This is a genomic window from Stratiformator vulcanicus (assembly GCF_007744515.1).
GTDB classification, from domain to species: Bacteria; Planctomycetota; Planctomycetia; order Planctomycetales; family Planctomycetaceae; genus Stratiformator; species Stratiformator vulcanicus.
Window position 1 is genome coordinate 1,383,640 of record NZ_CP036268.1, and the last position, 57,671, is coordinate 1,441,310.

Below are 57,671 nucleotides of genomic sequence, written 5' to 3' on the forward strand. Positions count from 1 at the left end.
GCACTGAAGATGTGGGTGTGATTGCGACGACCGAAGCGACCATCGTCGCCTACAACACGATCTTCGCCGACTCGATCAACGCGGCCAGCGATGCAAGCGGCAGCAATGCCGCCGGCCTCAGTCCAGGAATCGTTGTGCAAAACAGCATTATCGAAACTGGCGGGGGCATTCTATCGACATTCGGGACGGCAGTTGACCCCGGCCTGGAACCGCTGACTGACAACGGCGGCCCGACCAACACCCATGCGATCACCCCCGGCAGCGCCGCGATCGATGCGGGTCTGGATAACCGTGCCACCGAAGAGGGTTCCAATGGAAGTACGCCATTAGCGAGTGACCAACGCGGTGAGGCCCGATTCTTCAGCACGGTTGACATCGGTGCCTTTGAATTCATTGCGCCCGACTTCACGAATCCAATTACCCTCGCCGCCGACGGCAACGCCGATGATCTTCAACTAAAGGTCGATACTAACGCAGGGATCGTGCAGCTTTTCGATGGCACAATCCTGCTGGCGCAGGAAGCCATCGCGACGCTCGACACGCCGATCATCGTTAATGGCGAAGACGGCATCGACAGCACCCTTACGGTCGACTTCGATGGCGATACGGACGTCTTCAAGAATGGCCTCACCTTTAACGGTGGCACCGGTGGGAACGATGAACTTGTGCTGACCAACGGTAACTTCACCACCACCACTTACAACGCCACCAATGCCAATGATGGCAACATCGTGCTCGATGACGGCACGACCACTTCGACCATCACTTACACCGGTCTGGAGCCGATCTCCAACACCGGTACTGCCACCGATATCATCTTCAACCTGACAGGCTCAACGGACACAGCCGTCCTCGAAGACTTCGGCACTGCGAATGACGGCCAGATGCGGCTGCGTGATGCGGGGACAGCACCCGGTACTTTCGAGGATGTGGTCTTTAACGTCACAGGGGGCACGTCACTCACAATTAATCTGGGCGATGGAGACGATTCGCTAACCGTTGTGTCGGTTGATGATGCGTTCGCGTTGGCATTCGAAGTCAACGGCGACGGCGGCGATGACGACATTATTGTCGACGCCGCGCTCACGACGGGCCTGACCAGCATCGACCTGACAGCTGAAGGGATCGTCGTCAATCAGGACGTCACCACGACCGGCGATCAGTTCTATCGTGGCGACACACAATTGGTCGGGGATGCGACGACCGGCCTGCTCACGCTGACAGGGGCGAACGTCACGTTTACGGAGAACGCCCGAGGCACGTCAGCAAATGTCGGTACCCACCTCGTTATTAACGCCGCTGGTGGCGTGATTGATTTTCAGGCAGGGGTCGGCAATGGCACCGGCTTTGAAGACTTCGACGTCACGGCGGATCAAATCATCCTCGGCGGCAGCCTTGTCGTGGACGGTGATGGAGCCACGGGAGTCACGGCTGCGCAAACGATCGAACTCAATGGCGATGTCATCCTCTCGCATCCGACCACGACGAACTTCAACATCGATATTAATGACGGATTGCCGGGCAATGATTACTCCCTCTTAATCACCGGGGATGTCAATGCGGATAGTGCCGCGAACAACCGACGGTTCTCCGTCTCCGCCAGAGGCGGCGAAATCTCGATTCAGGGGGCGATCGGCAATGACGAAGCGCTCGCCGATCTCGGCTTCTTCGATTCCGCATCAGGCAACAATTCCGACCCGACAATCCGGCTGGCAGGTGATGTCACCGTCACCGGCGCCAGCGGTAATGGGGTGGTCGAGGTCGAAGGTACGCTCTTACTCGATAGCAATGTCGTCTTTAACCTCGGTTCGAGCGATCTGGCTATTTTCGACGGCATCGAGAACGGGAGCGCCGTTTCCGGGCTCACCGTTGACACGACCGGTGACATCGCTGTCGACGGTGCGATCGGCGCGAATGCCGCGATCGGCGCGGTCACAATTACAAATGCCAACGATGTCGACTTCCAATCAACGATTGAAGCGGCGAGCCTCACGCAATCGGCTGGTGCGGGAACAACGACCCTGAATGGTGGCACGATCGGCGGCGCGGTTAACGTCACGACCGATGAGATCACGCTGAACTCCGGCACGCTCGCTGCCGGTGGTGCGGTCGAACTGACGGCACAGAACGGCGATATTAACTTTAGCGGCGGCGTGATCGACGCGACCGGTCAGGCGGTCACACTGAATGCCAACGGGGCGATCACCGGCGGGCCCGTTGGCGGAGTGCCCGATCTGACGGCCGGCACCATCACAATGAATACCGGCGCGAACGGAATCGGTGTCAGCGGCACCCCGTTAGAAATCTCTGCCAGCGGCCGTGTCGATGCAGCCACCGTCGCGCCGGGTGCCGATTTCTTTATCACCAGCATCGGCGACTTGCATCTGGGACAACTCAATGCGGGCACGGGAACAATTCAATTGACCGCTGCGGGCACTTCGTCAATCCAAGACGTCGTGCAGAACAATGACGACGTGAGTCTTGCCATGGGCCTGTTCAATCTGATCGGTTCCCACATTGATCTCGTTGCCGGAGGTGGCATCGGTGACGGGGAGGAACTGGAAGTGCGCGATTCGCTGACCCTCAAGGCGGTTGCCCAAGGTGGCGGAGTCGGGCTGAACGCGAACGCCGGGAACGACCTCACGCTCACCGACGTTCAAAGTAACGGCGGAAAGATCAGTTTCGAGGCGCTCGGCACCGGCAACATCATTGTGCAAAGCATGGTGGCAACCGGTGGCTCGGTCGAAATGAGTTCGTTCGGCACCGGCAAGATCATTGCGCAAAGCGTGGTGGCAAACGGTGGCTCGGTCGAAATGAGAGCGACCGGCGCGGTTGAAGTGGGCTCGATCACTTCGGACGGCGTCACAGGCGTGACCATCACGTCCGGCGAGGCGATTACAGACGGCTCCGCCGATGACAGTGCCGCCAATATCATCGCCGGTCAGGCAATTCTCAACGCCGCGACCGGGATCGGTTCCGCGGCCGCGAATGGCGATCTCAATACAACCGTCAGTCAGCTCGATCTCACGAACACCACTTCCGGCGGCGTCTTCATCACGAATGCTGGGGCGTTGGAGTTGATCGATCTCGACGGGGACGCCGCAACGAGGCGGGATGGCAACTTTGCCGGCGGCGGCGTCATCACCGCGACGAGTCCACTGACAATCAGCAGCAACATGACCTTCGCCGGGTCGATGAGCTTCATCGCCGGGGATGATAACACGGCAAACGATGACGACCTGACCGTCAACGCGGCCGTCTCGCTCGACTCCGCGACCGACTCCACGTTCCTCTTCCAAGCTGGGGATGATGTGATCCTCGGCGCGAATGGCTTAATCACGACGGCGAGCGCCGCGCACACCATTCAAATCATTGCTGATCACGAAGGGGCGACCGGGACCGATACTGATCGCGGCGGTGTGACACAAACGAGTTCATCCGCTGTCACGATCAGCCGCACGACCGGTACCGCAACTTTGATCATTGACTCCGCGGAGGGTGTCGGCACGACAGCCAATGCGCTCCGCACGACGATCGATACACTCGATGTCGACGACACGGACTCCGGCGACATTGTAATTATCGAGACCGACGCCGTCACCGTGAACCAACTCGATCAAGACGGCAGCGGCGCGGTCTCATTGACCGCGGGCGGGACGATTACCGTCGCCTCCGGGCAACCGGGGGTCTCCGCCACGACGGGACAGATCACACTGAACTCGACGGTCGCTGACATCGTGATGCAGGACGGGTCGACGATCAGTTCGACCGAGGGCGATGCGGTCCTCATCGCGGCGAACAATATTTCCCTCTCCCAAGTGAATCTCGACTCCGACGGAATTAATGCCGCCGGCAAATTCATCGCCGCGGCCGATGTATCGCTCTCGGATCCCAGTGTTGGCGTCGGAGCAATCTTCGACAACAATTCGGGCGTTACCGCCGGTGTTGAAGACGCCAACATCATCGCGGCCGAGGCGTTGTTCTTCTCCGCCGATGGCATCGGGGTGACCGACGATATCGACACGGCAACAGCGGCGGATGTGACAGCACTCACCATCGCGGCGCTCACCGATGCGGGCGACATCAATATCTCTAACACTGACTCTCTTGCGGTTGGCCAAGTGAGCGGGGCCTCGATCGTCGGCGGTGCCACCGGTGTGACGATCGCCAACGGCGCCGCGACGGACGATGTGACGCTGATTGCATCCGGCGATCTCAGGATCGCTCAATCCGTCACCAATAACGGTGGCGGGGACGCAAACCTGCTCTCCGAAGCGAACGTCGAACTTAACGCTTCGATTCAACTTGACAGCACTGGCGATATTAACGTCGTCGCCGGATGGGATGGCTCGACGGGATTAACGGGGACGACATTCAATATTGCCGCCGTCTTTGCGGACGACTCGACCTACGGTATCGGCGGTGGTTCCGTCGCGATCGGTGACGGCAACCAAGCAAATGGCATCGCGGTCGGGAGTAAAACCGGCGCAACAAACGTTGCCGCGACCGATCTCGAACTCACCGGTAACGATGCGGCTTCGTCCGACGGCTTTGCTCAACTTGGCTTCCACGTTGCCTCGACTGACCCCGTAACAGCGATCGCGGGGGCGATCCGCATTGACCTGACCGGCAATTTGAGCTTGGACGCCGGTGCGGGAGCGACATCGAACGCCGACGCGGGAATTGGTCACGGCGGGGCCGGTTCAGACGGCACGCGACAGGGGAATATCGATCTGACGGTCGCCGGCGAAGCCTCTCTGGTGGACGGGGCAACCGCCGAATGGTTCATTGGGCATCGCACGATCGCCGCGAGCGGTATCACCAATTCCGATGTCTCACTCGCGACCGGCACGCTCGATTACAGCGACGCGACGACTTCAATCGACTTCACGATCAACCAAGACTTCGCCAACCGCCTCGGTTTGGCACTGGCCGGGGGCGAACTGACGATCGTTGCGACAGGTGACCCCTCGAATGCCGCCGGCGACGACGGCAACCTGATCAATAACGGCACGTGGACCGCCAACGCGGCGAACCTGTTGCGGTTCGAATCGACGGGTGACATCGCTTTCAACGGTCCGGTCACGAACTCCGGAGCCGGGGCCTTGGAGGTCGCCGCGGCGGCCAACGGGATCGCCTCGGTTCTCGCGAACCTCAGCTTCGCCACCGGCGGCGTGACCTTCGAGAGCGGCACTGTTCACGGGACCGCCGCCGTCACCGGCGACGCGACGATTCAAACCGGAGTCACCCTGACCGCCGGCGCGATGCCGCAGGACAGCATCGGCCAGCTGACATTCAACAACGACCTGTCGCTCCAGGCCGGTTCGACGTTCCTCGTCGAAGTCAACGACACGACCAATACCGCACCGACCCCCGGGACCGATTACGATCAGATCGCCGTCACCGGCACGACGACCATCGAGACGACCGGTGCGGGCGTCACGCTCGACTTTGATATCCCGACAGGCGGCGACGCCGGGATTAATGCCGGAGACGTTTACGCGTTTCTTAATTCCACCGGCGGTGTCACCGGCACCTTTACGGGTGTCGCCGATGGCGATGACGTGACCGCCGAGTTCTTTGACGGCGCCCAAGCCAATCGGCTGGCCTTCGCGAATTACACGGGCTCGGCCTTCACGGTTTCGATTCAACAAGATTTCTCGACACCTGTCACGATCATTAATAACGGACTTGCCGATGTCCTCGAATTAAGAGTTGACGACCTCGGCGACGGGGACGCGTCGAATGACGTGCTGCAATTATTCGATACCGGGCAGCTCATCGCGGAAGAACTTGTCGACGATGTAATCGCCCGTGGCACTACAATTGTGATTGTCGGCGAATCGAACGTCGATACCTCGCTTGAGGTCGACCTGACCGTTCGGGGCGAGTATCGGCAGGTCGGCATCGACTACGACGGCGGCGCGGGCGGAGCGGCCCAAGATAGCCTCGCGCTGATCGACGGAACCACCACTTACGCGACCGTCACCCATTCGTTCGCGAGTGCCAGTAGCGGCGACATCATCCTCGACGACGGCACGCTCACGTCGACGATCAGTTACACCGGCCTGGAGCCGATCGACGACGACCTTAATGCGACCGATCGCGTCTTTGAGTTCACTGCCGCCGCGGAGACGATCACGCTCAGTGACGATGGCGACGCAAACGACAACGAGTCGACGATCGACTCGACCCTCGGCGAATCAGTCACGTTCATTAATCCGACCGACTCGATCACGATCGACACCACGGCAGGGAGTGGGGCCGACACGGTCAATATTCAGGGCGTTGACGCACAGTTTGATGCGGACCTCATCATCACTGCCGATCGGGATGCCGGGGAAGCCGATACGGTCAACTTCCAAACGGCCGCCCTCGACACCAACGGCGGCAGCATCACCGTCGCGACGGCTGAGACGATTAACGTCAGTACTGCCGTGGTTACCGATGGCGGGACCGTCTCGTTCAGTTCCGGAAGCGCCAACTTCCTCGCGGGATCATCGGTCGCCACCACGGACGCCACGATCGACGTGTTCGCCGATGCGATCGACATTAATGGGACCGCTTCGATCAATTCCGGTGTCGCCGTGACGACGCTGGCCCCGCTGACGGACGGTATCGCGATTAACGCAGGACTCGGGGCCACCGATGCCGCCGGCACGCTCGGTCTTGACGATGCGGAACTTGATCAAATCACGGCGAGTGAATTGGTCATCGGCCGGGACGCGGCCGGCGCGATCACGACTGTCGGGACGGTCGTTCCGGCGGGAACCAGCGCGTTGACGTTCGTCAGTGGCGCGACCGTTGACATCAACAGCTTCGTGGGCGCATTTACGACACGCATTTACGCCGTCGGCGACGTGACCACAACCGGTACCGCCACCCTTCAGGCTGCCGCTTCTCTTTCTGTTGTTTCAACGGCTGGGTCAATTGACCTGTGCAACACCGGGTCTCCACATGTCGCGGGAACGTTCGCCGCCAGTGCGGCCGGGTTCGTTCATGGCCGATTCGGTTCGTTTTTTGTATCGATCGGAACGGTCTTGGCTTCAGCGGGCGATCAAGGGCTCTTCGCTGGGCCGATTGCGGGTGTCACATCAGGCTCGGACGCAACCGTCGCCAGCACTCAGGGAGACGATATCGCCATCCGGGCAATAACCGGGGGTATTTTCACCTTCGCGAATATCACAGCAAACGGCGACGGAAATATCTTGCTGCGGTCCGATGCCGGTTTTGTGGGGCTGAACGCGGCTGTCATCGCGGCGGGTGACGACGTCGGAATCGAAGCCGCCGGGAACGTCACTCAAAACGCATCCGGCGCGATCACCGCCGACGTTCTCGGTGTTCGCAGCACCAGCGACAATATCAACCTCGCCGCGGTCGCCAATAACGTGTCGACCCTCGCTGCCGAGGCGCAAAGCGGGTCGTCGATCTCCTTCCGCGCGGCGAACGCGCTCGAAGTTGACACCTTCGCCAATACGACGATCGGGTGCGTCACGATCGCTGAGATCAACGGAGTGTCAATTCAAGATGCTGGCAATGCGGATGCCGGCGGTGATGTTTTGTTGAACGTGGGTGGCGGGCTGACGGTTAACGAGTCCGTTCTCAATGATGATGCCGGACAAATCAGAGTCATCACCGATCCGAGCGAAACAATCACCATTGCTGCTGGTGAGGTGATCGAGGGGCAGGACCTCAGCTTTGAGACCTCCGCGATTACCGGCGATGGCACGGTTATTTTGAATCTGGACGATGATAACCTGGCTGACGAGATGAGGTTGTTCATCGAAGCGGGGACTGGCGATTTGGTCCTGACGAATTTCGACGGCACTAATACAAGCGAACTGTTCCGGCTCGATGGCGATCTGCAGGTCGAGTTCGTGATCAATGCCGAGGATGGTGAAGATTCCACACTGACGATCGACTCGACAAACGGCAATCCCGTTCCCGTCAGCGGGATCACCTTCAACGGGCAAGGCGGTAATAACTCGCTCGTCGGACTCAGCAACTATCTCGTCACCGGGAGTAATTCCGGCTCAGCGGGCGGAGTCACGTTTAATGATGTCGCCAACCTGGCTGGCACAACGGGCGACGACGCTTTCACATTTGAAAACGCGGGGTCAATTTCCGGATCGATCGACGGTCTGGGCGGCAGCGACACGCTGACGGGAGATGACGACGGCAACGTCTTTGTGGTCGACACAGCTCAAGGCGGCACGCTGACCGGCAAGATTGGCGGAACGTTCTCCGGCATCGAGAATCTTGTCGGCGGAGCCGCAGACGATACCTTCACCTACGACCGCACCAACGGGGCGACTGGCGACATCTCGGTCGATGGTGCGGGCCAGGCGACTGGGACAACGGGCGATGCGCTGATCATTACCGATCCCAATTCCGCCGTCGCCCCCGATGATGCGCGGCATATTTATACCTTCACGACGACCAATGCCAACGGTCACGCGGGCACCTTCGCTTATGATGACGACGCGACCGATCCCGTTGTCGCGACAATCACCTTCGCTGGGCTGGAACCAATCACCAACAGCGGCACCGCGACCGATGTGATCTTCAATTTGACGGGTGGAGTCGACAGCGCGGTACTGCAAAACAATGTTGCTGCCGGCTTCATCGAATTGGTCGATACGGGAGCCGGGCTGGGCACGTTCGTAGACACGGTCTTCGCCGTCGCCGGGGTGTCGTCAACTACGATAAACCTTGGCGGCGGGAACGACGGCTTCACGCTGCGGGCACTCGATCCGGCGTTCACCGCGAGCCTCAACATCAACGGTGGCGGCGGAAACAACACGGTCACGCTCGATTTCCTGAACGGTGATCCGATCCCGGCGGGAGGGTTCGTGTTCGACGGCGGGACCGAAGACGACACGTTCGTCGTCAACCTGCGGAACTTCGACGTCTCGGCCCTCGACGGGAAGTCGGTGACTTTTAACGGCGGACTGCCGGACATCACCCCGGCCGACAACAACCCGGGCGACACGCTCGAGATCCTGCAGGACGCCACTTCGAACGTCGAAACGATCCAGTTCGAATACACGAACCTGACCGATGGGTTCGTGCGTGTCGACGGCCTGGACGCCGACACCGCGTTCGATTTCGAGGTGATCTACACGGGTCTCGACCCGATCCTGTCGACCATCAACGCCCAGAACGTGACCCTGAATTACCTGAGTCTCGACCCGACCGAGACGATCACGATTCAGGACAATCTCGACGGCACGATGGAGGCCTCGTCGACGGCCGGTGAATTCACGACCTTCAATACGCCGACGGTCTCACTGACCGTCAACAGCGGTGTCGGCGATGACCTGATCACTTATCAGGACGACGGGACCGATGAAGGGGGTGCCGCCAATAACTTCAACGCGGCGCTGACGATCGATGGGCAAGATGGTGTCGACCGGGTCAACTTGAACGACGACCTGATCCTCGGTTCGGACGCAGTCGGAAACACCGGCAATCTCACCGTGCTCGCCGAGACGATCTTCGTCGGTCGCAATGCGGGTCTCGATGTGGCGATCGATACGACCGCCGCGACGACGAACGCGGGCACCGGCGGATTGGGGAACGTGCGATTCCTGGCCGACCGCAGCGGGGCGAATTTCTCGACCGACGCGATCAGACTGAATCTCAACTCGTCGATCACGACGACAGGCGACGGAGTAGGAAACGGGTTCGTCGACTTGGACGTGGTCATTGACGCGACCACCACGGGCGACTTCAGCGGGATCTTCCTCAGAAGAAACGCCAATATCACATCCGAGTTCGGGCCGATCACGCTCGACGGCTTCGGCGGGCCGACGGGCAGCAACAACGTCGGCGTCCAGGTCGACTCCGGATCGATGGTCACATCGACGGGGACCGGGGCGAATGCCGCAACGATCAAGATCAACGGGACGGCGACCGGCACGGGGAACGGCAACGACGGCGTTCGTGTTGCCGCTGCAGGCAGCGAAGTCAGCTCGGTCGACGGGGACATCGCGATCAACGGTACGGGCAGCAACGGAGGATTGGAAAACGACGGGGTGGAAGTCTCATTCGGAGCCGTCGTCACGGCTTCCGGCGACGGTTCGATCGCGATCACAGGCGACGCTTCGGGCGTCGACGACAACGTAGGCGTCCGTCTGCTCGAATTCGCCGTCGTCAGTCAGACCAATACCTCTGCGACGACCGCCACCGTGACGATCACGGGGACCGCAGCGGGGACCGGCGAAGGCAATGTCGGCGTCGTTTCAGAGAACGCCGAGACCTCTTCTGAGTTCGCCGACATCCTCATTGACGGAACGGGCAGTGCCAACGGCACTTCCGAAAACGACGGCGTTCAGATCCTTGATGAATCGACGGTCGAGTCGACCGGGGCCGGGGCCGGGGCGGCGCTCATCACGATCATCGGCGTCGGCGGCGGGGACGATTTCTCGAATGAGGGCGTCGTGATCGGCGGCGGGAATACGCTCATCGCCTCGGACGACGGCGCCGTTTTGATCACCGGCACCGGCGGCGGGGGCGCGGTCGCGGGAAGTGACGAAAACGATGGCGTCACGATCACAAACGGTGCGGAGATCAGTTCGACCGGGACTGGAGCGAACGCAGCGACGATCACCATTGAGGGCACCGCGAGCGCCGGTGGTGGCGACAACAACGGGGTCAACATCATCCGGCTCGAGACGCTGATCACGTCAGTCGACGGAGCCATTTCGATCACCGGTGAGGGGGGCGGCGGACCGTTCCTCGACACGGGCTTCAACGGAGGTGTCTTCATCGAGGACGCCGAGATCATCTCGACCGGCACCGGGACCGAGGCGGCCACGATCACGATTCTGGGGACGGGTGGCGAAGGAGAAAACGATAACAACGGCGTCTTCATCGGAGCCGATACGGCGGCAGTGATATCAACCGACGGAGACATCACGATTACCGGCATTGCCGGCGGCAATGTCGCTGGAGGGGACGTGAACCACGGCGTTGTCGTTGCCGGTGGCGCTTCAGTAACCTCGAACGGTGACGCCGCCATCGCCATCGCCGGTACGGGCGGCGGAAGTACCGGAAATTCGGATGACAACAACGGGGTACTGATCTTCGGCGGCAACATCGAGAGCACCAGCGCCACTTCGACCGTAGCGACGATCACGATCGACGGTACCGGCACGGCGGCTGACGACCGAAACAATGGCGTTCTCGTCACCGACGGCGGAACGATCACCTCGAACAATGCCGATATTAAAATCACGGGCACCAGCGGCGGCACCGGCGCCACGAGTGACGACAACGACGGCGTTGAAATTGAACTCTCGGACGTAATCGCGGCCGGGGATGGTGCCGTCACGATTACCGGGACCGGCACCGGTCGGAATGGCAACGAAGGGGTCCGGATCGACGAATCGCTCGTCGAGACCGAAGACGGCGACCTCACGATCATCGGTGAGACGACCGGGACCGGGAACCTCAACGACGGGGTCGAGGTGACCTTCGACTCCGAGGTGACCGTTTCCGGTGACGGCTCGATCCTGATCGACGGGACCGTGACGGCGGGTATGGACGACAACGTCGGCGTGCGGATCATCGACGTGTCCGGCGTCACGCACACGAACGGCAACCCGACGGCCGCAACGGTGACGATCCTCGGTGTGAGTAACGCAACCGGTATCGGAAATGACGGCGTCGCGATCGAGGACGCCGACGTCACGTCTGAGTTCGCCGACGTCACCATCACGGGGACCGCCGGGGCGAACGGCATCGAAGACAATGTCGGCGTGCGGATTCTCTCCGGCGCCTTCGTCGCTTCATTCGCCGATGGTGCCGACGCGGCCGCGATCTCGATCACCGGCACCGGGGGCATTAACGCCTCCGGTGATTTCAACGACGGTGTCCGCATTGGCGAAAACGGCGGTGTCGAGATCAGTTCGATCGACGGTGCGATTGCAATCGAAGGCTTCGGGGGAACGGGAGTCGACGAGAATATCGGTGTGCTGATCTTTGATGGGGCACTGGTCGAATCGTTCGGAGACGGAACGGATGCCGCCACGATCACGATCACCGGCACCGGCGGCGGCGACGGTGACGATAATGACGGCGTGCGCGTCGACGGGACCGACACGCTCGTCGCATCGCTCGACGGGGATATCGCGATCCGCGGAACCGGCGCCGGGGCGGGCGAACTGAATGACGGTGTCGAGATTTCCTTCGAAGCCGTCGTGACCGCATCGGGGGACGCGTCGATCGCGATCGACGGGGCCGCCCCCGCCGGGACGTCCGTCAACGTCGGCGTGAGCATCATCGGCGGCGCCGCCGTGAGTCACACGAACGGCGACCCGACCGCCGCGACGGTCACGATCACCGGTCGCAGCAGCGGAACGGAAACCGACAACTACGGCGTCGAGATCGCAGACGCCGCGGTAACGACGGGCTTCGCGGACCTCCTGATCGGCGGGCGCGGCAGCACCGACGGGACCGACTTCAACGCCGGCGTTCTGATCATCGGCGGCTCACTGGTCGAGTCTTCGGGAACGGGGACCGAGGCCGCAACGGTCACGATCATTGGGGCCGCTGGCGGGGACGGGTCCGATAACGACGGCGTCGCTGTCGTCGGGTTCGACACGTTCGTGGCCTCGATCGACGGCGACATCGAGATCACCGGGACCGGAGGCGGGGCCGACGACCGCAATGACGGCGTCGAGATCTCCGTCGAAGCCGTCGTCGTGGCCGAAGGGGACGCGTCGATCACCATCGACGGCACGGGCGGCGGAACGGCGGCCGGGTCGGAAGACAACAACGGCGTCGCGATCTTGAACGGTGCCATCGTCGATCACTTCAATGATCAACCGACGACAGCGACCGTCACGATTACCGGGACCGCGGGCGGGCTCGGCGATGGCAACGACGGGGTCGAAATCGACGACGCGGCGGTCTTGTCCGACTTCGCAGACATCTTCATCAAAGGGACCGGCGGCGGATCGGCCGAAACCGGCGTGACGGGCAATGACGGCGTCGAGATCGAAGACGGGGCCGAGGTCATCTCATTCGGCGACGGCCCGGGTGCGGCGACGATCACGATTATCGGTCAGGGGGGCGAAGGGGAAAGCGAGAACGACGGCGTGCAGGTCGTCGGTTTCGGTTCGCTCGTCGAATCGACCGACGGCGACATCCTGATCCTCGGCACGGGCGGCGCGAACACACTGAATTCTTCCAACAACAATCGCGGCGTCGTCGTCTCTGCAGGCGGTGTGGTCGAAGGCCTGGACGAGGCTTCGATCGAGATTGACGGCCTCGGCGGTGGGCTAAGCGGAACCGACTCGAACGTTGGCGCTTTAGTCACCGTCGCTCGCCTGAGCACGGAAGGCGGCGACCTCACCGTCACCGGCACATCCAGGGCCGAAGGCGAGCTGAATCACGGAGTGCTGTTCGATTTCGCAATCGTCGCGACGACAGAAGACGGTGACATCTCAGTCGAGGGAACCGGTGGAGCTGGCGCCAGCGAGAGTAGCAGTGGTGTTGAGATCATCAACGGCTCGCTCGTGCGTGCGTTCGGTAGCGGCGACGTGGCAATGACCGGCACCGCCCGCGGCACGGGTGAAGACAACGACGGCGTCGAGATCGATGACTCGACCGTCCGGACCTCCGCCGGTGGTACGATAAATATTGAGGGCACCGGCACCGGGACAAATTTAACCGACGGCGTACAGATCGAAGACGCCGCACGAATTTTGTCGGTCAATGGCACGATCACGGTCCAAGGCACGTCGAACGCGACTGGTACTGATAACAACGGAGTTTTGGTCGCCGAAAATTCTGAGGTTGCTTCGACCGGCGGATCAATCAACGTCACCGGGATATCGAACTTCGGGACCGACGACGTCGCCGGAACTTTGGTTGTCGATTCTTCGATTCGGTCGGTCGATGGTAATCTAACTGTCGTCGGCCGTTCTTCCGCTACGGGCAATCGCAATGCGGGAGCCTCGTTCGATGGTGCGACGGTCGGCACAACAGGGATAGGGTCAATACTGATCGACGGCGAGACGACCGCAGGCGACTCGCAAATCGACGGCGTCGAAATTCTGCGTGGTTCGCAGATTTCAGCGCAAGGGTCTGGAGATTTGACGGTCAACGGTCGTACTTCCGGGACTGGAACCGACAACAATGGCGTATTCGTCGACACATCGGTCGTGGCGACGCAAGGCGGTAATCTCATCGTTTCGGGCGGAGCAACGGCTGGAACATCATCAACCGATGGTGTCGCACTCGACGCGGCAACGATCCGCTCCGGTGCAGGAAGCCTCTTCATCGGTGGAGTTTCCGATGCAACGGGGAACAACAGCCACGGCATCGAAGCCATCGAATCGGTGGTCCGTGTGACGGGTAACGGGGTGATCACGCTCGTTGGAAACGCGGGATCTGGCGCCGTCGGAAATGTGGGCGTGGAAATCGACCGCACGGTCGTCTCCGGCGAGGGGTTGGGAGCCGTCACGGTCGTTGGCACCGGTCAGAATTCTGACACCAACGACGGCGTATTAATTTCCGGCAGTCCCGCAACACAGGCTGCAATTCGAAGCGTCGCGGGACCGATCTTCGTCACCTCGCTGGCCGGCGACATCACAGTCAGCGATCGGACCGCAACGGTCGAATCACTTTCGGGGTCAATCACAGTTAATTCCGCCCGCGATGCACAAATCGGCGGGCTGGTCGGCTCCTTTAATAACTCGGTGACCGTCACTGCCCAGCGAGACCTCTTCCTGAACGACCTTGGCACCGCTGTAAGCACGGCATTCTTTAACGGGCCGAACGCCACCGATGCGGCAATTGCAGCCGGGGTGGACGCGACTCTTATTAGTCGCACCGGGGCGCCGGCCGGTGCCAGTACGACAACGCTCGGCATCTTCGGTCGAGTGCTGGCTGGAAACACGGCAAGGCTGCTGGCGAATAGCGGCAGTGCGACGATCGGGCACGCCGTCATCGTGACGGGAACAACGCCCCTGATTGATGCCGAAGCAACGACGGGTGCCGTGGAATTTGATCGCGGCTACCTGGAAACCAGAGATACCGACACGAACTTCGTCGAACGTCTTGTCGGCGACCCGCCCAACTTTACCGGAGCGTTTAACAACGCCGGAGCTCGGATATTTGAGATCGATCTCGGCGACCCGTTCCTTGTGCAGTTCTTCCTGGATGCCGGGCGAACGGTCGATACGGTCGATGGGGTGCGGTCCGATGCGGGGCTTCAGGCGGTCGTCGAATTCGATGACGACGCCGACTTGTCACCCGGTGGCGGAACGACGCAAATCGTGACCGACATCAACAGCGATCTTGTCACCAGCCGGTTCGGTCCATTCTCGAACACCTATGACGAGTTCTTCCTGAGCGGTCGATCGGCTCTGGCGGGGAACGGCAATCCGGCTGTCCGAATCGTTGCAACGGTCGGCGTTTCGACGATTCGCATCACAGAAGCGATTTCCGAGACAAGCGCCGTGGGAATCTTCCAACCGAATGAGCCGGTGGGCATCGTCGAAGAGACGACGACGATTCCGATCTCCGTGCTTCCTCAGGAAGCATTCGCCTTTATTCTGCCTGAGCGAGATGACCCCGCACCGATCTTTGTTGAGCAGAGCATACCAGTCGGCGATACGACCGCGAGTTCAATTCCGTTTGAGTCGCGGGCCCCAGAGTTCGGCGGGGCCGGCGGTCAATCGGGAGCGGGTCTCGACACGATCCTCATTCTGCGGGTGTTTGATCCGAACGACCCAGAGGGTTACCGCGACATCGAAATTCCGTCGTTCTTCCTCGCGCCGCAAAATCGCGAACTCTTGGCCGGGTTCCTCGGCGAAAACACCTACCAGTTTATTGAAAAGAATCCGGACGGCTCGGAACGGGCGATCGGGCTGCCGTTTTACGTTCGCGGCGGGGAGTATATTGAAATCGATCCTGATTCGACCGACGGTGATTCCGATTCCGGTTCTGACTCCGATGACAGTCCCGAAGTCATTACGACGGAACCGGGCGGGGTTCAAACTTCTGAGTCGACCGACTCTGCTGAACCCGCAATCGACGATGCCCAATCGCCACCGACCGGATCAGACGGCACGACGGCACGCCCGATCAGCAATCGTGTCGAATCGTCGCCAAATCAAGGTTCGGAGGATGACGCCGGTGGTGATGACGCGTTACGATCGGACGGGGAAACACCGACTGCCGGGGCGGCGATTGGCCTCGGATCGCTTTCCGTGCTCAGGATGAGAAGTCGGCTCCGTCGAGCTGACGGCGGCAAACGCGAACTGGGGTCGCCCGTCTCCCGACTTCGCCGTCGCCTTCAATCAATCGTCGGGGATGAATAATCCGCCGTGATTGCCGGCAGCGGTGCGGTTGCGATTGATGACCGACGGCTTGGCGTTCGTCGACTGATGTCGCTGCGCCATCGTCGGCTGCAAACTCGGACTGTTATTAAGTGAATTCCGGTTAGAATTCGGTTGAGCGGGGGTTAAGTTGGGGTCCTGTCCGGAGTGCGGCCACGAACTGACGTCACTGGAAGTGACGACGAGTCGCTGCGCGCAGTGCGGTGCGGATCTGACGAAGCGTTCGTTCGCAAGCGATCACGATGCCGGGGAGACGAGCGGAACGGTTCAACTTTCCGACGGATCGGCTGACCCCAAAGAGTCATTCGACTCGACTGTCGCCGTTCAACAGCCGGGTACCGATTCCAGTTCGCCGGCCAGCTCCACCGACCGAAATGTCGGATCCGATACGGCCGTCGTTGACGGCTCGGACAACGACCGAACGCTTGCCCCGAACGATCTCGATTCCGGAGGAAGTGATTCGGGAACCGTTCATCCCGGACAAGTTGATCCAGGACAAGTAGATCCCGGACAAACGGTAGCGATCAATCCGCGATCGAATAACTCGGACGAGTCGCCCGACCTCGGCGCGACGGTGCAACTGAGCGAGACCGATACGTCCACGCCGGATGATACGGGGGCATCGACCGATCTCGGTAAAACAATCTCAATCGACGGTTCTGCCCGGCAGCCCGAAGCTGATTTCGGGGCCACGATCGTCGAGGGAGACCTCTTTGATGGTGCCAAGGATTCCGATACGCACGAACCGATCGGAGGGTCACACGACCAGACGTTGGTCACAACACCGGGGGCAACACCCTCGGACGGTGATCTCGGCAAGACGTTGAGTCTGCGTGATTTCTCGGAGGAAGATTTCGAAGTCTGGGGACAGGGAGTCACCGCTTATCTCGGAGGAGAGTCGGCTGAACCGGGTTCGAAGAACGAGAAACGGACCGCTAATGTCTCCGGTCTGAAAGGCGGCCGGTCCGATACGATCTACTCAGGCAAAACGTCGGTCGCCATTCGCGGGGTGACAGGGCTGTCCGGCCAAGTGGTTGACGAACCGGCATCGACGCCCGATTACAGCATCGACGGGCGGCTCGGTGCGGGCAACATGGGTGTTGTCTACCTGGCCAGACAGCGGTCGATGAATCGCGAAGTCGCCCTCAAGACGATCAAGCCCGAGGGTCGCAAGCAGCGGGACCAATTAGATAATCTTGCCAGCGAAGCGATCGTCACCGGCAACCTGAATCACCCGAATATCGTTCCCGTTTACGATTTGGGACGGGACGATGACGGAAACCTCTTTTACTCGATGAAGCGAGTGGACGGGGTGACGTGGGACGATGTACTTGCCGAAAAAACGCTCGATGAGAATCTCGACATTTTCATGCGAGTGTGCGACGGGATCGCATTCGGACATTCCCGCGGCGTCGTGCATCGCGACCTTAAGCCGGAGAACGTGCTGATCGCGGCATTCGGCGAAGTGCTGGTCATGGACTGGGGCCTCGCGTACGCGACCGACGAATTTCCGAAGCTCGACAGTATCGTCCGCAATGTCACGATGGGTGGATCGCCCGCCTACATGTCTCCCGAAGCGGCTCACAATTTTCTCGTGATGGGCGGCTGGAAACAGGGCGATACGAAGCCGATCAATGCATCGATCGATATCTATCTGCTCGGCTCGATCCTGTTCGAAATGATCAGCGGTCATCCGCCGCACGCGGGCAAAGACTTGATGGCCTGCGTTGTCGCCGCGTCCGAGAATAAGATCCGCGACGCCGGGCCGGATGCCCCGGAAGGGCTCTTGGAGATCGCTCACAAAGCGATGGCGGCGGATGCGGCTGATCGCTATCAGAATGTCGAAGAACTGCAAGACGCCGTCCGGCAGTACGAACGCAACGCTGAAAGCATTACGCTGACGCTGCGGGGCAATCAGCAGCTTGAAGCGGGTAACCTCGGCCGCGCCGTCGCCTCGTTCGAAGATGCCGTTGCACTTTGGGACGAAAACGAAGAAGCCCGCAACAAATACGCGATCGCCCAACGTCGACTCGAGCGTCGTCGCTATACGACGGCCGCGTTGACCGCGGCGTTGGTCCTCGTGACGGTTGGCGGATTCGGCGGCGTGACGTACCAGTGGAGCGAGGCGGTCGTCGCCAAGCAGGAAGCGGATCAACAGCGTGAGATCGCCGAAGTCGAGAGACGAGAGGCCGAAGTAGCCGAGAAAAAGGCGATCGCCGAAGAGCAACTCGCCCGCGCCGCAGAGCGAGAAGCGAATCTCGCCAGACAACAAGCGCAACGCGCCGCCGAAGAGGAAAAGAAAGCCCGTGTTGCTGCGGTGCGGGCCGAAGGCGAAGCCCGACGTGCTGCCGCTGAAGAGGCGATCGCGAAACGAAAAGCGGAAGAGGAACGGCAAAAGGCCGAAGTCGCCAAGCGAGAGCAGGAGTTCTTAAATTACGTCGCGCGGATCAAGCTCGCGAATCAGCGGATCGAAGAAAACGATCTCCGCGAAGCGCTGCGGCTGCTCAACGAGTTAGCCGCCGGGTCGCCGCAGCACTGCGGCTTCGAGTGGCAACACCTGATGTATCTTTGCAGTCAGGGCAGCGACCGACTGGAACTCGCATCGCCGGTTCTCGCGGTTGACGTCAGTGGAGACGAATCACTGACCGTCTTCGGTACCGCTGACGGGGCCGTCGAATTGTGGCAGGGGAAAGAGTTTCGCGTTGCGGATGCCCAGCCGATCGCGGTCCGACGGCCGGAAGGACTGCTCTCGGTTGATGCCGTTGCCGCTTCGAGCGACGGCCTTCTTTATGCCGCAGCGGGGGCATCGCCTTCGGGCTCGCTGTCCCCGATCTTCATTTATGCTCGCGGCGAGGAACGTTCGCCGCTCAAGCTTGAGCTGACCGACAGCCGGAAAATTCAAACGCTTCGGTTTCTTGCGAACGATTCGCAATTGCTCTCGGCCGGCGATGACGGAATCGCAAGAATTTGGGATGTCGAGACGGGAGAACTTCTCGCCGCGACAAAGCCCCAATCGGCGAAGTGGACCGCGACCGACGCGGTGATGACCAGCGACGAAAATTATCTGTGCGTCGCCGGTCTCGACGGCACGGTCGCGATTTTCGGAAAGTCGGGTGCGGGCTCGTCCCTCGAATTGGAACTTCAAGGAGCTTTTGAGGGACACCGACGATTAGTCCGGTCGGCCGATAACCGTCAGTATCTCGAAGGCGAAGTGACCTGTCTGTCGAGCCTCTCCGACGGCCGCATCGCGAGCGGCGACGCCGCCGGGCAAGTTTTCATCTGGGATCCGGCCAAAGTCCGTCGGGCGGATCGACTCGATCAGACGTCGGCCATCGACATCGTGAAGCGGCTCGCGACCGGGGGAGAAGTGGGCGACGTGGCTGACCCGTCCGTTTATCGGTTCCAGGCCCATGATTCTGAAGTCACCGGCTTGTCGACTACGACCGATGATGACGGGCGCACGCTCATCGCTTCGGGCGGTGCCGATACTCTGGTGAGAGTTTATCTGCTTGAAGGCGATCCGAACGCGATCGATGCGACGCAGCGCGTGCTGCTTTCGAATTATCGCGGGCATACCGATGTCGTCACTTCGTGTCGGTTTGACCCGTCGAATCCGTCGGTACTCGTTTCGTGCGGAGCGGACGGCAGGGTCGTGCGGTGGAACCTTGCCGCCGGTGGTGAAGTTCGAAATCTCCCGGCGGAGTTGACCGGTCACAGCGGCGCGGTGCTCTCCGCGAAGTTTTCGCAATCGGGTGACGAAATTGTGACCACCGGCCGAGACGAAGTCGTCACGGTGGTCGATCTCGCCGACCCCGATAAACGGCGTGAGTTTTCCGAAGGTCACGATCGCTATGCCGGCCTGACGGCTGTCGTTCCGACACCGGACGGCGAATACCTCGTCACGACCGGTTACGACGGCGTGACTCAGGTGTGGAGTGTCGTAGAGCGGACGCAACGGGCTCGGCTGGCCGGTTTGCCGCGGGAAGGGCGGGAGGGAAGCGAAGGCTTTGACGCATTTACTCCGCTGCGGCCCGTCGTTTCACCGGACAGTCGCTGGCTCGTCACCGACAGCGATGCCGATGCCGGCGATCATCGTCTCGCATTCTGGAGCTTGGCCGATGTCGTCGATCCGAAGACCAGTCCTCGGCCGATCGCGATCATCAGTTGTGAAAACGAGCCGACCGCGGCGGCGTTTTCCGGCGACGGCGAGCGGCTTTATGTCGGCGATTCGGAGGGGCGATGCTATGTCTGGTCTCGCAAAACAGAGGACCTGAAGTCCTTCGCGGTTCACAGCGGTCGATCGCCGCGGGTGACGGTCATCCGAGAAGTTCCCGACACCGGAAAAGTTCTCTCGGCAGCCGAAGATTACACGGTCGTTCGTTGGTCGGGGTCAGATGGTCAACCCGATTCGGGTTGGTCGCTCAAGCACCCCGGATGGGTGGAAGAACTTGAGGTCACGCCCGATGGCAAGTTCGCCGTGACGACCTCCGGCCCGCGAAATGCAGCCAACGAACTACGCCTGTGGAACCTCGAAACGAAGCAGGAAGTTTGGAATATCGGACTCAAACAGCAGCAGATTTCTTCGGTATCGATGCGGCCCGACGGTACGCAATTGCTTGTCACAATCGTTCCCACCACGGCCGGTTCGGGCGGCGGGGCAGTCCACCTTCTCAACACGGAAGACTTCAAAGAGGTTCGATTCGACCCGGAGACGGGGCAGCCTATAATGGTCGGGGAAAATCGCGAGACCGTTCCTTTCCTCAATTCCGATCTGTTGGGTGATCGCGTCTTCGCGGCGGCTTTCGGAGCGGACGGCAGAACCGTCTTTACGGCGGGACTCCGCGGCGTGGCGGTGTGGGACGTCGCGACACGCAGCCGGGAACACGGGGCCTTTCGCAACCCCGGCGAAGCGATCGCCGCCGCATTTACGCCGGACGGAAAACGCATCGTGATCGGAACCCTCAATGGTTCCGTACTGCTGCTCGACGCGACGACTCCGATGCTCAACGCGACCTTTTCCGCTCAACCACCCAGGGCAACCGGTCGCATCGATGCAATCGCCGTCGCCCCGGCTTCTGCGAACGAAGAAGACGAGTCCTACCGCTTCGCGACGGCGGTCAAAGGGGCGGTCGCGTTGCGAACTGTCAGTCGAAGTCGCCCCAGCCGGTTGATCAGCCAATCGATGTCGCAGTCCGATCCGCTGAGCGATCGACGGATCACGGCGCTCGCCTTTTCGAATGACGGCACGTTGTTATTCGGAGGCGACGACTCGGGCAAACTCCTCGCGTGGGAAGTCGCCGATGATCGAATTCAGTCGATCAAGCTGTCGGCTCACCCGGTACTGTTCCGGCACCAAGGGCCGATTCACGACCTGGCCTTCGATTCGACCAACAGACTCGCCGCGTCAAACGATGCGGCGGCAACAAATCCGGCCGAGGGTGACTATGTCTTCGCGACGGCATCAGCCGATGACTCGGCAGCCGTATGGGTGGCACGACGCAGTGGCGAGTCGCTCTCCGTCGTGCCGATCTCTGTCGCCCGCGGTCACGGTGCGCCGGTCACGTCGATCGCGTTTGCCGAACGCTACGACCGGTTGTTTACCGCCGGTGACGACGGAACGGTCAGGCTGTGGGATTGGGATCGGGACGGACTGAGCAACTGGGAGGTTCACGGCGCAGACAACGATCAGGCTCGATCGAAACCTCAGGGAGCCACGGAACTGCTCGTGCTGGAACGTCATACCGATGCCGTCACATCGGTCGACTTCGCGGCCCGGCAGTCGCTGTTGCTCAGTGCGGGGGAAGACGGTCGCACGATTCTGTGGCCGGGCGTTGCTCCGCCAACGGCGAAGTCTGCGGAGTCGGCTCCGGCTGCGGACGGGATCAATCCCTGATCGCAGTGATCGATCTCAATGGAGTTCGGCAAGTAGCGAACCGAATTTCGGATTGCGAAGTCTCTTCGAGACGGTCCATCCCTGGGTGGTGGCCGTGCATGCCAATTTGGGGCGGAGCCAGATGCCGACGGCGCCGATTGGTACGATCGGTCGATGGGTCTGCAACCTGGGGTCAGTCATCCGCTGAATCAGATGCTCGTATTCTTCCTGTCCGATATCCGAGGACGGAACACGTCCGACGTAGACGAGATCACCTTTGATGACGGAGGCGAGCAGGAGCCAGGAGAAGCCCTCACGACTCGGGACATAGCCGACGATCAGGCATTCGACCGATTGTCGCTTTGGTTCGGCATTCGTTTGCTCTTCTTCCTCTTCGGCAGGCATCGCGGTCGCCGCGGCGCCCTCGATCGATTCTTCGAGTGAGGCGTCTGCATTCTGTTGTGCTTCCGCGGCCGTTTCCCGCAGCCTCACGCTGGCCCGCTGACGGACGCCCCAGTCTTCGAAGAGGCTGTTGAAGTCGAGCGCACCTATCAATGTGAGCGCGGCGATGATAGCCATTAGCGACCACACCGCGCCCCAGAATCGCCAGACACCGTCCGGCAGACGCGTCAGAGTCTCTTTCCAAATCCCGAAGGGGGACAGCAGCAGGTCCAGCGCGCCGAAGCGGTCCGATCGCCTGCAGGCATGAATGTACGCGGCGACATGAAACGACAGCAGTAGGACGCTGCCCAAGGCTGTTTGTGCGAGTGACCAAGTCGCCCGGACGGGTGAGTCGATCGGCCACAGCGCGGCCGCTAGTCCGCTGACGAGAAAAATGAACGCGGCACCGAATAGTGCGAGCCAGGCGTATGAAGGAATGACCGTCCAGATGCTGAGCGGCGTATCGTCTTCGAGGCCTTCCTGCTCACCGCTGAGATCGACCTGAGAGTCGAGTGCGGGATAGTAGCCGCATCTCGGGCAGAAAGAACTACTTCCCCAAGACTCATGAGATCGACACCCCGGACAGGCGGGCGCCTTGCTCTCCGAGGAAAACCCCATTGGCGGGGCGGATGAAGCCGCGGAGGCATGCTTCCCGGGATCACCGTGAGAGGAGTGATTGGCGAGCGCGATTTCTTCGAGCAATCGCTCCGTTTCGGCGATATTCGAAGGATGGGTCGCCACAATCGGCCTCACTGATTAGAAATCGGTATTCCCTGAACACTGTTGGTCGCCGTGTGTACGGCGGCGCAATCGATGCCGTTCGAACACTAGGTCGAGAAGCCGGTCCGGGTCGCCTATTTGTCGATAGAAGTCACCCTGTGCGAAGCCGGCGTACCACGGATCGCTTTGACCGCTACAACCGGACCGCGACACCGTCGCTTGTCGGAATTGAACGTGGCGACCAATGCCACGACCCGTTAGTAAAGACACTTAGCACGCTGCATTGCTGACTGCGACGCAGTGAAATTTCTGAGATTCCGCCGATCGTGACGGCGGGGCGAACAGCAAACGGAATGGAACATGAAGAAGGCACTGATTACCGGGATCACCGGTCAGGACGGTTCGTACCTCGCCGAGTCGTTACTCAGAGACGGCTATGAGGTCCATGGCCTGGTGCGCCGGGTCGCGCTCGAAGATGGAGGGACAAGAGTCTCCCGGCTGAGCGGATTTCTGGACCAACTTCATCTTCACGATGGATCGCTGGAGAGTTTCCCGTCGATTTACCAAATTGTGACGAAAGTCCGTCCTGACGAGGTGTACCACCTCGGAGCCCAGAGTTTCGTGGCCAAATCGTTCGACGATGCGTTCTCGACGTTAAAGACGAACATCGAAGGAACGCACTTCGTTCTCGAAGCGGTCCGCCAGATCGTGCCTGAATGCCGCTTTTATTTCGCAGGGTCAAGCGAGATGTTCGGCAAAGTCAGTGAGAGCCCTCAGAACGAATCGACGCCGTTTCATCCCCGCAGCCCGTACGGAATCTCCAAGGTGACCGGCTTCGATCTGACGCGAAACTACCGGGAGGCCTACGGGATGTTCGCGTGCTCCGGCATTCTCTTTAACCATGAGTCGCCGCGCCGCGGGTTCGAGTTCGTCACCCGCAAAATCTCCTCGCACGTGGCCGAAATTAAGGCCGGCCGGAAAACCCAACTCCAGCTCGGAAATCTCGAGGCGCGACGCGATTGGGGCTACGCCGAAGACTACGTCGAGGCGATGCGTCTGATGCTTAAACACTCCGATCCGGTTGATTTCGTCATCGCCACCGGCGCGACGCACTCGGTCCGCGACTATTGCGAAGCCGCATTCGCCGAAGCCGGGTTAGACTATCGTGATCACGTCGTGCATAACGAACAGTTTGAACGTCCCGCCGAGGTCGAATTGTTATTGGGCGACGCTTCCAAAGCCAAAGCGGAATTGGGATGGGAGCCGAATGTCGACTTCGAAGGTCTCGTGCGATTGATGGTTCGTCACGACCTTGAGCGGTTGGGGCACTCTGCCGCCTCATCGGAAGATCGGGCCGCAACCACGGTGTGAAAGTTCCCGGCCACCCGTGAAATAGCACATTCGATCGTTCCTACTGACCCACTTGAAAATTAAGAACGGATATTAAGATGAAACGCCGCGATTTCCTGAAGGCGGTCACCGCGACGTCGGCCGGGTGTCTGCTCAATACGACGCTCCCGCAATCACTCTCGGCCGAATCGGTCGATCAGTGGTCGTTGCCAACCCGGGTCATCACCACGGGGCCGAAGCACCATTGGTTCGGCTACTACGATAAATGGCAGTTCGACCCGACCGACCGCTTCGTGCTCAGTAACGAAGTCTCGTTCGAGCATCGCAGTCCGCGGGAAAGCGACTCGATCGGCATCGGGATGGTCGATACGGGCGAAGCCGATCGCTGGATTCCCTTGGGAACGACGAAAGCGTGGTGCTGGCAGCAAGGCTGCATGTTGCAGTGGGTGCCGCAGCGCGAACACACCGTGCTATGGAATGACCGGGAAGGAGATCAGTTCGTCTGTCGCATTCTTGATACAAAGTCCGGCGATCAACGCACCGTCGATACTCCGATCTACAGTTTGGCCCCCGACGGGCAAACGGCGGTGACGACTGATTTCCGACGCATTCAGGACATGCGAAAAGGGTACGGCTACGCCGGGCTGGCAGATCCGCATCGTGACGAATTGGCTCCGGATGACAGCGGGCTGTGGCGGGTTGATCTCGAAAGCGGTGACCGAGAGTTGGTGTTTTCGATCGCCGAGGCGGCTTCAACCGGGGCCGGCAATCCGTCGATGGAGGGGGCGAAGCACTATTTTAACCATCTGCTGGTATCGCCCGACGGCAACCGCACAATCTTTCTGCATCGCTGGCGTCCTGACGGAGGACGCGGAAAATTCCGAACGAGAATGTTTACGATCGGTCTCGACGGTTCCGACCCTTACGTGCTCGACCCGTCAGGCAGCACGTCGCACTTCATTTGGCGAGACGACGAATACATTTGCGCCTGGACGCGACCGGAAGGGCAGCCGTGGGGCTTCTATCTATTTAAAGATAAGACCGATGAGGTCGAACCGGTCGGTCGTGGAGTCATGACCAAGAACGGGCATAATACATATTTACCGATCGGTGACGGGACGGAATGGATTCTTAACGATACCTATCCCGACCGGGATCGCGTTCAGACGGTCTATCTTTATCACGTGCCGACAGAAAAAGTGGTGAAGGTCGGCGACTTCCCATCCCCGCGGGTCTATACCGGCGAGTGGCGGTGCGACACCCATCCGCGATACAGCCGCGATGGGAAGACGATCTGCGTCGACTCACCCGTCGAAAGGAGCGGCCGCCAGTTGCACCTGATCGACATCTCCGAAATCGTGGGCTGACCCTGTCGCGATCGCCACACAAGCCCGCTGCAAAGGCAAGACTCGCCTCACACAAGCCCGCAGCGCAAGCAAGGGACGTAACCGGGCGAACGCCGTTCGATATCGTGCTCAAGCCGGGGTCGCACTTCCGGTCTGTTCCGGGACAGGCGGGAGCGGGATGTCAGCCGTCGTATTTTGCCCGCGACTGCCGCCATCATCTGGCCCCAGATGCACACGGTATTTCACGCTCGCAAAACCAAGCTCATCGCCCGGCAGCAGTGCGCCGCGTGTGATTCGTTGGCCGTTGACCTTGGTGCCGTTAGTGCTGCCCAGATCGCGGACGTAAAGCAGTCCATCCGTCTTGACGATGATGCAGTGCATTTTGGAGACGGCCGCTTGCGACAGAACCAGATCGCAAACGTCTTCGTTCCGCCCAACGACGGTGACGTCACTCTCGAGTCGTATTGGATCCCCGTGCAGGGGAATCAACTCCGCACGCATTTGCAGTCGCACCCCGAATAGATTTCCGTTCGATTGTCGAGGCGGCCAACGGTGGGGTCAAGCGCAGTCTTCGCAAACGGGTGATCCCAAGCCGAATTGGCATAAGCGCTTCCGCCCAATCGCTTCATCCGTCAGGGTCCAGTCGTCGCTTGATTCTCTGAAATTTCGCTGGTACGTTCAGCCCGCCGCAGGCGAATCGCGATCGGGTTCCGCGCACAGACTTCAACGCACGGAAGTTCCGAAACGTCAGCATCGTCGGGGCAGAGCGCACCCGTATGGGCCGGCGCACTTTGAACTTTCCACTATTTTTGCAGCCGTCTGGCCCTCCGACGTGCAATCAAGCACGAGCGGCACAATCGGCGAGGCGGCCCGAAGACCCTGCTAAGGATGCAAATTCGATGAGCGCGACGGCGACCGATACGAAGTACGTCTACTCGTTCGGCGGCGGCAAGGCCGACGGCGATACCACGATGAAGAACCTGCTCGGCGGCAAAGGTGCCAACCTGGCCGAGATGAGCAACATCGGCCTGCCCGTCCCCGCCGGCTTCACTATCACCACCGAACTCTGCACGTATTATTACGACCACGATCGAAGCTACCCGCCCGAATTGAAGGATCAGGTCGACTCTGCGATGAGGCAGATCGAAGAGGTCATGGGAGCCAAGTTCGGCGATTCCGAGAATCCGCTGTTACTCTCCTGCCGCTCCGGTGCCCGTGAATCGATGCCGGGCATGATGGACACGATCCTGAACCTCGGCCTCAATGACGAGACCGTTCAGGCCCTTGCGAAATCCTCCGGCAACGAGGCCTTCGCCTACGACAGCTATCGCCGCCTGATTCAGATGTACGGCGAAGTCGTGATGGGCATGAAGCCGCAGGCGAAGGAAGATCCCGATTACTTCGAAGACATTCTGGAAAAAAAGAAGCACGAGTTCGGTGTCGAGTTCGATTCGCAGCTCACCGCCGAGAACCTCAAAGAGGTCGTCGCGCAGTTCAAGGCGAAGGTCAAAGAAGTCACCGGCAAGGACTTTCCGACCGATCCCAACGAGCAGGTCTGGGGCGCGATCAGCGCCGTCTTCGGCAGTTGGATGAACGATCGCGCGATGGTCTATCGCCGCGAGTACGGTATCCCCCACGAATGGGGCACCGCCACCAACGTGCAGGCGATGGTCTTCGGCAACCTCGGTGACGACTGCGCAACCGGCGTGGGTCTTACGAGGGACTGTGCGATTGGCGAACCCGGATTCAACGGAGATTACTTGATCAATGCCCAGGGCGAAGACGTCGTCGCCGGCATCCGCGCTCCCAAACGGATCGAAGAAACCCTCGCCCAAGACATGCCCGAAGCCTACGAGCATCTGGACAAGATTGGGAAGACGTTGGAGCGGCACTACAAAGAAGTGCAAGATATTGAATTTACGGTCCAGAAGGGCCAGGTCTGGATGCTTCAAACCCGCAACGCCAAGCGGACCGGCTTTGCCGCGGTGAAGATCGCCGTCGACCTCGTCAACGAAGGACTCATCACCCCCGAAGAAGCCCTGCAGCCCAAGCGGGTCCCCGCCGACGGCCTCAACCAACTCCTCCAGCCGTTGTTCGACCCTTCCGCCAAAAAGCAGGCGAGCGAAGACGGTCACCTGCTCACCAAGGCCATCAACGCCGGACCGGGAGCCGCGACCGGGCAAATCGTCTTTCACGCCTCCGACGCCGAAGAGGAATACGAGAAAGACAAAAACGTCCAAATGATCCTCGTCCGCCGCGAAACCAGCCCGGAAGACCTCCGCGGCATGCGACTCGCCAAGGGCATCCTCACCGCCTTCGGCGGCGCCTCCTCCCACGCCGCCCTCGTCAGCCGACAGATGGGCAAAACCTGCATCGTCGGGGCCAGCGAGCTCGACATCGACTACCACGCCGGCACCGTCACCGTCGGCGACAAAGTCCTCAAAGCGGGCGATTGGATTTCGATCGACGGCTTCACCGGTGAGGTCTTCGAAGGCAAGGTCGACACCAGCGCCTCGGAGATCATCGAGGTCTTGATCAATAAGACCAAAAAGCCCGAAGACGCCCCCATCTATCAACGCTATTCGCAACTGATGGAATGGGTCGACAAGCACCGCACGCTCAACGTCCGGGCCAACACCGAAGCCGACGAAGCCGAAAAATCGGCCGCGTTCGGAGCCGAAGGCGTCGGCCTGTGCCGGACCGAGCACATGTTCTTCAGCCGCCTCGACGACATGCGCGAGATGATCCTCGCCACCGATCAGGCGACCCGCGAAGCCGCCGTCATGAAGCTCCTCCCCCACCAGAAGGAAGACTTCACCAAGCTCTTCGAAGCAATGGCCGGCAAGCCCGTCACCATCCGCCTGCTCGACCCGCCGCTGCACGAGTTCCTCTCGCACCACCACCTTGAGGAAGACCCCGACCTCGCCCACAAACTCGCCGACATGACCGGTAAGTCCAAAGAGGACATCCACCGTCGGGTCGAAGAATTGGCCGAGTCGAACCCCATGCTCGGCTTCCGCGGCTGCCGCCTCGGCATCGTCTACCCGGAGATCACCGCCATGCAGGCGCGGGCGATCTTCGAAGCCGCCTGCGAGCTGAAGAAAAGCGGCACCGAAGTCCTGCCCGAGGTCATGATCCCCCTCGCGGGCTTCGCCGCCGAATTCAAGAACCAGGCCAAGATCGTCCGCGAGACGGCGGCCAAGGTTTTCGAGGAGCAGGGCATCGAAATCCCCTACCTCGTCGGCACGATGATCGAGATCCCCCGCGCGGCCCTCACCGCCGACGAGATCGCCCAAGACGCCGAGTTCTTCAGCTTCGGCACCAACGACCTCACGCAGACGACGCTCGGCATGAGCCGCGACGACTACGGGCCGTTCATCACCAAATACCGCGAAGCCGACATCGTCCCCAACGACCCGTTCCAAACGGTCGATCAGTCGGGTGTCGGCAAGCTGATGAAAATCGGCATCGAGGGCGGCCGCGGCGTGAAGTCGGACCTCAAGATCGGCATCTGCGGCGAACACGGCGGCGACCCCAACTCCGTCATGTTCTGCCACCGCGCCGGACTGAACTATGTCAGCTGCAGCCCGTTCCGCATCCCCATCGCGAAACTAGCCGCCGCCCAAGTCGCCCTCCTCGCCGACTGAGGCACGGCCAAGACAAGCCGCGCACGCAGTAAGCGGATCGTCCGAGTGCGGGGCGAGAGGCAAGCGGCCAAAGGCCAGAGAAATGAAACAGCCTGCGACCACCGCCGCGGGCTGTTTTTCTATTTCGAACGCAGTGGTCTCACCCACCCGCGTGGCATGCCCACGGAACGTGGGCATGAGTGTGCGGCGTGCTCCCTATCACAACTCCAAGACCACGTAGACGCTCCTTCCCCCATGGCCACGTCCCGCGGCCATGCCACGCAGACGCACCCTTGATCGCTATTCCGGAAACGCCATCTCCGCGTGCTTTTGCAAAATTCGTTCGGCGACGCTGATTCGCATCGTCGGAAACTGAATCGGTGTGTGGATGCCCTTAAAAGTTGAGAGGATATACTCCGCGTCGTCGCGATCGATGCCATAGAGGTGGAAGTAGGCAGCGTCGAGGTCGGCCATCAGTTCGGCTCGCTCGGCGTCATCCCACTTATTAAGTCGGCCGCCATATTCCTTCTGAAAACTTCCCGACGTGAACCCGCAAGCATCGGCCAGCGGAAGCATGTCCTCGGCCGTGCAGCTTAATTTCAGCACCCGCTCACTGATCCACTCTTCAAGCGTAAAGCTGGTGTTCCACGGGCAGGGTTTGTCGTAGGTGTCGGGAGGGAGGATCGGCAATTGTTCGACGATGAAGAAATTCATATGGATGTGCCCTGCCTTTTGCTTTGCGACAAAATCCAAGGGGATACTGTTGAGATTCGCGAGAAGACAGGTAAGTCGAATGCATGAAAAACCATCAATGAACAGTAGCGGCGCAGTGTTAACAACGCCCACTGCGGGGATGAATGATGCGATAAATGTTCGTGTGTCTGTCGAACGTGTAATATCCCTGAAGGCAAGAAGAGCCGGGATGTCTGCGAGCGACACATTTTTTGAATTGATACACCACCTTGGTCTTACGAGAAACTCTGGATTTTGATGATCGGCATAAGATGTTTCGTAAGTTTGGCCTTGGTTGATCCAATTCGATTTCTCCATGAAAATGGTGCCGAAACGATGATCATAGGGCCGAAACATTTTGGCCTCATACAGCGGGACAAATCTATCCTTTCTTTTAACCCAATCGTGACTTCGTAGCACAAAGCCATTTTTTTTCAGCTCAATTGGTTCCACAAAAAGTTCTGAGTCGGTTGTTTGATTGAACAATCCTTGTCGGAAGTAAGCCGACCATTGATTTCCGGTGCTTCCCTTTCGCGTCTTGTCTATGAAGACCGGCGTTCTTCGATAGATATACTTCGTCACTTCTGCATCGCGCCGAGTTCGGAATATGGGGCAAGTCGACGTGTTAGGGTTAAGCATTGAAATATCTTTTCCCGTCAGTGCGACGTGCCGATTTCGATCGGCGATTTCATCAACCTTTTGAATGAAAAACACAAAATCGGCCTCGCGATTTCGGGTTTTACCTCCTGAAAAGACAAGTATGCAGAACTTGAAAGAAGCGTGAACATCTGGGAAGAATACTTTCTTGTTCTCAAAATCATAAAGTCGAATCAGTCGGCTCTCTTTCACAAGTTTAGCAAAAAAGTCTTTCGTGGTTTTTTCCGTTGCTATACCTGACGGAACTAAGAGTCCGGCCCGACCACGTATTGAGACAATTGACGTAGCCAACTCAGAGAAGACTGAATAACAGTTTGTCCGGCCTTTTCCGGTTAGCGGGTACTGGTTACTGCTTCGACAATATGTGCGTTGTGCATCGACTAAGCGTTTTGTTTCTAAGTACTGCCGAAAAAGTGCAGGGTTTTCTTCCTCAAGTGAGCTGACCAATTCTTTTCGTTTCGCGCCGGTCGTCGTGGTGGCGATTTCGGGTGCCGAAAGGGCAAAAAATTCACGTTCTGATAAATCCATCCGCTCCCACGGGGGATTGCCGATTACGCAGTCGAATCCCGCCTCCTCGCGATCGAAGACTTCGGGGAACCGCTCTTTCCAATCGAACGCCGCCGGATGGACTTCGGGGTCGTGGACGAGTGAATTGCCGTGGACAATGTTCTTGGAGAGCGTCGCCAACGTCTGCCCCGGCGTGGCGGAGCGAATCCACAGAGCGAGTTGGGTGATCTCGACCGCCTCGGGCGAGAGGTCGACGCCGTACAAATTGTCCTGCAGGATGTATCGCGGAATTTCGTCGAACTGCTTCGCGGCTTGCTTATCCCCGGCACGTTCCAGTTGACCAATGACTTCGCTATAGCGCTGCTCCAGTGAGTTGTAGGCCTGAAAGAGGAACGCCCCGCTGCCGCAGGCCGGGTCGACGACTTTCAGGTCTCGCAGAATTCGGAGACACTGCCGCCAGAAGTCAGCGTCGTCGGGATAGATGCCGCTCTTCGCTTCGTCCTCGGCGATGCCGAATTCGACGGCGGCGGCGACGAACCGCTCGTCGATCAGTTCGTCGACCGTGTATTTCACAATCCGGCTGGTCAGCTCCGCCGGAGTATAATAGATGCCCAGCCGTTTCCGCTTGGCCGACTGCGGCATCTGCGCGAACTTCTGAACCTTCTCCAAATCACCGCCGAACAGTCCCGACTCTTTTAATTTCTCCAACTCGGTGATCGACCGCTCGAACAGGTGCCCCAGCACGTCGAGGTTGACCTCGGCGGCGAAGTCGTACCCGCTGACCGCCTTAAAGAAGGTGGTCCAAGGATTGTCAGGAAGGTCGAGGCTGTCGACCTGATGCGCGGCGAATAGTCCGCCGTTATAGCGGGGGATATCGTAGGCCTGGCTGCCCTGATCGATAAAGCGGAACAGGTTTTTGAAGTTCTGCCACTTCGGGTTCGTGACCGCCTGAAACCCGGCCACCTTGAGCGCGTTGGGAATGGTGCCCTGCGGTAAGAGATGCCGGTCTTCGCAGAACGCGATGAAGATCACGCGATCGAACAGCCGCTGAGCCATCTCGATCGCAAGGTCGAGTTCGTGCCCTTCTTTAACATGCAGGTGCGAGATCAGGTCGGTGCGGTAACGCGAGTAGGTTTCATAAAGTTCGTCGCTAACCTCACGTTGACGTGTTTGTGATTTTTCGAGCAGATCGACGGTCCGCGGCCGACCGCCGGTCCACGCATCGACCAATCCCTGCCGGTTGAATGTCGCGTAGAAGCTTTTGAAGTTTCTCAGGTCCCGCAGTGATTGCAGCGTGTAGTGCTCGTAGACCCGTTTCGTCGAATTCCGCTCGTACAAACGGAAACTGACGATGTTGGAAACGATGCCCCAGCGGCATTCTGGCGGAGTATTGACGAGATAATCCCAGCACTGATCGACCGCGGTGCGCCCGTTGGAGCGATCCCGATCGAGGTGGACCGTCGGTCCCTTCAGTTCGACCACGCCGACCGGATTCACCGGCATTTCGGGCCGAAAAGAGCCGAAGACGGCATCGGGCGTCTGCCCGGAGATCGTGTGGTGCTGGATGCGCTGCCAGATTTCGGCCCCGTCGGTCGGGCCGGCATAGCCAAGGACATCGCCGAAGACTTCCGCGAGAAAGTCCCCCTGCATCTGAGTTTCTTTGAGCTTGGCCAGTTTGCCGGAGGCTTCGAGGTCAGCCCACTTTAGAATCGTTTTATGGGCCAGCTCGATCGTCGTTTCGTCCTTACGAAAATTGGCAAAGTGAACGGCGTCGCTGAGCAACTTCGGCAAGATGAGCCGATCGGTTTTCGGCTGGCGATCCGCGACCGGATTCTTCTCACTGAAGAGTTTCTTCGGCGGCGACTTCTTCTTTTTCGGCATGGTGTCGTGCTGCGGCGTCTGGCGGTGCGGATGCTAAGGAGAAAGTGTACCCACCGTCGCGCGATTTCGTGAGGGCACCACTACGCCACGTATAGTGTCTGCGGTAGCACACAGAAGGCATGGTCCCACAAGAACCCGAAACCAAGGGCTGAGTACCCACAGTCGGTCCGTTCGGTTCTGATTGTCACTCGTCACTTCTTTTTACTGACTCCTGACTTCTGACTCCTGACTCCTGACTCCTGTCTTCTCGAATCACAAAAAACGGGGGCGCCCCCTGGCGCGCAGTGTCGGTTCGGGCGGCGGGACGGAGAGAGAAGCCCGCCGTCACCGACCGATCTGTGGGAACCGGATGGAGCCTAGGACGGCCGGTTCCTCAACCGATCCGACTTGGTTGCGCGGGCGCGGCGCGAGGTGAGGGGGGAGAGGTTAGAGGTGAGTGGAGGGAGGAGACGGAAGTCAGAAGTTAGAAGTTAGGAGTCAGGAGCGAGCGTCGGGGGCTGGGAGCGTATTACGTCAATCGCTTCTCGTTTCTCGCTCATCGCTTCTCGGCCAGCATCGGCGCAACTCACTCTCATTGAGTGAGGTATCATGATGAATAAGAACGGTCAGAAAAGATCGAAGAAGAAGTACAGCCGCAAGTGGTTGATTTCGCGCGTGCGGAAGTGGGCCAAGACCGCCGAGCGCGTGACGATGGATCGGTTTTGCTTCGACCACAATATGTCGGTGCGATCCATTTATTACTACTTCCCCGGCGGCTGGCGGGAGTTGAAGCGGGAGGCGGGGCTTGATCCTAACCCGGCGACGCGGCAGCGCGACATCACCGACGAAGACATCATGGAGGCCTATCAGCAGGCAGCACAATTGCTCTGTCGGCACCCCTCGCTGAACGAGATCGAACGGCTGACGGGGATCAGTGTCTCCACGATTGCCAAACGGTTCGGGCCGCGACGAAAGGTCAAAGCCATCTGGCAGCACTTCGATAAGACCGGCGAAATTAATCGAGACGCGCAGCCGCCACCGGTCGTCGAAGACTTGTGGGGGCTGGCCCCGATCGAATCCCCGGGGCCATTTTATTAAGAGTGGCGCTGCCGAGCGTCATCTCTTAAAAATCTCCCACCTCTTCACCATCGTTCCGCAATATTAAACGTCGGGCAATTTCCGGGGAGAGTTTATCGGCGAGGAAACGCACGCTGCCGTCGGTAAGTGCCACCTGCCCGCCCCCTTCGTGAACGCTGCTTAGTCCGAAGCCTGGCGGACCTGAGTTTAATATCTGCGCCTCGTCGTAATAAAAATCTTGCGGCTCGGCCCAGGCGATGCCGGAGTCGGATCGCTCAAAGACAAGGAGCGTGTTCGACGTGCCGTCTGTGATGTCGTCTAACGCGATCTCGCGACCCGGCGGGAAGGCGGTGTCATCCCCGATATTAACCAGATAGTTCGTCTCCGATTCAAAGGTGTGCGGTGCCTGATGGCACTGAAACGCGATTAGGTCCGTATCGGTGATTCTCACATTCGCCGGGTCATTCCACGCTTTGTCAAAATTAAATTCATCGTAAAGCGCCGCCTGATCGAGATAGGGCAGCAGCATCGTCCTCCAACTGTGGCCCAGCCGACCGGTTGAGATCGGATACGCATGGGCCGGCAGCATTTTGTAGTTGTCATGATAATTGTGGAACGCCAGCCCGAGTTGCTTCAAGTGGTTCTTGCAATAGTTCCGCGGACCGCCGTCGCGGGTTTGCTGCGCCGCCGGAAGCAGTAGCGCGATCAACACGACGATGACAGCAGCGACGACCGCCACTTCCAGCTTGGTAAAGCCCGGCCGAGGATGCCGCTCGCTTCGTTCGCGAATGCTCATGCTTCGCATCTCCGTGTTGCGAATGACTAAGGCCGACGGCCGATCGACCGGTGGCAAATTAAGTGCATTCGTGCAGAATTACGGTTAAGCAGAGACTCAGGCGAGCAGAATTTCCCGTGGGAGCAATATTGCGTCTTAATATTATTTGAGACGAGCTCCGGTCGCTGACGCTCTCGGCTCGCCCTCAACTCTCGACTCTCAACGCTTAACTCTCAACCAAATAGACCGTCATCGATTTCGCGCCGTGGGCGCCGATGACGAGCGATTGTTCGATGTCGGCTGTTTTCGACGGGCCGGACATAAACAGGCCGAAGCCCGACTTGCGGAAGTCGGCGGGGGCATCGTCGAGGTCGGGGGCATCGGTCAGGCGGTCATAAGCCTGATGCATGTTGTGAATGATCTCGGACTTTGGCAGCACGATCGCGACGTGCTGAGCGAGAACGCAGATGACGCGATGCTTGGCCTTGCGCAGGTCGAGCCACACGGCCGCATTCTCGGCAACGCCGAAGCGGGCCGGAAGCAAGGCGAAGTCGACGTCGTCGAGCTGGTGCGGGTCGGCCACTTGATGAATGTCGATGGTCGGCGAGCCGGCTCCCTCGACGAGAGAGACTCGATTCTTCGCATCGGTGAACGCGGCATTTTCACCAAGCTTTTCGTCGATGCTTTCAATTGTCGGCACGGCGAAGAGCTCACCGCCGACCGAGTTTAATACCTCTTCAAACCGGGCGAGCGGGTCCTCGAACGTCAGCCAACGGGACTCGTCAAAGTCGGGGATATCGACCGCCTCGGTCAGGTGACGGCGAGTGGCGTTGAGGATTGTTTCGCGGCTGGGCATTTCGAAAGTCTGGCGTCGAGAGTTGAGGGTCGAGTGACATTCTTAATTTTACTTGCCATCGCCGCTGAGCCAAACGTGCTGGTGGGCTCGTTCGGGATCATAGTCGGGATTCGCTTTCGGAAGTTTCGCTCCGATGGTCTCCCGCCAGTTCTTCATCTGCCGGTGCAAGCGATCGGCAATTAGCGGGCGCTCGGGGGCGAGGTTCCATTCTTCTTCGATGTCTTGCTTTAGATTGTAGAGTTCGAGGGAACCGTCTTCGAAATTTTCGATGAGCTTCCAGTCGCCCGATCGCATTGCCGTACCGGGTCCGCCGCCGGGGTGGAAATGCGGGTAGTGCCAGTAGATCGCTTGGCGGTTGAGCTTCGTCTCATCGGGGCGGCGAAGCAATTCAGAAAGGTCGACGCCATCGATATCATCGGCGGTGTCCTCGCCCAGCATGGTCGAAATCGTCGGGAACCAATCGTGCGTGACGACCGGGACGCTGCATTCCGTGTTCGATGGCGTCACACCCGGTTGGCGGACGATGAGCGGGACACGCAGGCCGCCTTCGTAATATGATCCCTTGCCGCGTCTGAGCGGCCAGTTGTTGGTCACGTCGTCCCATCGACCGTAGTTCTTGCCGATGCCGCCATTGTCGCTGGTGAAGACGACGAGTGTCTCGTCGGCGATCCCGAGGTCGTCGAGGGTGTTGAGCAATCGCCCCACGCTGCGGTCGAGGGCGCCGACCATCGCGGCGTATTCGGCGTTGCGATGCCGTCGGGGGTTCGTGCGGCTAATCTTTCGCTCGTAATACTTAACGAGATCGTCCGGTCCTTCGATCGGCTTATGCACCACGTAATACCAAAGCGATAGCAGAAACGGTCGGTCTTTTGAGTCCTGCATGAACTCGACGGCGCGATCGGTCAGATAGTTGGTAAGATATTCGCCTCGCGTGACGTTCGGCAGGTCGATTCGATTCGGCAGGAAGAATCCGCCGGGCGGGAAGCCGGTCTCGATGCCGCCGACGTTAAGGTCAAACCCCTGATGCTGCGGGAAGTACCGATCATGGCCGAGGTGCCATTTGCCAAGGTGGGCGGTGCGATAGCCGGCATCAGCGACCAGTTCGGCGAGTGTCTCTTCCTCTAACTCAAGTTGCTCGGCGTTCGAGACCTCTTTCAATTTAGCGTGGGGCCGGACGTAGTCGGCCTTCCACGCGATCCAATCGGTGATGCCGAGCCGGGCGGGGTTCTTTCCGGTCAGCAGCGCCGCCCGCGTCGGAGAGCAACTGCTGGCGGAGGCATAGGCGTCGGTGAAGCGAATGCCCTGCGTGGCAAGCCGATCAAGATGCGGCGTCTCGTGCAGGTCACTGCCATAACAGCCGAGATCAGCCCAGCCGAGGTCGTCGGCCAACAGGAAGACGATATTCGGGCGGTCGCCGCGATTTCCGCGTTCGCCTGCGTTTGCAAGTGAGCCGTCGAAAACACACGCGATGACGACGGCAGCCGGCAAAACGATGGGGAAGCGAAGCATTCGGTTCTGCACGTTCGAATGAGCTGGATTCGTCGCGGGCGATCAATTGTGGCCTTGGCCTGCGATCGCAATTTGACGACGCTGATTACCTCCGATCGAATTTAGTCGTTCGCTGCAGGAATCAAAACCGCGGTCGGAGCTTCAACGCTCGGCCGCTCAGAGATTGGGTAGGCTGACCTTCGTCCCGCCGGAGGGAGGCGCTCCGCCTGCGGCGGGACGTGGCGGCGGAAGCTTCAATTGGCGGACGGCAATGCCGAGGCCCGTCCCCAGTTCTTTCGCAGCGAGCAATTCCCAGGGAGTGCCGCGATGCTCGGATACGCAGCGGTTGAGCAAATCGCTGACTTCGGTTGCCCGATCGGCATTCTTAGAAGTGCTCAACAGCGTCCGCGAGGGAAGGAACGACACGTAATTAGCATTCGGATCGAGACCGCCCCGGGTGAGCGTCAACGCGGCGACGCGGTACTCTTCGATCCTGAGCAGCGTTGCGAGCAAACGGCCGCGGCTGTAATCGTACCAGGCCCGCCAGCGTGGCGACTGTTCGGCTTCGTAAAGCTCCTGAGCGTTTTCGATCTGCAGTTCTTCCAAAGCCTGCAAGACGACCTGCTCGGAACGTGCGAGCCGCGTCAGCTCCGCCTGGAGTTGCAGCGGGAGTTGAATCTTCATCATGGCGGGCGTGACCTGATTACCGCCGAATGCCATCTGCGGCGTTCGCACGGTCGATTCGGTCCACGTGACTTCGACCGCGCGGACGATGGCTCGCCGGAGGCGAAGGCTTTCGTCGGAATAGAGTTCGTCGCGGACGAACGAGAAGCGACGATAGTCGGGCAGGTACTCGCGCAGAGATTCCAGATCGTACGGCGGGCGGTCGCCTGCGCGATCGAAAATGGTGTAGCTGCCGCCGGTCTGCGCTGAGAGGCGAACGAGGGCGTACGGTGGGAAGCCCGAGAGCAGCGAATCGAGATTGCTGCCCCCTTGCCAGATCGGCTGCCCCGGCGGGTGATACGGGCCCTGGTAGGCCTCGTCATAGTCGGGAGGGATCCCCCGGAACCAATAGGGCAGCCGGACACGTTGCGGGAACGAGGTATCGGGACCTCGTGAGACCGGGAGATGAAACAGTTGCCCGGTTTCCGGCGCGACGTATCCGTGATAGCCGCGCTGCTGCCCGAGGACCGCCGATGGCCCGACGACCGAGACGGTCACGCCGAAGCGAAGACAGTCGGCAATGGTGTCTTCGAGTAGGAGATAGTCATCGCCCGACTCGTCGGTCCAGACGACGATATGCAGATTCTTCTGAGCGTTCGGACCGCTCGCCTTGAATCTCTTGATCACACTGCGCACGGCGCTGAAGGTGTTTTCGGCTCCGCTATGATCGATCGGCACCTGCAAGAACGAGTTCATCGCGACCCGACCGCGGGGCGTCGGCGGCTGAAGGACATTGATACCTCTTCCGAATCCGACGACGGCATGTAAGAGCAATGAGGCCTCGGCTTGGCGATCTTCGACGCTGCCTTTCGACTCTCTTCGCGCCGCTTCGGCCCGGCGGAAGTTGTTTTCGATGGCCACCATTTCGGGCAGCATGGCCTCGGCCATGTGGGCCAACTCTTCCTGCATGCTGATCGATTGGTCGAGCATCCATACGACGAGCGTGTCGCCTTGCTCGAGGGTGCCGCGGAGTCCGGCGGTCACATGCCCGGCCGTGCCAGCCGGGGTTACGGCCTGTTCGAGCACAACCTTTGCGGGGACGGCTCCATTCGCGCCGGACAGTCTGCCCGCTCCAGGGCGGCCCACTTGCTGATTCAACTCGGAAGGGTCGACGTTCAAGAATTGCTGCGGAGCCGTCGCTTCACCAAACTCATAGCGAATCGCGGGCGTCGCCGTCGCAACGGCGAGCGATGCCGCGCCGGAGCCGGACGAGCGAAACGAGACGGCCTCGTCGGTGTTTGCCGACATCTCCGTCATGATGACCGGTAGGTCGTCTCGGCGATCGGGGTCGGCCCAGGCTGAGACGACTTTGAAATCTTCAGGGCTCAAAATTGCAGGTAACGCGATGGCCGAAAGCAAAAGCAGCACGACGAAGTGCAGTGCCAGCGACAGACCCCACGCCGAGGCGTTTCGCGTCTGCTTGATGCCGTGGGTCAAGCCGGCGAAATAGCTCATTCACATTCCTCGCCGGTGGCTTTGCGTTTGAGCGATCGATCGATGAGTGCGTGTCCGGGCTGCATCAAAACCGACAGTCGGAAACTCGGGAGCATTTGTCGCCTACCGGATTGTCTGTATTCGATCGCGAAGGTCAACAACCAATTGAAGCCGGTGGTGGTGTGTCAGTTTCGAAAGAGTATTTTTGTACTTCTTGGGTGGCCGGGGACGGCGTTTTCGCCGCCCCCGGAACGCGCACTCGCAATTTCGGATTGCTTGACGAAGGCGTTGCCGAACACAAGTTCCCTGTGGGCGTCGTAAAGGTGTCGTCCACAGCCACCCTTCTGGTCTTCTGGTCCGTGCGAACCGATCCACTGCAAAGCTGACGTGCGATATCCGCTGCAATAGGCAGAGATTCTCCTAGAAGCGATTTCAATACCAGCCGGAGGCGCCAGCCGATGGTCGATCGACGAGTGATTTTCCCGACGGCTCGCGCCTCGGGCTTGTATGTTGGGCGATTTGATACCGCTTCTAGTGTTACCGCGCAGCGCGTCTGCGTAACCGGAAACGCGAGCGTCGTTTCGTTCTCCACACCTATCGTCGCCCAATTTGGCAATTTGTTTCTCTTTGTCGCGGGGCCGTGAGAGGTTGGAGGACCGGTGGCACCACCGACTCTTGGATTTACGCCTGCCAGAGCCGCCTCGTTGCGCTACGATGAAGAGATCGACGGAATCGTCGCGAATGCCGGGCGAACCAGACGTTTTTTCATCGCGGGTCTCGCCTTCAGCCTTGGTTGTGCAACGATCGCGCGACATTGATCGACCTGCCGCGTGCACTGCTGTAGATTGAAGTGTTGCCCAGCGTTCGGCGGATCTGGCTTGAATGCAAAAACGACTATCGATTCTAAGTTTATCCAAATTTTGACAGGGCTCTTGAATGGTGCGGCAAAGCATTGATTTCAGCGCAGCGATGGTCGCAGTCGTGTTGGTCGGCTCGATCGGTTTCGCGCAACCCCCGGCGGCGATCGTTGAAGTGGGCCGGGTCACGTCGCAGGACTTGTCGGAAGGTCGCAGCTACGTGGCGACGGTTATGCCGACCAAGTCGGCAGTCATCGGCAGCGCCGTCGATGGCCGAGTCGTCGAATTTCTGATCAATGAAGGAGACCGCGTCGAAAAAATGCAGCCGCTGGCGCGACTGCTGACGGAGACGATCAAGAAGGAATTGGAGGCCGAGCAGGCTGAGCTCGCACTGCTGAAGCAGGAATTGAATGAGCTTAAGAACGGCAGCCGACCGCAGGAGATCGAACAGACGCGGGCCGACATGGCCGCTAAGAAATCGACGTGGGATTTCTATCAGGGACGCCTTGATCGATTTGAGCAGCTCTATCGCCGTGGCGGCGGTGCCGTGACGGAAGACCAACTGCAGGAGACATCGTCTCAGGCATCGGCCGCAGCTGAAAACTACGCGATGGCTAAGGCGACCCATGAGCTAACGATTGAGGGGCCACGAACCGAACGCATCGCACAGGCCGAGGCGCGGGTCGCCAAGCAGCAGGCCGTCGTTGATCGGATCAAAGATCAGATCACAAAGCACACGATGATCGCCCGCTTCGCCGGCTATATCGCTGCCGAGCACACCGAGGAGGGCGCGTGGGTCAGCCGGGGTGATCCCGTTGCCGAGGTCGTGGCGCTCGACGAGGTCGACGTGCTGGCAAATATCGTGGAAAACGATGTCGCAAATTTGCGAGCGGGTGCGGCGGCAAGAGTGGAAGTCCCGGCCCTAAAGCAAACGCTGTGGACCGGTGAGATCGTGCATATTGTTCCGCGGGCTGATCCGCGGTCTCGGACCTTTCCGGTAAAGATTCGTGTCTCAAATAAAATTGAGGACGGTTTGCCGGTGCTCAAGGCGGGGATGATCGCCCGCGTGACACTTCCCACCGGCCCCGAAGAGAACACGCTGTTGGTTCCCAAAGACGCATTGGTATTGGGTGGGCCGCAGCCGATGGTGTGGGTCGTTGATCCCGAAGGCGGCGATCCGAAATCGGGCAAAGGGTCCGTTCGCGCGGTGCCGGTGAAATTAGGCGTCTCCGACGAAGGACGCATCGGCGTGACCGGAGAACTCAAGGCGGGCGAGATCGTGGTCTCGCGCGGCAATGAACGGATCATTCCGCCGCGGCCGGGCCAGCCCTCGCTGGTACGCTGGAACACGAAGTCGGCACGCAACGACGATGAAAATAGCCCGACGCGCAAGCGAGGGGCGAATAATCAATAGCCCGACGCGCAAGCGAGGGACGGTATCGAAGACTTCGTAGCTTTCTGCGGTCGGAAACTTTTCGATCAAATCCCGTGCTGGCGCTGCGGGCTTGTTTCAGTGGCAACGATTGCGAATTGAAGATCGAGTGAAGGCATGAACTTAATTCACGCGTTTGTGACGAACCCGATTAAGGTGGCGGTGGGCGTGCTGCTGTTTGCGCTCTTCGGCACGATCGCGTTGTTCCAAATGCCGTTGCAGCTCACCCCGGAGGTGCAAACGCCAACGATCACCGTCACGACGCGTTGGCCGGGGGCGAGTCCGCAGGAGATCGAACGCGAAATCATCATCGAGCAGGAAGAGCAGCTCAAGAGCGTCGAGAACCTGAAGAAGCTCTCTTCCGAGAGCAGCGACTCGCGGGGCACCGTTACGCTGGAATTCATCGTCGGTACGAATCTGGACCGCGCGATCGTCAACGTAATCAGCCGACTCGAACAGGTGGCGGAGTATCCGGAAGATGCCGACAAGCCGGTGATCGAGACGGCGAACGCGAACGATCGCCCGATCGCTTGGTTCATCCTCTCTCCGAACTTCACGACCGATGACGAATTGGCGACGTTTCAGGCGGCGCATCCGGATGTCGATGAAGAGCTGCAGCAGATTCGCGATGCCTTCAACCCCGGTCTGGCAATGCTGCGGTTGCGGCGTCTCGCTGACAAATATCCCGCCGCCAAGGAGCTGCTTCCGCCCCCCGAACTGGAAGTGACGAAGCTGCGCCGATTCGCCGAGGATGAAATTGAAGCTCGATTCGAGCGGGTCGAGGGCGTCTCTCAGGCAAACGTGCTGGGCGGGTTGGAAGACGAATTGCAGGTGATCGTCGACGGCGAACGCCTGGCCGCGCGAGAGCTGACGATCCCGCAGGTGCGGAACGTGTTGCGCGGGCAAAATGACGACGTCTCCGGCGGCGATTACTGGGAAGGCAAGAGGCGATACGTCGTGCGAACGCTCGGGCAGTTCCGATCCCCCGAACAGGTCGCGAATCAATTGCTCGCGGTGCGCGATGGCCAACCCGTCTATGTCAGTGACGTCGCCGAAGTCGAACTCGGCTACAAGAAGCCGGACGGTTTCGTGCGGCGCTATGGGGAGTCGAGTATCGCGCTGAATGCGCTGCGCGAGACCGGCGCGAACGTGATCGATGTGATGGCGGGGCTGCAGGGCGTGCGGGACGAGTTAAATGAAGGGCTGCTCGCCGAGCGCGGGCTGACGCTGACTCAGGTTTATGACGAGACCGAATACATCGAATCATCGGTCCGGCTGGTGCAGCAGAATATTTTCATCGGCGGGGCGCTCACGATGATCGTCCTGATGCTCTTCTTGCACCTCGGGGTCCGGTCGCTGATCGTGATCCCGATTATCGCGGTCACGGCCGTGCTCTCTGCCACCGTGTCGCCCTACTTCTTCATTATTTCGATCGCATTGGTCATTGCCGCCGGCTTCTGGTTTGCTCGCGGTGCGCTGGTCGTCGGCTTGGCGATTCCGACGAGTATCATCGGGACGTTCTTAATTCTGGAAACCTTGGGGCGCTCGCTGAACGTGATCAGTCTCGCGGGGATGGCGTTCGCGGTGGGGATGCTCGTCGACAACGCGGTCGTCGTGCTGGAGAACATCTTCAGGCGGCATGCGGAACTCGGGGAGAAGCCGTTTCAAGCCGCCGTGCGCGGGACCGCTGAAGTCTGGGGTGCGGTCTTCTCATCAACGCTCACGACGGTAGCGGTCTTCCTGCCGATCGTCTTCGTCGAACAGGAAGCGGGGCAACTGTTTCGCGATATCGCGCTGGCGATCAGCGGAGCGGTCGGACTGTCGCTGCTGGTCTCGATCACGCTCATTCCGACGCTCTCGGCCCGACTGATTACCGAGGGGGAGCGCCCCGCGAAAGCAGATGGTACCGCAGCCCGAATCGGCAATGCGATTGTCTTCCCGATTACGAAATTAGGATCGGGATTTGTTGCCGTGATCGTCGGCATCAACGCGTGGATGCAGCGCGGCTCGATCGCCCGCATCGCGATGATCGCATTGCTTGTCGGTAGTTCGCTCGTGGGGACGGCGCTGTTGCTTCCGAAGGCGGAATACCTGCCGACGGGAAATCGCAATCTGGTGTTCGGAATTTTGTTGCCGCCGCCCGGCTACAACATTCAGGAACTCAGCAACATGGGTGAGACGGTCGAAAATGCCCTCAAACCCTACTGGGACGTCGATCCCGAAAGTGCCGAAGCGCAGCAGCTCGACTATCCGGTCGTCGGTGATTTCTTTTATGTCGCCCGCAATCGCAGCGTCTTTCTCGGACTGCGGGCCTATGAACCGATGCGAGTCGGAGAGCTCGTGCCGCTGGTGCAGAAGGTCGGTTCGCAATTGCCGGGCACATTTGCGGTAGCCAAGCAGTCGAGTTTGTTCGAGCAGGGGCTCACGGCCGGGCGCACGATCGATGTCGAGATTACGGGGCCCGATCTGACCAAACTCGTGCAGCTCGGCGGGCAGGCGTTCGGAAAGGTGCGGCAGGTCATGCCGACGGCGCAGGCCCGGCCGGTGCCGAGTCTCGATCTCTCAAGCCCCGAACTGCACGTGAAGCCCAAGCTGCTGCAAGCGGCGCAGATGGGCTTTAACGCCGTCGATCTCGGATACACCGTCGATGCACTCGTCGACGGCGCCTACGCGGGCGACTACTACCTCGACGGCGACAAGATCGATCTGCGGATCGTCGGCGAGACCGAACTGGCGAGTCGATCTCAGGATGTCAGGTCACTCTCCATCTCGACCCCGCAGGGCTTTCTGGTGCCGCTCGAAGCGCTCGCGACCGTGGAACTCGCCAGTGGTCCGGAGCAGATCAATCACCGCGAGCGCGTCCGGGCGATCACGATTGAAGTCTCGCCTCCGCCGGAGATGGCGCTCGAAGACGCCATGGAACTGATCAATCAGGAGATCGTTGCTCCCCTGCGGGAATCGGGGCAGCTCAAAGGCGGCTATCGCATCACGTTAGCCGGCACGGCGGACAAGTTGACCGAGGCCTGGAACTCGATTTGGATTAATCTGCTGATCGCGCTGGTCATCACATATCTGCTGATGGCGGCGTTGTTCGAGTCGTGGCTTTATCCCGTCGTGATCATCTTGAGCGTCCCGCTCGGCGCGGTCGGAGGATTTGTTGGCTTGCGGGTGTTGAATTTGTTTGTCCTGCAACCTCTCGACGTGCTGACGATGTTGGGCTTCGTGATTCTGATCGGCACGGTGGTCAATAACCCGATTCTGATCGTCCACCAATCGCTGAACCTGATTCGGGAAGGCAGCCTCGCGCCGCATCAGGCGATCCTCGAAAGCGTGCGAACCCGCATTCGACCGATCTTCATGACGACATTGACGACGGTATTGGGGCTGCTGCCACTGGTCTGCTTCCCCGGGGCGGGCAGCGAATTATATCGCGGTCTTGGTTCGGTCGTGTTGGGCGGATTGATCTTCTCGACCATCTTCACGTTGCTGTTGGTCCCGGCAATGTTTCGGGTCGTGCTCGATCTGAAGGAATGGGTCGGTGCGAAGGTCGGCGTGTCAGGTGACATTGCGACCGAAGCCGAGCGGAACCAAGCGACGAATGCCGAATTGGTCGATCGCTACGATGCGGAGCAGCTTGACCGGGAAGGCCGCGCCGATGAGGTGCGTGTGAAGTGAGCGACGCGCCTTGGATTGTTGCGCCGCAGGTCGAGCTTGATCTCCGCAGACGTCTCGTCGATCAGGTGGAGGCATTTCCGCCGGAGTTGATCGAGCGCGGACGCCAATTGCTTCAGAGCATCTGGAGCGAACTACCGAAAAAAGCGTTGAAGCTTGCGCCGCTGATTCACCTGCGGACCGGTTTTCTATTCCGTCGAGAGGCAGCCGCGTACGCGAAAGCGGTGGGCGTCGATCCGCGGGAAATCATCGTTGCGAATATCATTTACGATCTGGCGTTGTCGCAAATGGGTTGCTCGAGCGCAGCGATCGCGACGCCCGACGGACCGGTCCTCGCCCGCAATATGGATTGGTTGCCGGAAGGCCCGCTTGCCCGCGCGACGGCGACGATCAGGTTGACGTTGAAGAACGGTGCTAAGATCACGCACGCTGGCTTTCCGGGGTCTATCGGTGTCGTCACTGGGATGTCGAGCCGGGGGTTTGCCATCGCTCTGAACGCGGTCCCGGCCCCGGGTGGAACCGATCGGCTCGGCTATCCCGTGCTGCTGCTCATTAGAAAAGTTTTGGAAGGCGCCTCAACGTTCGCAGCCGCGGTGCAGCGTCTATCAAAGACGCGGCTGACCTCGGGGGCGGTCTTCACGGTCGTCGGTCGACAGAACTCGGAGCGCGTGGTGATCGAACGCGGACCGCGGGTGTTTGCGCTGCGACGGCCAGAAGGGGATGAACCGCTGGTGGCGACGAATCACTTTCGCGTTCTGTTCCCCGACATGCTGCCGGCAGCGAACAACGATCTGCAGATCGCTGGCGCGAATGCCGGCCGGTATCACTGTCTGCTTCAGAGCTTGCCGGACGATTCGCAACGTCACAGTGATGAGGCCTTGCTGTATCGCCTGAGCGATCCGGGTGTGATTCAGGACTACACGGCTCAGCATGTGATCGCACGGCCTTACGCGGACGAGTTTCGGACGTGGGTTCCGCAGAGATTGCAGAGCGCCTCAAGCGAGTCATGAATACTTCGTCGCGACACGCGTTCGGTTTTTGAGAAGTCGAATCCGGTTGATGGTGTCCCTTGCTTGCGCTGCGGGCTTGTTGATGTAAAATCCTCTCGCCTCTCGCCTCTCGCCTCTCGCCTCTCGCCTCTCGCCTCTCGCCTCTCGCCTCTCGCCTCTCGCCTCTCGCCTCTCGCTTCAACAACGCAACAAGGGCGGCTCCGTCGTGGAACCGCCCTTGTGCTGATTGTCGCCGGTCCCGGAGTGCGGGCCGGGTCGGCGTTGCCGATAGAGTTACAGGCTGCACTTATCGTCGCAGGGCATGCTGCAGGTTGGCGTGGGAGCACAGCAGCTCGGCACGCAAACCGGAACCTTGCGGCAGACCGTCCGCGGCACGCAGACGACCTTCGTGTACTCGACCTTACGCGGCACGCACTTGGTCTTCGTCACGTACTTCACGGTGCAGACTTGCCGCGGCACGCAGTAAGGGACTCTCCGTGTGCGGGTCTCTTTGACCGTGTGGCAGGTCGTGACGGGGACCTTCTTCGTGATGCACTGGGTCGTCATCTTGCAGGTCGTGTAGGGAATCCGCTTCGTGATGCACTGATTCACGTAGTGGCAGGTCGTGACCGGCACCTTCTTCTTGACGACGCACTTCACCGTGTGGCAGGTCGTGTAAGGGACCTTGCGGGTGCGTGTCTTCGTCACATAGCGGCAGGTCGTGACAGGAACCTTCTTGCGGATCGTGACCGGAACTTTGCGACAGACGGTGTAAGGCACCTTCTTGTGGCAAACTTCGGAGACGTACCGCGTGCAGCAGACGGCTCTCTTTTCGACCTTCGGGCACCAGACCTTTTTGCAGATGATGCGGTCCGGGCACTGCACCTTGACGGTGTGACATGCCGGGGGAGCGGCACAACTGCAGGCGTCCGCACCACAGGCACAGCTCGGGGCAGCCGGGGCACAGCAGGTGGGCCGATCAACGACGCACTTTTCGATGACCTGGCCGGGAATCCGCTGTTGAACCGTCTTCCAATAGCCGGTGCACACGTCGACGTACTTCGTCTCGGTGATCGGCTTCTTGACCGTGTAGCAGACGTCTTTGTAGCAGGTGTCGGTGACGGTCTTGAAGGACTGGCAGCAGACCTCCTTGTAGCAGGTGCTGTAGACCGGCTCGCAGTAAGACTGGCAGACGGTCTTGTAGCAGGTCTTGTAAACCGGCTTGCAGATCGTCTGGCAGACTTCTTTGTAACAGGTCTTGTAGACCGGCTTTTTGACGTTGCAGGTGACGGTCTTGTAACAGGTCTTGTAGACCGGTTTGCAGACCTTCTGCGTCACGGTTTTGTAGCAGGTCTTGTAGACCGGCTTACAAACCGTGTAGCACTCATTGCGATAGCAGGTGTCGTAAACCGTTTTCTTGCAGGGAACCGGGACCTGCTCGCAAACGGTCTCCATGACGGTCTTGCAGCAGCGGATGGTCTTCGGTTCGTAGACAGTCTCTTGGACCGTCTTGTACGTCACGCAATCAGATTTCGCAGTACAGAAGTCGCCGGTTGGCGCGCAGCAGCTGGGGGGGCAGCAGTCGTAGCTGGACGCCCCGCACAGTCCTGCCGCCGCGACCTGGAGATTAACCAGGCACGCGGTCGCGAAGACGGCGATCCAGGTGTGACTTTTCATGGGAATGTGTTTCCGTTCGTAAGGGGATGCAACTCGCGGTCAAGGTCGGACCGACCGGTCGGGTGTAATCCTCTCGACCGGTATCCTTTCGTTCGTCATCGGAGACTGCGTCGCTCGACCGGTTCGCCCCGATTGCCGCGTCTTCCACAACTGCCGAGCTTCGGTGCCTTGCGCCTGCGGCACGATCGGCATATTCGGAGGACGCGGAGGATCGCGAGGGCCTGCATTGCCGGTTAAGGTCGGACGTCGTTTTTCAGAAATCAGGCCGTCGCAAAAATTTGATTGGAGTTCCGATGAAGTTCGCCATGTGTCAGGAGCTGTTCGCGGACCTCTCGTGGGAAGAGCAGTGTCGCAAGATCGCCGGCTTCGGTTACGAAGGAATCGAAGTCGCGCCATTCACGTTGGCGCCGAACATCAACGACGTGACCGCCGCCCAGCGCGGCGATCTCCGACGAACCGCCGAAGCAACCGGGCTCGAGATCATCGGCCTTCATTGGCTCTTGGCGAAGACTGAGGGCTTTCACCTCACGACCGATGACGAATCGGTTCGCGAGCGGACGGCTGAGTATCTGATCGCGCTGGCCGATTGCTGCGCCGACCTGGGCGGCGAACTGATGGTGTTCGGCTCCCCGCAGCAGCGCGGTTTGCAAAACGGCATGTCGCGCGAGGATGCAATGGCGAACGCCGTCGGCGTGATTCAAGCCGCGATGCCGACTTGTGAGGTCCGCGGCGTCAAAATTTGTATTGAACCACTCGCACCGAATGAAACCGATTTTATCAACACCTGCGCGGAGGGCGTGGAACTGATTGAACGCGTCGGATCGCCGAACGTCTGCCTGCATCAGGACGTCAAAGCGATGCTCGGTGGTGAGAACGTGCCGGTCCCGCAGGTCATCAAAGACTTCGCTCGTTGGACCGGTCACTTCCATGCGAACGACGTCAATCTGCAAGGCCCAGGTATGGGCGACGTGTCTTTCGAGCCGATCTTCGAAGCGCTCAAGCAGAGCGCTTACGACGGTTGGGTCTCGGTCGAAGTGTTCGACTATTCGCCCGGCGGCGACGTGATCGCCGAGCGCAGCATCGACTACATGCGCGACGTTTGGTCGCGCGTGTGATGGCATCAATCGGTTGCATGATCGAGCCGAACGCGCGATTCGATGCGCGATCACTTCGAAGAAAGTATGCGCCGACAACGTGTTAAGACGTTGATAGGGCTTGCAGAAAAGTAGTGAATGCGTAGCATGTGCGGCGGTTGGGGGAGTCGCTTATCGCTTGATGCTTTTGGGGAAGCAGCAAGCAGCTTGATGAGAAATTTCTCTCTTCCACGAACACGGTTGTTCTGAACGGCAACCAAGCCGCCTTAAGAGCCCGGAGCCAGCGGTTAGGTTGCCACCGATTGTCCGTTACAGGAGGACGAGTGGTGGCTAAGAAAGCTGCAACGAAGAAAGCTGCAACCAAGAAGGCCGCAACCAAAAAGGCGGCACCGAAGAAGAAGGCGGCCAAGAAGAAAGCGGTCAAGAAAACTGTCAAGAAGAAGGCAGCCAAGAAGACCGTCAAAAAGAAGGCAGCCAAAAAGTCTGTCAAGAAGAAGGCTGCCAAGAAGCCCACGGTGAAGAAGAAGACGGTCAAGAAGAAAGCGACCAAGAAGAAGGCGGCCAAAAAGAAGAAGTAGGCCTGACGGCCTGGCATGTCGCGACTTCCAATCGCGCGATGTTCTTATTGGCAGACGGCCGGTCCCCACCGGTCGTCTTTCTTTTTGCGCGATCAAAAACGGTGCGAGACTCGTTCACGCACTAAGTCGCAGGCAATCACGCCAGTGCTTACGCGCAAGATTCGTGCGCATCTTCGGGGTCCAATTGCCCGAGCGCATTTCGGGCGGCGGCCTGTTCGGCCTCTTTTTTGTTGCCGCCCCATGCCGGTTCGAACGTCTCCTCGCCCACGACCGCGACGACTTGAAATCGTTTCGAATGGTCCGGCCCCGATTCTCCCAAGAGTCGATAAGACGGCGTCAGACCGAGCCGCGCCTGCGTGTAGTGCTGAAGGCGGCTCTTGTAGTTCTCCGAAACTTCGAGCGAGAGCAGTCGCGCCATCTCATCGCGAATCACCGGCTCCAAAAAACGACGCGCGGCGTCAAAGCCCCCGTCGAGATACAAACCGGCGATCAGCGCCTCGAACGCCGCACCGAGGACCGAGTCGGGAATCGCATCAGCTCCGCTGAGTCCCTTGCCGAGCAGCACGAATCGATCGAGACCTAACTGCGACGTCATTCGAGCGCAGGTCACGCGACTGACCAACGTCGACTTCAACCGCGTGAGGTCTCCTTCAGTCGCATCGGGCTGTTCGCGAAACAGCAATTCGCACACGATCAGTCCGAGGACCGAGTCGCCAAGGAATTCGAGCCGTTCGTTCGAGTCGCTTCGCGTTGCCGCAATCGAGGAATGCGTCAGGCAGTGCATCAGCAATTTGCGGTCGCCGAACGTGTGCTTCAGAATTCGTTCGCATTCGGTGAGCGACACATCGAAACCGGAAGCTTGAGACATGGATTTAGCCGCAGAGAAATCGTTACCGGCGGATGGGGAAGGCCTCGAATCAAATCTGAACCCTGCTGAGCATAATAGAGGGGCTTCGAGCGACGAAAGCGTTCGGCCTAAGTGTCGGGCCGGCGTGTCGGGTCAGTCTGGCCCGAACCGTTCGGTGCCGGGGAGATCGTAGTCGCTGATTTCACCGAGAGCACAACGACAAATTCAGATTCTCCAACGGTCAAACCACGATTTACGTAGACAATGGCACGGGTCCAGGTTTCTTGAATCCGGCAAACGCTTTCTGAACACTCATGATGCCCTCCGAACGGAATCGGATGGGGCCACTTCGGAAAACGGCGTCGCGCCGGCCATTCGTTTTTCCAAATTGAAGGAGTTACAGGCTTATGAAAATGTTTCGCACCAGTGCGAGTTGGGTCGGCGGGATCGTCGTCGGGGCCGTCATCGCCGGAACCGTCGGCGTGTGGGCTCAGACCACGCCCGGCCCTGATCTCTACAAAAGCAAAGAAGCCAAGCAGGGGGCGATTGACGCCCGCAATCTCTCGAGCGCTTTTCGGGACGTCAGCGATGCCGTTCTCCCGGCGATCGTTTCGATCGAGGCAACCTCGAAACGGCGGGAAGTCGTTGTTGGCGACAGCCCCTTACCGTTGCAGCAGTTCGAAGGCACGCCCTTCGAACGCTTCTTTGAGAACGATCCGCAATTGAGGCAATTCTTACGACGCGGGCCACAGGCTCCGCAGGGGCAGCAGCGACGGCAGTTTATGCCGTCGCGACAGTCGAAAGGCTCCGGCTTCATCATTGATGCGGCCAACGGAATCGTGATGACCAACAGCCATGTCGTCCGAGGCGCCGAAACCGTGCTCGTCAAACTCAGTGATGGTCGCGAATTCGAATCGACTGATTTCGAGACCGATCCTCGAACCGACGTCGCGATCGTGCGCATCGAAGCCGACAACCTGAGCGAAGTCGCCTTGGGCGACAGTGACGCCGCCAAAGTGGGTGACTGGGTGCTCGCCTTCGGCAGCCCGTTCGGCCTTGATATGTCGGTCACCGCCGGAATCGTCAGTGCCAAGGGCCGCGGACCGGGCATCAACGAACGCGAGGATTACATCCAAACCGATGCGGCTATCAATCCCGGCAACAGCGGCGGACCGCTCGTCGATCTTTCCGGACAGGTCGTCGGCATCAACACGGCGATCTCGTCTCGGAGCGGCGGATACGACGGCATCGGCTTCGCCATTCCGGTCTCGATGGCCCGTTGGGTCGCCCAGCAACTCATCGACAACGGCGAGGTGCAACGGGCTTATCTCGGCGTCGGCATTCAGCCGCTCAGCAACGACTTGGCCGCGCAGTTCGGTACCGACCGTGCCCGCGGGGCGATCATCACGCAGGTCTTCGAAGGCAGTCCGGCCGATCGAGCGGGGCTGCAGGTCGGCGACCTCGTTCTGACTCTCGACGGCCGCGAAGTGACCGGCCCTCGAAAGCTGCAGGCGATCGTCGAATTGCTCAAGATTGACGACAGCTACCCGGTCACGCTGCTCCGCGATGGCAAGAAAATGACGTTGAACATCACGTTCAACGAAATGCCGGAGGACTTCGGCCGCGTCGTCAACACGAGCGACTCCGACGGCGAGTCAGAAGAACAGTCGGAGGAAGCCTCGGTCGAGTTCGATGACCTCGGCCTGGAGCTTCAGGACCTGACCTCAGACGTTGCCGAACAACTCGGATACGGCGAAGGTGTCCGCGGTGTGGTGGTCACGGGAGTGACTCCGGGTTCGCCGGCCCAATTCGCGGGCCTTCGCCCGGGGTTGGTGATTTCACGAGCCGGCAACTCGGGTCTGTCGTCGGTCGATGACTTCAAAACCGCCTACGAGGCGGCGAATGTCGAAAACGGACTGCTGTTGCTGATTCGGAGTCCGCAGGGGGCCCGATTCGTGACGCTGAACGTCGAATAGAGAAAGTTCGGAGAACTTTCAAAAGTTCTTCAAACTTCGTCCAACGGTTTTCTCAATCGATCCGTAACAAAATTGGGAACCGCTGAGAGAATGAGATGAGACCCGGTCGCAAGGCCGACTACGCATCTGAGGGCGCCTGCCCTATTCAAAGCCCCCGGCACTATGCCGGGGGCTTTTTTCGTGGCCGCAACGAGCTTGCTTTCCCCCCGCCGAATCTGGTGACATGATGGGACGTATCGACAAACGCTGTTCACTGAAATGATCCCTCCGACATGATTCTCCGAACGGTAATTCTGAGTCTGACCGTCTGCGCCTCGATCTTCGCCGCGGCTCCGGCGACGGCCGAGAAGTCCGAGGCCGTTGCGCGCATTCCGGTCCTGACGGGGGAGTCGTATCGCGTTTGCACCTCCCCCGACCTGGGCGAACTGAGCGGACCGATCGAACGCAAAGAGCACATCGTCGATCACGGCTTCTTACAGGCCGAAGACGGCACGTGGACGCTCTGGGCGTGCATGCGAGGAACCAAAGTGAGTCGGTTGCTCTACGGCTGGCGCGGGGAGTCGCTGACCGCCGAAAATTGGCAACCGCTCGGCGTCGTCGCGCGAGCCGAAATAGAATGGGGGGAGAAGAAAGTCGAAGAGAACGGCCGCATCACAGAGCAAATGCAGGCACCGTTTTTCATGCAGGAGGAGTTCCGGGGCTGGCCCTATCTGTGCTTCTACAATTCGGGCGGGATTCGCCTGATGGTCTCACGTGATGGGAAGGACTTCGAGCGGCTCGACCTGGGCGGCGATCGCGGTAATCTGCTCTATCCCGATGGCGGTCGCGACGTCATGCTGCTCAAATCGAATGGAACCTATTACGCCTATTCGACCGTCTCGACCCTCGATCGACGCGGCTATGTGAATCTGCGGACGTCAAAAGATCTGCTCGATTGGACGCCGTCGAAAATGGTCTCATTCGGCGGGAAAGCGGGTTCCGGCCCGGTCAGTGCCGAGAGCCCCTACGTCGTCGAACTCGACGGTTACTTCTATCTTTTTCGAGCGTCGTCGATCACCTTCAAGACGTACGTGTATCGTTCCGACGATCCGACCGATTTCGGAATCGATGACGACTCGAAATTGATCGCGGAGTTTCCAATCAAAGCTCCCGAAGTGTTCGCCCACGAGGGTGAGTGGTACATCAGCGACCTCGCCGACTTCAAAGGCATCAAACTACACGGGCTGAAATGGCCCGTAGCGGAATAGACTTCACGATACCCCAACGCACACAAGCCCGACGCGCAAGCGAGGGCGATTTCTTAAAGTCCCTCGCTGGCGCGTCGGGCTTGTTTACTAAAAATATCTTCGATTTACTCAATCTCGCTCATGACTCGACTCATACTGCTTGCCACCTTCGTTTTCTCCGTCGCGACATCCGCCGGTGCGGGGCCGTTCGAAGGATTCCCGAAACTTGATGACGCCGGTAGCGGTGAGTGGTGGAAGGTCGCCCAACGGCGGCCCGAAGGCGACTTCCGTAATCTGATGGTTCCGCGTGACGAGGTCATCGGCTTCGGGCTCTACACCGTCAGCGATGGCGTGCTGAAACTCTCCGCCCAGCTCTATCCGTTATTGCCCGAAGAGTCCCGCGAAGTCACGCTCGAAGTGAATCGTGATGGGGCATGGGAAAACGTCGGTACCGAAAAGGTCCACGAACTCGGTTGGTCGGCGTTGTTTCGCATCGAAGATTGGGACGACGCGCAAGGCGTCAAGTACCGGCTCAGTCACGACGGCGGATCGACGTACGAAGGCTTCATCCGGAAGGATCCGGTTCACCAGGATGAGATCGTCGTCGGACTGTTCTCGTGCAATTCTAATAAAGACCGCGGCGACCGGCAGTCGGTGATCGACAACGTGAAACGAATCGATCCCGATTTGCTCTTCTTCGCCGGTGATCAAAGCTACGACCACACGCAGCACTCTGCGGCTTGGCTGATGTGGGGCCGACAGTTCGCCGACATCATTAAGGATCGCCCGGTGATCGCGATTCCTGATGATCACGATATCGGGCAGGCAAATATCTGGGGCGAGGGTGGCAAGCGGGCCGAGAGCTCCGCCGGGCCGGCCGGCGGTTATTACTACCCGGTCAATTACGTCAACATGGTTCAGCGCTGTCAGACGTCCCACCTGCCCGACGGATTTGACCCGACGCCGATTCAACGCGACATCAGCGTCTATTACACGTCACTGAACGTCGGCGGGGTCGACTTCGCCATCATTGAAGATCGCAAGTGGAAGACGGGACCGAAGGGTAAAATCCCGCAGCAGGGTCCCCGTCCCGACCATATTATCAATCCCGATTACGATCCCGCATCGATCGACGTGCCCGGTCTGGAACTGTTGGGCAAGCGCCAGCTCGACTTTCTCAACAAGTGGGGTCAGGACTGGACCGACACGCAGATGAAATGCGTGCTCTCGCAAACGATCTGGAGCGGGGCGGCCCACCTGCACGGCCGCGATTCCTCGCGATTGCACGCCGACCTCGACAATAACGGCTGGCCGCAAGCCGGTCGGCAAAGAGCGGTCCGAGAGCTGCAGCGCTGCCTCGCGGTGCACCTGTGCGGGGACCAGCATCTCGGCACGGTGACCAAATACGGCATCGACGAATTTCGTGACGGCCCGTGGGCGTTCTGTGGCCCGGCCGTCGTCAATTCCATTTACAGCCGGTATTGGAGCCCGATCCCCGGATCAGGATCAAACTCATTCGACGATGTTCCGCTGCAATGGACCGGGGATTATCTCGACGGTTTCGAGAACAAACTCACGATGCGGGCGTACTCGAATCCGGATGAGAGCCCCGATTACGGTTCCGGCTACGGCATCATTCGCTTTAAGAAATCGACACGTGACATCATCTTCGAATCGTGGCCGCGATCGGCGAGCGAAGGTTCAAAGCAATTCGTCGGTTGGCCGGTCAAGGTCAATCAAATGGCCAATGACGGCCGCGAGCCGATCGGCTATCTGCCCACGTTGGAGTTCGAAGGAGACGAACCGCCGGTCGTGCAGGTCGTCGCCGAGTCAACGGGCGAGATTATCTATACGCTCCGCCCCAACGGCTCGTTCTTCGATCCGCCCGTCTACGGGGATGATCGCTACACGATCAAGATCGGTCCCGATCGCCCCGATCAGGTTTACCTTCCGGGGCAACGCGTGATGAAGAAGGGCGAGAGCTCGATCGACGTCTCGTTTGATTGAGGCATCGCTACACAAGCCCGCAGCGCAAGCAGGGGGAATTAAAGAGCAAATCTCTCGCGCTCAATAAGCCCGCAGCGCAAGCAAGGGAGATTAAGAGCAAATCCCTATCGCTTAACTAGCCCGCAGCGCAAGCAAGGGAGTTTAAGAGCAAATCCCTATCGCTTAACTAGCCCGCAGCGCAAGCAAGGGAGTTTAAGAGCAAATCCCTCGCTTGCGCGTCGGGCTTGTGTATTACAATAAATGCCTCGCTTTGATTTCGAGGTATTGATTGATGATCCGGCCCGCGAGGTCTTCCGGAGACGCCTGCACGGCGAGGATGCCCGATTGTTCGAGTTTGCGGACGCCGAGCTGCTGTGAGCGAAATAGCGCGGATGCCGAGGCGACTTGAAAAGCGTCGAGGTCGGTCGTCGGAATCGCGTGGGCGCGGGCTTCCAACGGCTCGTTCTTCACGAACGCCGCTAAAGCAAGATGTGGTGACTTGAGTCGACGGATCGGGCCGGTCATTGATGACAGATGCACGTCGTCGAGGGCGTGGGTGATCAGCACGGCGAGTGATCGCTTCGGCTGGCGACGGCGAACCTCTTTGGCGAGCAGGTCGTAATCGGTCGCGACATAGGCCGCTTCAAGGTCGTAAGCCCGTTGCACCAACCGCTCGACCGCCGTCGTGCCTCGTAGCGAGGGCACCCACCGTTCAACTTTGTTCGAGCAAGCCAGCATCGCGACGGTATCCCCCTGCCGGGCGGCGACGTATGCCAACAGCACCGCGGCATTGAGCGCCCGGTCGAAATGCCGGACGCCACCGGAGACGTTGCACATCCCGCGTCCGGCATCGAGCAGGATGATCACGTTCTGATTCTTCTCGACCTGATATTCGCGGCTGACCAATTCCTGCTTGCGGGCCGTCGCTTTCCAGTCGATGTCGCGATATTCATCTTCACGGCGATACTCCCGCAAGCGATCGAACTCGCTGCCGCGACCCCGGAGCTTCGACATGCGGACCCCCGCCTCGGCGAGTCGATTCTGCCGCGCGAGTAGTTCCGCCTTCTGCACCGAGCGAATGTCGGGATAGATCCGCACCTGCCGCGGCTCGATCCGCGTCGCAGTTAAAGTCCAAAGACCGAGGCGGCTGACCGATCGCAAAAACATCCGGCCGAATTCGCCCCGCCCGCGGTATTCCGGGACGATGTGATACAGGATCGTCCGGGTTTGCCCCGCATCGAGTTCGAGCCGGGCCGGCAGGTCGTCGATCGTCGAACCGGCAGGCGGCTCTTCGTGAATCTCGATGAGGATCGCCTGCTCATTGCGATTGCGCAATCGGATGCGGATCGGGTTTCGCACGCCGACGCTGAGCACGTCACGAAGTTGGCGACGGGGAACGACGTGACGCGGATGGGGGGATGACCAGAGGTCGTAGATTGCGACCAGGGCGATCACGCCGTTCGCCACCGTCGCAGCGGCGGCGAACGCGGGATACCAGATCGCCGGGACGGCGAGCAGTGC

24 protein-coding genes (1 of these 24 running past the window's edge) are annotated in these 57,671 nt (G+C 59.8%); 14 read left to right on the top strand and 10 right to left on the bottom strand.

Going from position 1 to position 57,671, the window contains the following annotated elements:
* Positions 1–17: 17 nt before the first annotated feature.
* On the top strand, positions 18–16,334 hold the full coding sequence (locus Pan189_RS05305) for a choice-of-anchor Q domain-containing protein (RefSeq protein ID WP_145362915.1): 16,317 nt from the start codon (positions 18–20) through the stop codon (positions 16,332–16,334).
* Positions 16,335–16,482: 148 nt separating this feature from the next.
* Positions 16,483–22,245 (top strand): protein kinase domain-containing protein, encoded by a 5,763-nt coding sequence (locus tag Pan189_RS05310; protein ID WP_310821115.1) that lies wholly within the window; start codon positions 16,483–16,485, stop codon positions 22,243–22,245.
* Between the two features lie 15 nt (positions 22,246–22,260).
* On the opposite strand, the gene Pan189_RS05315 is transcribed toward Pan189_RS05310, so the two are convergent.
* Positions 22,261–23,406 carry an ATP dependent DNA ligase gene (locus tag Pan189_RS05315; protein ID WP_145362917.1) on the bottom strand — a complete coding sequence of 382 codons (1,146 nt, stop codon included), beginning with the start codon at positions 23,404–23,406 and terminating at the stop codon, positions 22,261–22,263.
* A 339-nt stretch (positions 23,407–23,745) separates the two neighbouring features.
* On the opposite strand from Pan189_RS05315, the gene Pan189_RS05320 reads away from it, so the two are divergent.
* Positions 23,746–24,756 (top strand): GDP-mannose 4,6-dehydratase, encoded by a 1,011-nt coding sequence (locus Pan189_RS05320; protein WP_145362918.1) that lies wholly within the window; start codon positions 23,746–23,748, stop codon positions 24,754–24,756.
* A gap of 77 nt (positions 24,757–24,833) precedes the next feature.
* Entirely contained in the window at positions 24,834–26,102 is a 1,269-nt protein-coding gene (locus Pan189_RS05325; RefSeq protein WP_145362919.1) for a hypothetical protein, read from the top strand.
* 108 nt (positions 26,103–26,210) lie between these two features.
* Here the strand turns inward: Pan189_RS05325 and Pan189_RS05330 are convergent, their stop codons facing one another.
* Entirely contained in the window at positions 26,211–26,594 is a 384-nt protein-coding gene (locus Pan189_RS05330; RefSeq protein ID WP_310821116.1) for an FHA domain-containing protein, read from the bottom strand.
* A 386-nt stretch (positions 26,595–26,980) separates the two neighbouring features.
* Between Pan189_RS05330 and ppdK the strand changes: the two genes are divergently transcribed.
* A complete protein-coding gene (gene ppdK, locus Pan189_RS05335; RefSeq protein ID WP_145362920.1) occupies positions 26,981–29,728 on the top strand; it encodes a pyruvate, phosphate dikinase in 2,748 nt (915 codons plus the stop codon).
* A gap of 279 nt (positions 29,729–30,007) precedes the next feature.
* Here ppdK and Pan189_RS05340 read toward each other — a convergent pair whose 3' ends face one another.
* Positions 30,008–33,484, bottom strand: coding sequence for an Eco57I restriction-modification methylase domain-containing protein (locus Pan189_RS05340; protein WP_145362921.1), 3,477 nt, complete (start codon positions 33,482–33,484; stop codon positions 30,008–30,010).
* A 591-nt stretch (positions 33,485–34,075) separates the two neighbouring features.
* Here Pan189_RS05340 and Pan189_RS05345 point away from each other — a divergent pair.
* Positions 34,076–34,561, top strand: coding sequence for a hypothetical protein (locus tag Pan189_RS05345; protein ID WP_145362922.1), 486 nt, complete (start codon positions 34,076–34,078; stop codon positions 34,559–34,561).
* Positions 34,562–34,586: 25 nt separating this feature from the next.
* On the opposite strand, the gene Pan189_RS05350 is transcribed toward Pan189_RS05345, so the two are convergent.
* The 4 genes from Pan189_RS05350 to Pan189_RS05365 all read right to left on the bottom strand — a co-directional run bounded on the left by Pan189_RS05350 (position 34,587) and on the right by Pan189_RS05365 (position 39,837).
* Positions 34,587–35,336, bottom strand: a complete 750-nt coding sequence (locus tag Pan189_RS05350) for a DUF1559 family PulG-like putative transporter (protein ID WP_310821118.1) — start codon at positions 35,334–35,336, stop codon at positions 34,587–34,589.
* A 205-nt stretch (positions 35,337–35,541) separates the two neighbouring features.
* Positions 35,542–36,171, bottom strand: coding sequence for a LutC/YkgG family protein (locus Pan189_RS05355; protein WP_145362924.1), 630 nt, complete (start codon positions 36,169–36,171; stop codon positions 35,542–35,544).
* Positions 36,172–36,219: 48 nt separating this feature from the next.
* On the bottom strand, positions 36,220–37,680 hold the full coding sequence (locus Pan189_RS05360) for a sulfatase (protein ID WP_145362925.1): 1,461 nt from the start codon (positions 37,678–37,680) through the stop codon (positions 36,220–36,222).
* A 156-nt stretch (positions 37,681–37,836) separates the two neighbouring features.
* Positions 37,837–39,837, bottom strand: a complete 2,001-nt coding sequence (locus Pan189_RS05365) for a vWA domain-containing protein (protein WP_145362926.1) — start codon at positions 39,835–39,837, stop codon at positions 37,837–37,839.
* A gap of 915 nt (positions 39,838–40,752) precedes the next feature.
* On the opposite strand from Pan189_RS05365, the gene Pan189_RS05370 reads away from it, so the two are divergent.
* The 3 genes from Pan189_RS05370 to Pan189_RS05380 all read left to right on the top strand — a co-directional run bounded on the left by Pan189_RS05370 (position 40,753) and on the right by Pan189_RS05380 (position 46,787).
* The gene (locus Pan189_RS05370; protein ID WP_145362927.1) at positions 40,753–42,087 is read left to right on the top strand and encodes an efflux RND transporter periplasmic adaptor subunit; all 1,335 of its coding nucleotides are present in this window, start codon (positions 40,753–40,755) and stop codon (positions 42,085–42,087) included.
* Positions 42,088–42,222: 135 nt separating this feature from the next.
* Positions 42,223–45,780, top strand: coding sequence for an efflux RND transporter permease subunit (locus Pan189_RS05375; protein WP_145362928.1), 3,558 nt, complete (start codon positions 42,223–42,225; stop codon positions 45,778–45,780).
* Positions 45,777–46,787: a C45 family autoproteolytic acyltransferase/hydrolase gene (locus Pan189_RS05380; RefSeq protein WP_145362929.1), complete on the top strand. Its 1,011-nt coding sequence runs from the start codon at positions 45,777–45,779 to the stop codon at positions 46,785–46,787. Before Pan189_RS05375 ends, Pan189_RS05380 begins: the two co-directional genes overlap by 4 nt.
* A 273-nt stretch (positions 46,788–47,060) precedes the next feature.
* Here the strand turns inward: Pan189_RS05380 and Pan189_RS05385 are convergent, their stop codons facing one another.
* Positions 47,061–48,443 carry a hypothetical protein gene (locus tag Pan189_RS05385; RefSeq protein WP_145362930.1) on the bottom strand — a complete coding sequence of 461 codons (1,383 nt, stop codon included), beginning with the start codon at positions 48,441–48,443 and terminating at the stop codon, positions 47,061–47,063.
* A 293-nt stretch (positions 48,444–48,736) separates the two neighbouring features.
* On the opposite strand from Pan189_RS05385, the gene Pan189_RS05390 reads away from it, so the two are divergent.
* Both Pan189_RS05390 and Pan189_RS05395 read left to right on the top strand, forming a co-directional pair.
* Positions 48,737–49,558 carry a sugar phosphate isomerase/epimerase family protein gene (locus Pan189_RS05390; RefSeq protein WP_145362931.1) on the top strand — a complete coding sequence of 274 codons (822 nt, stop codon included), beginning with the start codon at positions 48,737–48,739 and terminating at the stop codon, positions 49,556–49,558.
* Between the two features lie 305 nt (positions 49,559–49,863).
* On the top strand, positions 49,864–50,115 hold the full coding sequence (locus Pan189_RS05395) for a hypothetical protein (RefSeq protein WP_310821120.1): 252 nt from the start codon (positions 49,864–49,866) through the stop codon (positions 50,113–50,115).
* A gap of 148 nt (positions 50,116–50,263) precedes the next feature.
* On the opposite strand, the gene rnc is transcribed toward Pan189_RS05395, so the two are convergent.
* The gene (gene rnc, locus Pan189_RS05400; protein ID WP_145362932.1) at positions 50,264–50,983 is read right to left on the bottom strand and encodes a ribonuclease III; all 720 of its coding nucleotides are present in this window, start codon (positions 50,981–50,983) and stop codon (positions 50,264–50,266) included.
* A gap of 386 nt (positions 50,984–51,369) precedes the next feature.
* On the opposite strand from rnc, the gene Pan189_RS05405 reads away from it, so the two are divergent.
* From Pan189_RS05405 to Pan189_RS05415, 3 genes are all read left to right on the top strand, one after another.
* Complete coding sequence (locus Pan189_RS05405) at positions 51,370–52,938, top strand: Do family serine endopeptidase (RefSeq protein WP_145362933.1); 1,569 nt, start codon at positions 51,370–51,372, stop codon at positions 52,936–52,938.
* Between the two features lie 272 nt (positions 52,939–53,210).
* The gene (locus Pan189_RS05410) at positions 53,211–54,185 is read left to right on the top strand and encodes a glycoside hydrolase family protein (protein ID WP_145362934.1); all 975 of its coding nucleotides are present in this window, start codon (positions 53,211–53,213) and stop codon (positions 54,183–54,185) included.
* A gap of 120 nt (positions 54,186–54,305) precedes the next feature.
* A complete protein-coding gene (locus Pan189_RS05415; RefSeq protein WP_310821121.1) occupies positions 54,306–56,171 on the top strand; it encodes a metallophosphoesterase family protein in 1,866 nt (621 codons plus the stop codon).
* A 231-nt stretch (positions 56,172–56,402) separates the two neighbouring features.
* On the opposite strand, the gene Pan189_RS05420 is transcribed toward Pan189_RS05415, so the two are convergent.
* Positions 56,403–57,671: the 3' portion of a DUF58 domain-containing protein gene (locus Pan189_RS05420; protein ID WP_145362935.1), read on the bottom strand. Its footprint extends 42 nt past the window's final position; only the last 1,269 of its 1,311 coding nucleotides appear in the window; the start codon falls outside the window, past its right edge; it ends in the stop codon at positions 56,403–56,405.

What these genes read in the sequence shown, in the direction of transcription:
- ppdK (WP_145362920.1), top strand. Translation starts at nt 26,981, where the DNA reads ATGAGCGCGACGGCGACCGATACGAAGTACGTCTACTCGTTCGGCGGC.
- Pan189_RS05345 (WP_145362922.1), top strand. Translation starts at nt 34,076, where the DNA reads ATGAATAAGAACGGTCAGAAAAGATCGAAGAAGAAGTACAGCCGCAAG.
- Pan189_RS05390 (WP_145362931.1), top strand. Translation starts at nt 48,737, where the DNA reads ATGAAGTTCGCCATGTGTCAGGAGCTGTTCGCGGACCTCTCGTGGGAA.
- Pan189_RS05320 (WP_145362918.1), top strand. Translation starts at nt 23,746, where the DNA reads ATGAAGAAGGCACTGATTACCGGGATCACCGGTCAGGACGGTTCGTAC.
- Pan189_RS05410 (WP_145362934.1), top strand. Translation starts at nt 53,211, where the DNA reads ATGATTCTCCGAACGGTAATTCTGAGTCTGACCGTCTGCGCCTCGATC.
- rnc (WP_145362932.1), bottom strand. Translation starts at nt 50,983, where the DNA reads ATGTCTCAAGCTTCCGGTTTCGATGTGTCGCTCACCGAATGCGAACGA.
- Pan189_RS05340 (WP_145362921.1), bottom strand. Translation starts at nt 33,484, where the DNA reads ATGCCGAAAAAGAAGAAGTCGCCGCCGAAGAAACTCTTCAGTGAGAAG.
- Pan189_RS05370 (WP_145362927.1), top strand. Translation starts at nt 40,753, where the DNA reads ATGGTGCGGCAAAGCATTGATTTCAGCGCAGCGATGGTCGCAGTCGTG.
- Pan189_RS05375 (WP_145362928.1), top strand. Translation starts at nt 42,223, where the DNA reads ATGAACTTAATTCACGCGTTTGTGACGAACCCGATTAAGGTGGCGGTG.
- Pan189_RS05360 (WP_145362925.1), bottom strand. Translation starts at nt 37,680, where the DNA reads ATGCTTCGCTTCCCCATCGTTTTGCCGGCTGCCGTCGTCATCGCGTGT.
- Pan189_RS05355 (WP_145362924.1), bottom strand. Translation starts at nt 36,171, where the DNA reads ATGCCCAGCCGCGAAACAATCCTCAACGCCACTCGCCGTCACCTGACC.
- Pan189_RS05415 (WP_310821121.1), top strand. Translation starts at nt 54,306, where the DNA reads ATGACTCGACTCATACTGCTTGCCACCTTCGTTTTCTCCGTCGCGACA.
- Pan189_RS05325 (WP_145362919.1), top strand. Translation starts at nt 24,834, where the DNA reads ATGAAACGCCGCGATTTCCTGAAGGCGGTCACCGCGACGTCGGCCGGG.
- Pan189_RS05385 (WP_145362930.1), bottom strand. Translation starts at nt 48,443, where the DNA reads ATGAAAAGTCACACCTGGATCGCCGTCTTCGCGACCGCGTGCCTGGTT.
- Pan189_RS05365 (WP_145362926.1), bottom strand. Translation starts at nt 39,837, where the DNA reads ATGAGCTATTTCGCCGGCTTGACCCACGGCATCAAGCAGACGCGAAAC.
- Pan189_RS05350 (WP_310821118.1), bottom strand. Translation starts at nt 35,336, where the DNA reads ATGAGCATTCGCGAACGAAGCGAGCGGCATCCTCGGCCGGGCTTTACC.
- Pan189_RS05405 (WP_145362933.1), top strand. Translation starts at nt 51,370, where the DNA reads ATGAAAATGTTTCGCACCAGTGCGAGTTGGGTCGGCGGGATCGTCGTC.